Here is a 56759-nt window from a genome sequence, read left to right as displayed (position 1 = left end):
CAGAACCTTTCCCTTACGGCGCTGAACCTGCTCTCCAGCGGCATCCCGGAGGACTGCGACCTGCTCATCATCAACAACCCCGCGCAGGATCTTGCCTCGGCGGGCAGCCTTGTGGACGAGATGAGGCTGCTGCGCAGCTATCTGAGCAGCGGCGGCAAGGTGCTGCTGCTGACCGATTCCTATTATAATACCCCCAACCTCGACGCGCTGATGGCGGAGTTCGGTCTGACTCGCACCGAGGGTCTTGTGGTGGAGGGAGACGCCAACCATTCTATGAACGGCTACCCCTACTATCTGCTGCCAGACTACACCAGCCCCACCGAAACCACCGCGCTGGACGGTGTGGACACCAGCCGCCATGTGCTGCTGCAGATGGCGCAGGGCATCACCCTGACCGAGACGGACAACATCGTTTCGGAAGCGCTGCTTACCACCTCCAATTCCGCCTACAGCAAAACGGCGGGCTACGAGATGGTCACCGCCGATAAGGAAGACGGCGACCTCGACGGCCCCTTCGCGCTGGCAGCATATGCCCGGAATGAGACCACCGAGGCGGAAGTGATCTGGGTCAACTGCGGCAACATGGACAACGAAGCCGCCTATCAGGTCGTGCCCGGCAACTGCACCTTCCTGCAGGGCTGTGCCGCCTCGCTGGCGGGTCAGGTCAGCACGGTACTGATCGACTCCAAGGCGCTGGAAGCGGCTCCCATCTCGGTCTCCAGCAGCGTTTCGGCGGTGCTGGGGCTGACGTTCATCGTCATCCTGCCCGCCGCGCTGCTGGCGGTGGGCGCGGTGGTCGTGGTGCTGCGGCGCAGAAAGTGAGGCCTGCATGAAAACAAAACAGCGCACCCTGCTGGGGCTTCTGGTGCTGGTCCTGCTGCTGGGCGGGGCGCTGGCCCTGCTCACCCGGCAGAACCAGAAGGCGGAACAGGCCGCCAGCGAAGCCGCGCAGGGAACCATCCCGCTGTCCTCCTTTGCGGCGGACGATCTGACGGAGATCGTGGTCACCTACAACGGCGAGACCAACACCCTCCACTCTGCAGACGGCGGCTGGACACTGGCCGAAGATCCGGCCTACCACCTCGACGAAACGTCCTGCAATACGATGCGCACGGCGCTGGCCGCCCTGAATGCCAAGCGCCAGCTGACCGAAGAGCCGGGTGAAGACTACGGTTTCACCGCCGATTCGCTGATCGTGACGGTCACGGCAGCGGGGGAAACGAACACCTTCACCTTTGGGGCGGAGAATGCAGCCACCGGGGACATCTACCTGAAAAAAGCCGGGGATGATGCCCTTTATACGGTGGTCGGCACAAAGGCGTCCTGCTTCGAGGTGCGAAAAACGGACCTCTTCGGAGCATTCAATCCGGCGGGGCTGACGAGCTCGGCCATTGAAGCGGTGACGCTGACGAAAAACGGTGAGACCCTCACCCCGGAGCTGACCACCGAACTCCTTTCGGCCCTCAGCAGCTATGTGACCTCCCAGACGACGGACGGTGACCCCGCCGGAAGGAAGGAGCTTGCCGCCGCTGTGGTCCAGACAGCCGACAGCACCAAGACCCTGACCTACTATGAGGGCATGGACAACTACTACCTGACCGTGGCGGGGGACACCTCGCTCTACACGGTAGACGGTTCCACGGTCCAGACTATCCTTGCCGCGGACGCTGCGGCAGCGGATTCGTGAAACAAAAGTTCATCCAATGGTCGTTTTTGCGCCCGGAGGTTTCCTGTACAGGGGCCGCCGGGCTTTTCTATGCTCCGCGCCGGTTTTTTCCGATTTCGTAAAGTTTGGGCAAACTGTGTCAGAGTGATTGACATTTGCACACAAATTGTATAAGATAGACACGATAGGGGAGAGGACCCTGCGCAAAGCTTGCCGTTCTTTGGCGCGGCGTGGGGACGATCACCCCGGTACGAGGGATGGGGCAACGGCCCTGTCTTTTTTCGTATCTGAGTTTAAGGAGGATTTGGTATCATATGGACAACTCGGTGATCGTATCCCTGCGGGATATCGTTGTGGAGTTTGACGGCCAGCGGATTCTGGACGGACTGAACCTCGATATCCACGATAAGGAATTTGTCACGCTGCTGGGCTCTTCCGGCTGCGGTAAAACCACGACCCTTCGCCTGATCGCGGGCTTTCTGGAACCGAACTCCGGCAAAGTTCTGCTCAAAGGAGAGGACATCACGGGCGTGCCGCCTTATAAACGGCCGGTGAACACGGTGTTCCAGAAATACGCGCTGTTCCCGCACCTGAACGTCTTTGAAAACGTGGCATTCGGTCTGCGCCTGAAAAAGATGGACGAAGAGACCATCCGCCGCAAAGTGCGCGATATGCTGGAAGTCGTGGGCCTGAAAGGCTTTGAGCGCCGCAGCATCGGCCAGATGTCCGGCGGCCAGCAGCAGCGCGTGGCCATCGCCCGCAGCCTTGTCAATGAGCCGGAGATCCTGCTGCTGGACGAGCCTCTGGGTGCGCTGGACCTCAAGCTGCGCAAGGAGATGCAGTTGGAACTGAAGCGTTTGCAGCGCGAGATGAACATCACCTTTATCTATGTCACCCACGATCAGGAAGAGGCGCTGACCATGTCCGATACCGTCGTCGTCATGAACGGCGGCAAGGTGCAGCAGATCGGCACCCCGGAGGATATCTACAACGAGCCGAAGAACGCCTTCGTTGCGGACTTTATCGGCGACTCCAACATCGTGGACGGCGTGATGCACCGTGACTTTCTCGTTTCCTTCTCCGGCGTCGAGTTCCCCTGCGTGGATCGCGGCTTTGCGCGGGAACAGAGCGTGCAGGTCGTTGTCCGCCCGGAGGACATCGAAGTGGTCTCCCCCATGGAAGGCCAGCTGGTCGGCGTGGTCAACGACGTTATCTTCAAGGGCGTCCACTTTGAGATGCACGTGGAGTGCGAAGGCCGGGAGTGGCTCATCCATTCCACCCGCGCCTGTACGCCCGGCGAGACCATCGGCATGAAGATCGGCCCCAACGAGATTCACATCATGGCGCGTTCTTGAGGTGATGCCGAAATGAAGATCTACGATAAAAAGCTTGCGTATCCTTATTTCGTATGGATGACGCTGTTCACGGTGGTGCCGCTCATCATCGTGGTGTACTACGCCCTGACGGATGCGGACGGCAATTTCACGCTGGACAATCTGCTCTCCATCAGCGGCTACGGCTCGGTGTTCGCCCGCAGTCTGCTGCTGGCCCTGATCGCGACGGTCATCTGCCTCATCATCGCCTTTCCGGTGGGCTATTTCCTCTCCCGGCTGCGGGTGAACAAGCAGCACATCATGCTGATGCTGGTCATGCTGCCCATGTGGATGAACTTTCTGCTCCGCACCTATGCGTGGATGGGTCTGCTCAGCACGAACGGCCCGGTCAACGCGGTGCTTGGCTTCTTCGGCCTTGGACCGTTCAATATGCTGAACACTTCCGGCGCGGTGGTGCTGGGCATGGTGTACAACTACGTGCCCTATATGATCCTGCCGCTTTACACCAGCATGACCAAGATCGACCAGAGCATCGTGGAGGCGGCGCAGGACCTTGGTGCCTCCACCACCCAGACCCTGCTGCGGGTGCTCATCCCCATGAGCGTGCCCGGCATCAGCACCGGTATCACGATGGTCTTCGTCCCGGCGGTGTCTACCTTCGTCATTAGCCGGATGCTGGGCGGCGGTTCCAACCTGCTGATCGGCGATCTGATTGAGATGCAGTTCCTTGGCAACAGCTACAACCTGAACGTCGGCTCGGCCATGAGCCTTGTGCTGATGATCATCGTTCTGCTCTGCATGAGCTTTACCTCTAGCTTTGATGAGGATGAGATGGAGGGTGTGTCCTGATGAAAACAAAACATCTTCGCCTGATGCAGCGGGTCTATATCATCCTGTTTTTCTGCTTCATGTATCTGCCCATCGCGTATATGATCGTGTTCAGCTTCAACCAGAGCAAGGGCTACGCGCTGTTCACCGGCTTTACGCTCAAGTGGTACACCAGCCTGTTCCATAACGCTTCCATCCTGCGGGCGCTGGCCGTCTCGCTGGAAGTGGCGCTGGCTTCGGCGGTCATCGCCACCATCCTCGGCACAGCGGCTTCGCTGGGAATTGCGTCCATGGGCCGCAAGAGCCGCCTTGTGGTCACCAACATCACCTATATCCCGGTGGTCAACCCGGAGATCATTACCGGTATCTCGCTGATGCTGCTCTTCGTGGCATACCAGCGCTTCGCAGCCCACACCGAGCTTTTGCCCGACAGCATCATGGGTCTGCCCACGCTGCTCATCGCGCATATCGCGTTCAATGTGCCCTATGTCATCTTCAACGTGTCCCCGAAGCTCAAGCAGCTGGACATCAAGCTGTATGAGGCCGCCCTCGATCTTGGCTGCGACCCGAAACAGGCCTTTTTCAAGGTCATCCTGCCGGAGATCAGCCCCGCCATCCTGTCGGCCTTCCTCATCTGCCTGACGTATTCCATCGACGACTTCATGATCTCCTACTTCAACTGCGGCACAGTCGAGACCCTGCCCATCGCTATCTACTCCATGACCCGTAAGAAGGTCAGCCCGGAGATCTACGCCCTGTCTACCATCATGTTCGTGGTCATCCTGTCCATCATCCTGATCTCTAACGCGATGGAAAGCCGCGGGTACCGCCGCGACCAGAGGGCACTGAGAGGGGAGGACGTGGCATGAAACAGATGAAACGCTTTGCGGCGCTGCTGCTGACGGCGGTCCTTGCCCTGAGTCTGCCGCTTTCGACGCTGGCCGCCGGGACCATCGAGGTCACCGAGGACGTCTCCGTGACTGACACCTACGACTGGACCCGCTTCAAGGGAAAGAACATTACCCTGAACGTCTACAACTGGGGCGAGTACATCTCCAACGGTTCGGACGACAGCGTGGACGTGGTGTCAGCGTTCCAGAAGCTGACCGGCATCCATGTCAACTACACCACCTTCGACTCCAACGAGTCCCTTTACGCCAAGCTCAGATCCGGCGCGGCAGATTACGATGTGATCATCCCGTCGGATTATATGGTGGCGAAGATGATCTCGGAAGGGATGCTGGCAAAGCTCGATTATGGCAACATCCCCAACTTCCAGAACATCGACGAGGAGTACCGCAACGCCGATTATGACCCCACCAACGAGTATTCGGTGCCCTATATGCTCTGCACCACCGGCATCATCTACAATACCACCATGGTGGACAAGGCTCCGACCAGCTGGGCTGACCTGTGGGATGAACGGTATTCCGGCAATATGCTGATGTTCAATAACAGCCGCGATGCCTATGCCATCGCCGCTTTTGCTACCGGGAACAGCATCAATCCCCAGTCTACCGAGGAAGTGGACGAGGTGGTCGAGAAGCTCAAGAGCCAGAAGCCCCTTGTTCAGGCCTACGTCATGGACGAGATCTTCGATAAGATGATCGGCGGCGAGGCAGCCATCGGCGTCTATTACTCCGGCGACGCCATCACCATGATCGACGACAACCCCGATCTGGCATGGGTCTTCCCGGAAGAGGGCAGTGTCCTCTCGGTGGACAGCATGTGCATCCCCGCCACCAGCGAAAACCAAGAGGCCGCCGAAATGTTCATCAACTTCATGTGCGAAGTGGACATCGGCAAGGCGAACGCCGAGTATATCGGCTACACCACCCCCATGCAGGCCGTGTGGGACGTGCTGGACGAGGATCTGAAGTACAGCGAGATCGCTTTCCCCTCGGAGGAGATCGCCGAAAAGGAGAAGGTCTTCACCGACCTGAGCGACGAGGTGAACAGCGAACTCGACGTCAAGTGGAGCGAGATGAAGAGCTACGATGAGGGCGGCAGCGGCGTTATTTTCCTGCTGCTCCTCCTTGCCATGATCGCGTTGGCGTGCTTCAACATCTGGCGGAAGCTGCGCAAAAAATCGCGCAATATGTATTGACCCCATACAGGCTGCGCCTCCCTTGGTGCGGCCTGTTTTTGATTGAAAAGGAATGTTTGACAATGGAACTGAATCACTTCACCGAGACCTTCACCGTTCTGAATGCGGACGGCGACTTCCGCCGGATGCTCAAGCCCAGCGCCCTGTTCCGCTACGTGGAACAGGCGGCAGCGGATCACGCCCGCGCCTATGGCATGGACGACGCTTTTTTTGCCGCCCGCCACACAGCCTTTCTGGTGGGCAAACAGGCGGTGGAGATCTACCGGATGCCCACCCGTGGCGAAAAGGTCACGCTGGATACGGCCTGTGAACCCTGCAAAAAAGGCTCCATGAAGCGGATCACCCATCTGCGGGACGAGGCGGGCCGTGAGCTTGCCATGGTGGACTGCCGCTGGATCGTGGTGGATACCGAGACGGAGCGCATCCTGCGCCAGCCCAGTTGGTGCACCCCCAACTACGAGAATGATACGTTGGAAGGGGAGCTGCCTCAGCTCGTGCACAAAACGAGGGACTTGACCTTTGCGGGCAATTGGACGGCCCACTATTCTCTGTGCGACCTGAACGGCCATGTAAACAACTCCTGCTATCTGGACATCGCGTGCGACGCGCTGCCGCTGGAAGTGCTCCGCAAAGGCCCTCTGCGCTTCGCCTCCATCAAATACCACCGCGAGATCCCCATGGGGGCCGAGGTGGTGGTGTCCTATGCCCCGTCGGCGGATGGCTGGTATGTGGTGGGCCGCCGCGAGGAGCACATGGCATTTGAATGCTATCTGGAGTTTGCCGACGAAGGGGCACAAAAGGTCTGAAAAAAGAATTACAAAAGATTTACAATTTTCTTTGCAAAAACTCTTGCAAAATGGTTTCAAAAGAGTTACAATATGGTTACAGAAAGCGGTAAGACGCTTCTGAGTGAAATCTTTTTCTTCTTGTTATCCGTGGATATCGGGTGCGCCGCCCATCCTCCTCCGGCTGTACTCCTTCGCAGCTGCTGGCCGCGCACCGCACAGGCGGTATCCTCGCTTCGTGTGCAGAAAAGCTCGCCCTTCGGGGCGGGCTTTTTTGCACCTCCGGGGCTGCGGTGAGAGCAAAAAAAGCAGATTTCGGGAATAAAGTGTTACTTTCCGTCATTTTCTTAGACAAAGTGTCTGGTTTTCGCGAGGAGTCATTTGGAAAGTTTGTTTTGCAAAATGCTTGCGTTTGTGCCGGTTTGTGTTACAATAAGTGCAAGCAATTTTAAGCATGTTCCAAGCACATTAGGTGAAATGAATTTGCCGCCGTTTTGACGGGCTGCACGAGAGAAAAGGAGTTTGAGTATGGCTTATTTCTATGAAGAACCTTCCCGCACCTTTGGCGAATATCTGCTGGTTCCGGGGTATTCCTCCGCAGAGAATATTCCTACGGCCGTCAGTCTGAAGACCCCGTTGGTCAAGTACCGCAAGGGTGAGGAAGAGTGCCCGCTGGAAATGAACATCCCCATGATCAGCGCCATCATGCAGTCGGTCTCCGGCGATAAGCTGGCCATCGCACTGGCTCGTGAGGGCGGCGTTTCCTTTATTTACGGTTCTCAGAGCATCGAGAACGAGGCCGCCATGGTCCGCCGCGTGAAGAGCTACAAGGCCGGTTATGTCGTTTCCGACTCCAATCTGGCCCCCACTGCCACCCTGCACGACGTGCTGGAGCTGAAGGCCCGCACCGGCCACTCCACCATCGCTGTTACCGCCGACGGCACCCCGGGCGGCAAGCTGCTGGGTATCGTGGCCTCCCGCGATTACCGCGTCAACCACACCCCGGATGATGCTCCTGTCACCACCTTCATGACCCCCATCGAGAAGCTGGTCACCGCACCGGAAAACACCTCCCTGCATGACTGCAACAACATCATCTGGGACAACAAGATCAACACCCTGCCGCTGGTGGACGCCGAGGGCAACCTGAAGTACTTCGTTTTCCGCAAGGACTACGATTCCCACAAGAAGAACATCAACGAGCTGCTGGACAAGAATAAGAGCTACGTCGTCGGCGCGGGCATCAACACCCGTGACTATGCCCAGCGTGTGCCCGCACTGGTGGATGCCGGTGTGGACGTCCTCTGCATCGACTCTTCCGAGGGCTATTCCGAGTGGCAGAGCCGCACGATCGGCTGGATCCGCGAGAACTACGGCGACACCGTGAAGGTCGGCGCGGGCAATGTCGTGGATGCTGAGGGCTTCCGCTTCCTTGCCAAGGCTGGCGCAGACTTCGTGAAGATCGGCATCGGCGGCGGTTCCATCTGCATCACCCGCGAGACCAAGGGCATCGGCCGTGGTCAGGCCACCGCTGTCATCGAGGTCGCCAAGGCTCGTGACGAGTACTTCAAGGAGACCGGCATCTATGTGCCCATCTGCTCCGACGGCGGCATCGTCCACGATTATCACATCACCCTCGCGCTGGCCATGGGCGCGGATTTCGTTATGCTGGGCCGCTACTTTGCCCGCTTCGACGAGAGCCCCACGAACAAGGTCCGCATCAACGGCCAGTATATGAAGGAGTATTGGGGCGAGGGCTCCAACCGCGCCCGCAACTGGCAGCGGTATGACCTCGGCGGCTCCACCAAGCTGAGCTTCGAGGAAGGCGTGGACAGCTATGTTCCTTACGCCGGCCCCCTGTCCGACGGTGTCCAGACCACCCTGTACAAGGTCAAGAGCACCATGTGCAACTGCGGCGCACTGTCCATCCCCGAACTGCAGCAGAAGGCAAAGCTCACCGTCGTTTCCTCCACCTCCATTGTCGAGGGCGGCAGCCACGACGTTGTGCTGAAGAACGCCACCCCGAATATCATCAACGGTTGATCTGAACCGACTGCAAAAAGCCGCTTCCGGACGCTCCGGAGGCGGCTTTTTGCTGCTTTCGGAAAAAAGATTTGACCCACTTGTGCCGGAATTTTACAAAACCACTTGCACCCGCACGGGAAAGATGCTATCATGATACAAACACCCTGTCATGACAGGGCAGAAGAGAGGAAAACCGTCATGGACGAGATCAAAGTTATTCCGTATATTCCGGATGAAGATTATGATAACCCCGCAATGGTCGTGGATTTTTACGAGTTCACGATGGCCAACTGCCTGTTCCTGCATGGCTTCAAGAATACGACGCTGGTGTTCGATATGTTCTTCCGCAAGAACCCGGACAATCAGGGCTATTCCATCAGCGCCGGCCAGCGCAAGCTGACCCGCTTTTTGCTGAACTATCACTTCAACGAGCAGGACATCCGCTGGCTGCGCACCAAGGGCATGAGCGAGGAATTCTGCGAGTATCTGCGCACCTACAAGTGGAAGGGCGACATGTATGCTCTGCCGGAGGGCACCGTCTGTTACCCCCATGTGCAGATGGTTCGCATCGAATGTGATCTGGTCGGTGCGATCCTGATCGAGACCTACCTGCTCCAGACCATGAACTTCCACAGCCTCATCGCCACGAAGGCTACCCGCGTCACCGGCCTGAACACCCATACGCCCCGCAGCGTCATGGAGTTCGGCACCCGCCGCGCACAGGGCGAGAGCGCGGGCAACGACGGCGCTTATGCGGCGGTTCTGGGCGGCTGTATCGGCACCGCCAACTGCTTGGCTGAGATGAAGTACGGTTCGGACGTCAAGGCCGTCGGCACCGTGGCCCACAGCTTTATCGAGTTCTTCCCGACCGAGTTCGACGCCTTCAAGGCTTTTGCGGATACTTACCCGGATTCCGTCAGTCTGCTGCTGGATACCTACAACATCATGGAGAGCGGTCTGCCCAACCTCATCAAACTGGACGACTACCTCATCGAAAAATACCCCAACGACCCCAACCGCCGCGTGAAGAGCGCCCGCATCGATTCCGGCGACTTGGCCCGCGGTTCCAAGCGTCTGCGCAAGGCGCTGGATGCAGCCGGGAAGCCCTATATCAAACTGGTGGCCTCCAACGGTCTGGACGAAAAGAAGATCGCCAACATGGAGCTGTATGAGCACGCCCACTTCGACTCTTACGGCGTCGGCGAGAACCTCATCACCTCCGCGTCCGACCCCGTCTTCGGCGGCGTGTACAAGCTGGTGGCGGTCAAGCGCCCGGATGGCAGCTATCAGCCCAAGATGAAGTGCTCCGATTCCGCCAGCAAGGCCATCATCCCCGGCAAGAAGATGCCGTGGCGTCTCTACGACGAAAACGGTCAGGCCCAGTGTGACCTGATCGCGATGGACGGCGAGGAGATCGAAGCCGGGAAGCCCGTCACGATGGTCAACCTCGACTCCGACGCCATTGAGCGCACCGTGACCATCACCCCCACCAAGGTCAAAAAGCTGTTGGTGCCCCACATCCTGAACGGTGAATTGGCCATCGAGCTGCCTTCCATCGCAGAGAAAAAGGCCTACATCGCAAAGCAGCTCACCGACGAAACGTGGGAGAGCGAGCTGCGCTTGGAGTGCCCCCACAAGCACTATGTCAACATGACCCCCGCCGTCGCCGAGTGCCGCTCCCGTATGTATGCCGAGCTGCATGGCGGCAAAGTGTAAGCTTGACAAAACCGCGTTTCTATTGTATGATATGAACTGCCGCTTGCAGCTGCTGTGGGCGGCAGTTCTTTAGGTGCCACTGTGGTGAAATTGGCAGACACGAGGGACTTAAAATCCCTTTCTGGAGACAGAGTGCGGGTTCAAGCCCCGCCGGTGGCATGAAAAGCTCCACAATCGTGCGCGAAAAGCGTGCTGTTGTGGGGCTTTTTGGATGTTTACATCGACTGGATTTTGCATTATAATTTATTTGGGTAACAAATAAAACCGGCAAAGCAGAACAAACTGCCTTGCCGGTTTTGGCATAAAGAGGACTTATTGTCGCTCTTCCATCTCATGAAACCGCTCTAGGAAGCTATGCTCGACACCCTCGGACTTATAGCCCGGCATGGTGTCCAGTGCAACGGCGTGGATGCTGCGGAAGATGCTGTTTTCGATGTTGGGGTTGTCGCGCTTGAGGCGGCGGAGCAGAATTTTGGTCTCCTGCCGCTTGGAACCGCCGCCGCCGTTGTCGCACATGGTGCAGTTTTCGGTAAAGCGGCAGGCGCACTGAATGAACTCAAGGTCGTTGTAGCGCTTCCACGCCAGAATATCCTCCTCGCGGATGCAGTACATCGGGCGGATGAGGGTCATGCCGGGGAAGCTGGTGCTGTGGAGCTTGGGGGGCATGGCTTGGAGCTGGGAACCGTAGAACATGCTCATCACGGTCGTCTCGATGACATCGTTGAAGTGGTGGCCCAGCGCGATCTTATTGCAGCCCAGCTCCTTGGCTTTGCTGTACAGGTGGCCGCGGCGCATCCGGGCGCAGAGGTAGCAGGGGTTCTTCTCGGTGTTGTTGGCCACCGAGAAGATGTTGCTCTCGAAAATGGTCACGGGGATGTGGAGCAGTTCGGCGTTGGATTCGATCTTCTGGCGGTTGATCTCGTTGTAGCCGGGGTCCATCACGAGGAAGACCAGCTCAAAGGGCACATCGCTGTGCTTTTGCAGCTCCTGCATGAGTTTGGCCATCAGCATGGAGTCCTTGCCGCCGGAGATGCAGACGGCGATCTTGTCGCCCGCTTGGATCAGCTCGTACCGCTTGACGGCCACGATGAAAGGCGTCCAGAGTTCCTTGCGGTATTTTTTGATGATGCTGCGTTCGATCAGTTGATAAGGTTCGAGTTCGCGTTTCATGATTTCTCCTTGTATCGTTCAGTGTGCGGCGGTCAGCTGCTGGCAGCAGACGTCGAACATCTGTAAAAATTCCTGAATCTCGGCTTCCGTGGTCAGGTGGCTTAGGCTGATGCGCCACGACGAAAGGGCGTTGCGGCGATCCCGGCTGACGGCGAAGACGGCGCGGGAAGGCAGACCATCCGACGAACAGGCCGATTTGACCGAAACGCAGACCCCGTGGGCGTCCAGTTCCCGCTGGAAAACGGTGCCCTTCACATTCTGGACGCTGAGATTCAGGATGTGAGGGATGGCGTGTTCCGGGCTGTTGATCCGGACGTCCGGGCGTTGGCTCAGCGCGGCGCGGAGTTCGGCATTCAGCTTCTGCACATGAGCGGCGCGCTCCGGCAGCTCGTTCACGGCCAGCTCCAGCGCCGAGGCAAGGGAAGAGGCCAGCGCGACGGTGGGGGTGCCGCTGCGGTAGATGGTGGTGCTCTCGCCGCCGTGGATGAGAGGTTCCAGCGCCAGATTCCGCCGTTTGAGCAGCAAGCCGATGCCGTTCAGGCCGTAGAATTTGTGGGCCGTCAGGCTCATGGTGTCCACCCCTTCGAAAGAGACGGGGATCTTGCCCACGGCCTGTGTGGCGTCCACATGCAGGTGGCAGTTGGGGTGATCCTTCAGGATCTCGGCGATTTTGTCCACCGGCTGCACGACGCCGAGTTCACTGTCCACAAGGGTGACGGCCACGGCGATGGTGTCCGGGCGGAGCAGATCTTTCAAATGCTCCAGATCAATGGTGCCGTCCCGCTGGATGTCTACAAGGTCGATCTCGCAGCCCTGCTCCTGCAAAGCGGTCAGCGTGCCGCTGACGGAGGAGTGCTCCAGCGGAGTGGAGATGATGTGCTTGCCCACATGGCGGGAGAGCCGCACCAGCCCTTTGAGCGCAAAGTTGTTGGACTCGCTGGCGCCGGAAGTATAGATGACCTCGGCGGGCTGAACGCCCAGCAGCGAGGCGATTTTCATCGTGGCGGCGTCGATCTCTGCCTTGGCGGCTGCCCCCGCCTGATGGTGGGAGTTCACGTTGCCGATGCAGCTGCGCTCCACCGTACAAAACCGGTCGAGCACGCGGGGGTCGGCCGGGGTATTGGCTGAATAATCCAGATAGATCATAATGCTCCTTCAAATCTCAATCCATTTAATAGGTATTATTATAGTGCTCCGCTGGCCGGATTTCAAGATGCCGGGCAAAAATGCCGCCGGGCGCCGGGAAACCCCGAAAAAAGAAGGCGAATTTAGGGATATTGCCAAAAAGTTGGAAACCGGTTGCGCGGCGGAGCGGTTTCTGCTATACTCTATAAAGTCAAAACGGGAAGGGGAGAGAGCGATGCGTGGTTCAACTTTGCGGAGCACACGGTCGTCTTTTCTGTTCCCGTTGATGTTCATTTCCCAAAAATCTGAGGCACTGACGCTTTCGGGCGGCAATGCCTCTTTTTTTGGGCAGAAACGAAGGGAGGACTCATTTTCATGAGTGAAAAAATCGACTACTCCAAGGGCATTTACGACGCGCGCCAGCTGGGCACGGGCCGGATGCTGATCCTCGGCGTGCAGCACATGTTCGCCATGTTCGGTGCCACCGTTCTGGTGCCGCTGCTCACCGGCTTAAGCGTTTCCACCACGCTGCTGTGCGCCGGTCTGGGCACGCTGCTGTTCCACCTGATCACCAAGGGCAAGGTCCCGGCCTTCCTTGGCTCGTCCTTCGCCTATCTGGGCGGCTTCTCCATCGTGGCCCCCATGCTGGCCGATGCCAACGGCAACCTGACCGTGGTCAACACCAAGATGCTGCCTTACGCCTGTGCGGGCGTGGCTTTCTCCGGCGTGCTGTATCTGGTGGTCAGTCTGCTGATCTCCACCTTCGGCATCCGCCGCATCATGAAGTTCTTCCCGCCGGTGGTCACGGGCCCCATCATCATCTCCATCGGCCTGATCCTTGCCCCCTCCGCCATCACCAACTGCCAGTCCAACTGGCTGCTGGCCTTTGTGGCGCTGGGCACGGTCATCGTCTGCAATATCTGGGGCAAGGGTATGGTCAAGATCCTGCCCATCCTGATTGGCGTTCTGGTGTCCTATGCGGTGGCCCTCGTGACCGGTGCAGTGGACTTCCAAGCCATTGCCGCCGCCGATTGGCTCGGCATCCCGCTGCATAAGAGCGCCATGGGCCTGTTCGCCATCGACGGCAGCCCGGAGTTCATCAGCGCCCTCTTCACCATCCTGCCCATCGCGTTGGCGACCATGATGGAGCATGTCGGTGACATCGCTGCCATCAGTGCCACCGTTGGCCACAACTATATCAACGACCCCGGCCTGAACCGCACCCTGATGGGTGACGGCCTTGCCACCACCATGGCCGGTCTGCTGGGCGGCCCGGCCAACACCACCTACGGCGAGAACACCGGTGTTCTGGCCCTGAGCCGCATCTACGACCCGCTGGTCATCCGCATCGCCGCAGTGCTGGCCATCATCCTGAGCTTCAGCCCCAAGTTTGAGGCCGTCATCAACACCATCCCCACCGGCATCATTGGCGGTATCAGCTTCGTGCTTTACGGCATGATCTCCGCCATCGGTGTCCGCAATGTGGTCGAGAACCGGGTGGACTTCACCAACAGCCGCAACCTGATCGTGGCAGCCGTCATTCTGGTGTCCGCGCTGGGATTCAACTCGGTGGGCGGCTTGACCTTCATGGTCGGCAGTGTGTCCATCAACCTGTCCGGTCTGGCCATCTCCGCCATCGTCGGCATCCTGCTGAATGCCATCCTGCCCGGCAACGATTATGAGTTCGATGCAGCCGACGGCACCGACGCTGCAACCAGCGGCAACCTGCAGGTGTAAACAAAGTGTTAAATAGGAATAATTCTCAAAATTATACTTGACTAACCTAGGAATGATTGCTATAATTAGCTCAGAAACCAAGGCCGCCGGTACCAGAGGCGAGCCAAAAGAATTACTGAGAAATTATGGAGGTCTATCTTATGAAAAAGTATGTCTGCACCGTTTGTGGTTATATCGCTGAAGGCACCATCCCTGAGCAGTGCCCCGTTTGCAAGGCTCCGGCTTCCGCATTTGTTGAGAAGACCGGCAACACTTATGTGACCGAGCATGTCGTCGGCATCGGCAAGGCCGAGGGCGTCCCGCAGGAGATCGTCGATGGTCTGCGCGCAAACTTCGAGGGTGAGTGCAGCGAGGTCGGCATGTATCTGGCCATGGCCCGTGTCGCAGAGCGCGAGGGCTACCCGGAGATCGCTGAGGCTTACAAGCGCTATGCTTACGAGGAGGCTGACCACGCTTCCCGTTTTGCTGAGCTGCTGGGCGAGGTCGTCACCGACAGCACCAAGAAGAACCTGATGATGCGTGCTGAGGCTGAGTGCGGTGCATGTGCCGGCAAGATGGATCTGGCCAAGAAGGCAAAGGCTCTGAACCTCGATGCCATCCACGATACCGTTCACGAGATGGCGAAGGACGAGGCTCGTCATGGCCGCGGCTTCGAGGGTCTGCTGAAGCGCTATTTCAACGTCGAGCTCTAAAACGATCATTCCAAAAGCTGCTGTGTGGCATTTGCTGCACAGCAGCTTTTTTGCTTGACGCCTTTCCTTACATGGCGTACAATGGACAAAAAACGCAAAGGATGAATTCATTTTATGAACCAGACTTCCACCCGTTACGCACTGCTGGACGAGCTGCGCGGGCTCGACCTCATCAGCATGATGCTCTACCATGGCACATGGGATGCCGTTTATCTGTTCGGCGTCGCAGTGCCGTGGTATGCGGGCACGCCGGGGCGTCTGTGGCAGCAGAGCATCTGCTGGGGATTCATTCTGCTGTCCGGTTTCTGTCTGCCGATGGGGCATCACCCCGTCAAGCGCGGCGCAGTGGTCTTCGGGGCCGGGGCGCTGGTCACAGCCGTGACGCTGCTGTTCATGCCGGAGAATGTCGTCTTATTCGGCGTGCTGACCCTGCTGGGTTCGGCGATGATCCTGACCGGGCTGCTGGAAAAGGCCCTGCAAAAGGTTCCGCCGGTAGCGGGCTTTCTTGTCAGCTTTGCGCTGTTTGCGCTGACCTATCACACGATGAACGGCTACTGGGGCCTTGGGGCACTGCGCTGGCTGCTGCCGCGGAGCCTGTACGCAAACTGCTTTACAGCCTATCTGGGCTTTTACCCCCTCGGCTTTTTCTCCACCGATTACTTCCCGCTTCTGCCGTGGCTGTTTTTATTCTGGGCGGGATTCTACCTTTATCATCTCATCGGGCGGGAGCGGATGAAACCGCTGCGCCGATTGGTCTGCCCGCCGCTGGGGTGGCTGGGGCGGCACTCGCTGGTGCTGTACCTGCTCCATCAGCCGGTCATTTTCGGAGTGATGACGGTGGTGTTTTCCCTCCCGCAGCTGCTTTGAGCAGGGAAGTGGAAAAATCTGCAAAAGAGCCTTGACAAGACGGGTAAGATGTGATATCTTATCGTTGGTTAGAAAAGCCTAACCGTGAAGATGCGCGTTCTGTGGTTGTCAAACAGGACTGCGCAATTTCTTGGGACAAAAAGTTAGAATATACTAACCAATATGGAAAGAGAGGTTCATCCTTATGAGCAAAGTAGCAATCGTATTCTGGAGCGCAACCGGCAACACCGAGACCATGGCAAACTGCATCGCTGAGGGTGCTGGCGCTGCCGCAGCCATCGTTCCCTGCGGCGAAATGGACGCAGCAAAGCTGGGCGAGTATGACGTGGTGGCATTCGGCTGCCCCGCAATGGGCGCTGAGCAGCTGGAGGAGAGCGAGTTCGAGCCGATGTTCGCTTCTCTGGAAGGCTCTCTGAACGGCAAGAAGGTGGCCCTGTTCGGTTCTTACGGATGGGGCGACGGCCAGTGGATGCGCGATTGGTGCGAGCGTGCCAAGGAGGACGGCGCGGTTCTGTTCAGCGAGGAAGGCCTGATCTGCAACGAGACCCCGGACGACGACGCACAGGCTGCTTGCCGCAAGCTGGGTGCTGATCTGGCCGCATGGTAAGCGTTTGCTCTTGAAAGCAAAACGGGAAGCCAAGGCAGAAAAATAAAGCTGCATAATCTCTTTGAAATGGGGCATCCTAGAAACATCCCAAACAAAGAGGTGAGATGAAAATGGAAAATACCGGTGTGATTTGTGATGTCTGCGAGTGCCGTCACAACGTGGAAAGCTGCAAGTGCAGTCTGCCGCAGATCAAGGTGACGGAGCACTGCTCCTGCACGACCCAACAGGTCGAAACGCCGCACTTCTGCCAGAGCTACGAGGAAAAGTAACCCCTAAAGCGCATTTCTCCGCGGCAAAAACGCCCTGCTCCGTGTCAAAAGCGACATGGAACAGGGCGTTTTGCGTGCGGGAGATCAGCGGACGACCACGTTGCAGGTGGCAAGGCTGCGCACCAAGGTGCCGACGCTGTCCTTCATCTGGATGCCGGTAAAGCCGAGCTGGAATGCGGCCTGAATGTTGTCCAGCCGGTCGTCGATGAAGACACTTTCCTTCGCCTTGAGGCCGTATTTGTCCAGCAGAGCCTGATAGATGCGGGGGTCGGGTTTGTTGATGTGGACCTCGCAGGAGGCCACACCGCCGTCAAAAAGGCCCTTCATGTCCCGCTCCATCAGCAGATCGAGCACATCTTCCGGGATATTGCTCAGGTAATAAACGCAGTAGCCGTGGCTCTTGAGCTTCTGCACCAATTCCTGCATCCGGCGGCGGGGGCGCAGGATGTGCATCCAGTCATCCAGCACACCCTGAACCTCAAAGGCGCGGCCCTGCTCCTTGGCGCGGGCCAGCATCCGCTGGTTGGCCTCAAAGCGGGTGATAAGCCCGGCGTCCAGCAGTTTCCACTCCTCGCTGCCAAAGGTCAGTTGGTACACCTGCTCCTCTACGTCGGCATTGCAGAAGCGGTCCACCAGATACTCCTTGGGATCAAAATCGACCATAACGCCGCCAAAATCAAATACGATGTTTTTGTACATTGCTCGTACCTCTATCTTTATGGTTTGCATTTCCAATGGTTTCCAACTCCCAGTATAACACAACAGCCCGGTCTGCATCAAGCGCCGCCGCCCCGCATACCATAAAACAGAACAGAAACGGGGAGGGGAGACGGATGACGTTCCGGGAGCTTTGTGCCAAAGAGGTCGTGCAGCTTTCCAACGGGGCTTGTCTGGGCAAGGCAGACGATTTGGAGCTGGACCCCCAGACGGCCCAGATTCAAAGTTTGCAGCTGCTGGGGCGGCCCCGGTTTTTCGGGCTGCTGGGGCGGGACGCGACGCTGACGATCCCGTGGGAGGAGATCGATAAGATCGGCGTGGATGCCGTTTTGGTCCGCACCGAACTGCCGCCGCCCGAACCGAAACCCGCCTCCTTCTGGCAGACGCTGCGGCATTGGCTGGATGGATGAAAGTTTTTCATCTGCTTTTCTTGGATTGGGGTTTGATTTTGCGGAAAACAGGATTATAATAAGGGACTGTGGGCACTTTTTGCCCCGGCAAACCAAACTCTCTCAGGAAGTGAAAGGAACTTTCTTATATGAAACATCGCGCATCCGACACTCCGGTACCGCTTCATGCGCTGCGGCTGGTGTTCCCGCCTGTCGTCACGCTCCTGATCTTGGTGCTCACGGAGTGGATCGCCCGCGGCAGCCTGACCGCGGACACCTTTACCCAGTACATTTTTCCCCATGGGGAAGCCTACCTGCTGGCATGGGGGCTGTTGTTCCTCGTCTGGCTGACCGTGGATTGGCTGACCCGCTTCGCCCCGCTGGCAACGCTGATTGCGGCCATTCTCGGCTGCGTCCCGGCGGCGGTCAACTTCTACACCCTGCAATTGCGGGGCGAGCCCTTCCTGCCGTGGGACCTGACGCAGGTATCGGAGGCGGCGGGCGTGGCCTCCGCAGCCGGTATCCACATCCAGACCAGCATGGTCGTTTCCATCGTTCTGGTCCTGCTGCTGCTCGCAGCCTCCTTCTTTTTATACCGTGGCCGAAAGAAGGCGGGCTGGAAGTTCCGCATCCTCGGCTTTGCAGCCAGTGCGGCGGCGACCTGTGCGCTGATCTTTGGCGTCTTTTTGCAGCCGACCGTGACCCAAACCATCGGGATCATGCCCGACGCATGGATGCAGGACCGCTATTACCGCTATTACGGCGTCATCACCAGCTTCCTGACCAACCTCACCAATTTGGAGATCAGCAAGCCCGAAGGCTACTCGGAAGAAGCCGTTGACCAGATCCTCGATGACACCGCTGCGGCAGAGAAATACACCACGTCGCCCCTCTACCCGGACTCCTACGGAGCCACGACGCCCGCCGACGAGACGGAGCAGCAGCCGACCATTATCTATGTGATGGACGAGTCCTATTGGGACGTCTCGGAACTGGAGCAGTACGGCTTTGCCTTCGACACCGACGTTTCCGCCAACCTCCATGCCTTGCAGCAGACCAGCGCCTATGGCCGGGCCTACAGCCCCAGCTTCGGCGGCGGCACCTGTGATGTGGAGTTCGAGGCACTGACCGGCTACTCGGTCTCCTATCTGCCCAACGGCAGCAAGCCCTACCAGCAGCACGTAACGAAGCCTATATTCTCTCTGCCGAACTACCTCAAGACGCAGGGCTACCAGACCGCTGCGGTCCACTGCTTCTGGGCAAAATACTGGAGCCGCGACACGGCCTACCCGAACCTCGGCCTTGACACCTTTGTCAGCTTGGAAAAGATGACCCACGTCAACAAGGTGCGCAGGCACTACTGGACCACCGGCCTTGTCACCGACGATTCCATGGCCGACCAGATCATCCAGCAGTACGAGAAGATGAAGTCCTCGTCCGACGCGCCGGTCTTCCTCCACGCGGTCACGATGCAGAACCACACCAATTATAATAAGGACAACTACCCGGACGACCAGCGGGTGAAGGTGCTGAATGCCCCATCCGGCATCAGCCGCAGTACGCTGGGTGCCTTGGAGGACTTCGCCACCGGCATCCGGGACGCCGACGCGATGCTCGGCAAGCTGACCGAATACTTCTCGCAGGTGGACGAGCCGGTGATCCTCGTGTTCTGGGGCGACCACTACAACCCCATCGATTCCAACTACGATGTCTTCACCAAGAGCGGCTACGCCAGCGATTCCAGTGCGGACCCGAAGCTTCACCAGACCACGCTGCTCATGTGGTCGAATTACACCGACAAGCCAGTGGATCTCGGCACCATTGCGGCTTACGATATCTCGCCGGTGATGATGAACATTTACGGCCTGAAGTCCCCGCTCTACTTCCAGTACCTGACCCGCCAGCTTCAGGCGGCCTACCGTTCCAACACACGCGGCACCATCCTGAACCGGGACGGCACCACCACCCAGACGCCCAGCGCATTGCAGCAGACGTGGAGCACGAACCACTGGCTGCTCCAATACGATCTCATGTTCGGCAAGGGCTACGCCCTCAGCCGGATGGGAATGGAGGACCTTGGCAGCAGCCAGAACAGCAAATAAGAGAAAAGTGCAGAATCTTTTTGTAAAAAACAGAGAAAACCTCTTGCAACGGTCTCTTTTTTGTGCTATTATTATTCAGCATTACACACGTATCACTATGCCCTTTTGTGCCCATCCGGGTGGAGGGCAGTCGGCCCCGTCCGATACGGTGCGCCGATCACGGTGTACGGAGGCAAAACAATATTTGGAGGTATTTTTACTATGGCAGTCGTTTCTATGAAGCAGCTTCTCGAAGCAGGTGTGCACTTCGGTCACCAGACCCGCCGCTGGAACCCCAAGATGGCGAAGTATATCTTCACCGAGCGCAACGGCATCTATATCATCGATCTGCAGAAGACCGTTAAGAAGCTGGATGAGGCTTACAACTACGTGAAGGAAGTTGCAGCTGAGGGCGGCGATATCCTGTTCGTCGGCACCAAGAAGCAGGCTCAGGAGTCCATCCGTGACGAGGCTCTGCGCTGCGGTATGCACTATGTCAACGCTCGCTGGCTGGGCGGTATGCTGACCAACTTCCGCACCATCCGTAAGCGCATCGACCGCATGGATCAGCTGGCTAAGATGAAGGAGAACGGCACCTTCGAGCTGCTGCCCAAGAAGGAAGTGGCTAAGCTGGAGCTGGAGATGGAGAAGCTGGACAAGTATCTGGGCGGCGTCAAGAACATGAAGACCCTGCCGAAGGCTATGTTCATCGTCGATCCTCACAAGGAGCGCATCGCTGTTGCTGAGGCCCGCAAGCTGAACATCCCCATCGTTGCTATCGTCGATACCAACTGCAACCCCGATGAGATCGATTACGTGATCCCCGGCAACGATGACGCAATCCGCGCTGTCAAGCTGATCGCCGGCGCTATGGCTGACGCTGTTCTGGAAGGCAAGCAGGGCAATCAGGAAGCTCCCGCTGAGGAAGCAAACGCCTGATTATTCCGTATTCCGAACAAACCCGTTTAATAACGTGTAAGGGAGAATAAAAATGGCTATTACTGCAAAGGACGTTATGGAGCTGCGCAAGCAGACCGACTGCGGCATGATGGAGTGCAAGAAGGCACTGACCGAGGCCGACGGCAACTTCGAGAAGGCAGTTGAGATCCTGCGTGAGCGTGGTCTGGCTACCGCTGCAAAGAAGGCAAGCCGTACTGCTGCTGAGGGCATGGTCTACGCGGAGTACTGCCCGCAGTGCAAGGTCGGCGTCGTCATCGAAGTCAACGCTGAGACCGACTTCGTCGCAAAGAACGACAAGTTCGTTGCTTTCGTCAAGGAGGCAACTCAGGTCATCATGAAGCAGAACCCTGCTGACGTTGAGGCTCTGATGGCTTGCAAGACCGAGTCCGGCGAGACCGTGGATGAGGCCCTGAAGAACCTGATCCTCGTCATTAAGGAGAACATCAAGGTTCGCCGTTTCGTCCGTTACGAGGGCGTCTGCTCTGCTTACGTCCACGGCGGCGGCACCCACGGCATTCTGGTCAACTTTGAGACCACCAACGACATCGACGCAAAGGACGAGTTCGTTGCTTACGGCAAGGACATCGCTATGCAGGTCGCAGCTGCTAACCCCAGCTACGTCGATGAGGCTTCCGTCCCCGCCGAGGTCGTGGCCAAGGAGAAGGAGATCATGCTCGCTCAGATGGCTGGCGATCCGAAGAACGCTAACAAGCCGGAAGCAGTCAAGCAGAAGATGATCGAGGGCAAGATCAAGAAGTTCTTCAAGGAGAACTGCTTGGTCGATCAGGAGTTCGTCAAGGACGGCGACCTGTCTGTTGCTCAGTACACCGCTAAGGTCGCAAAGGATCTGGGCGGCGACATCAAGATCGTCAAGTTCACTCGTTTCCAGAAGGGCGAGGGCCTTGAGAAGCGTGCTGACGACTTCGCTGCTGAAGTCGCAAGCATGGTGAAGTGATTTAAGCTTCCAAGCTGAAAATGGGAGCCGCAGTGCCTGTCACAGGGTGTTGCGGCTCTTTTTGTTTGTGTTTGAACGAGAAGTGTGTTATCATAGGAACAATTACAATGAAGAGAAAGCTGGAAGTGAAGAATCTCGACCAGCCGCTGTACCGAAAAAAGGAAGGCGGCATCTGACAGGAGATGTTACGATGAAAACACAGAAACTTGAGATCGGCGGTATTCCTGCTTTGCTGTACGGGGAAGAAAGCCGAAAAGTATATCTCTATGTCCATGGCAAAATGGGATGCAAAGAAGAAGCCCTGCCGTTTGCAGAGCTTGCCTGCCCGGCAGGTTATCAGGTGCTGGCCATCGACCTGCCCGAACATGGCGAGCGGAAGAACGGCCCGGAACGGCTCCTGCCATGGGTAGTCGTTCCGGAGCTGCAATTTATAGATCAGTATGCAAGAGTGCACTGGCGGCAGGTCTCGCTGCGGGCCACGAGCATCGGTGTGTGGTTTTCCATGCTGGCGTTACAGGAGAAGGCACTGCGCCGTGCGCTCTTCGTTTCGCCCATCGTGGATATGGAAGACCTCATCGGCAGGATGATGCAGCAGGCCAACGTGACCGAAGAACAGCTGAAGGCGGCAGGGGAGATCCCCACAACTTTCGGGGAGACGCTTTCGTGGCCGTATCTCTGCTGGGTGCGGGAGCATCCGCTCCGCTGGCGCACCCCCACGCAGGTGCTCTATGGTGAAGCTGACGAGCTGACTTCCTATGCCGTGCTTGACCGCTTCAAGCGCGCGACCGGGGCTCAGCTGACCCTTCTGGCCGACGGGGAACACTGGTTCCACACCGAGACGCAGCTGGCCGTGCTGCAGGTCTGGGAAGGAGCGCATCTCTGAAGCGCAGAAAAACAGAGATCCCCGCTGACGGGTTCGATGACGTCAGCGGGGATCTCTTTCTGTTTTTACGAACGAATCGTGAAAACCGCAGTTGTTTTTAGACCTTTGCTTCGCTGTTGTGCTCAGCCTTTTTGTAAGCAGAGAAGGAGTGGAAGACGATGTTCAGGCCCAGAACGATCAGCAGGACTGCGAGGATCAGCTGCAGACCATTGGCGATGAACACAGCGCCCCAAGTGGTCTCACCAGCAGGGATGCCCACCGAAGCGGCTGCGCTGATGGCCTTGACCATGGCGATCAGACGCTGCACCAGAGCGGTGAAGGTGACGCACAGCATGATGACCAGCGGGGGAAAGAGCATCTTGTTGTTGCGGCCGGTGACCTTCAGGAAGACGCACAGGGTAGCCAGAACCAGAGCGCTCAGCAGCTGGTTGGCGGAACCGAACAGCGGCCAGATGTTGGCGTAGCCGATCTTGGTCAGGATGAAGCCGAACACCAGCGTGATGAAGGTGGAGAAATAGACGTTGCAGAACAGCTTGCGCCAACCCTCCGCATGCTCCATGTCATCGACGCTGAACAGTTCCTGAAAGCTCATGCGGCCGATACGGGCCACGGCATCCAGACTGGTCAGAGCCAGAGCAGAAACGCACATGGTCATGAAAACGGTAGCAGCGTAGGCGGGAATGCCGAACATCTCAAAGAAACCGGCAACGCCGCGGCTGAAGATCTGGAACGGGGTGCCTGCAGCAGGGGTGCCGTCCGCAGCGGCAGCAGCACCTGCAACGCACAGGGCCAGAACAGCCAGCAGACTTTCGAGGATCATGGCACCGTAGCCGACCTTCAGCATATCCTTTTCGTTCTCAACGGTCTTGGAAGAAGTACCGGAAGAAACAAGGCTATGGAAACCGGAAACCGCACCACAGGCAACGGTGACGAACAGGATGGGGAACATGGTGCCCAGTTTCTCATTGGTGAAACCAGTGAAGACGGGCAGATTCATGGTGGGATGTGCGACCAGCAGACCGACCACGGCACCTGCGATCATGGCCACGAACATGAAGGTGGTCATGTGGTCACGGGGCTGCTTCAGCAGCCACATGGGCAGGACAGCTGCAAAGAAGATGTAGACGAAGGTGATGTAGCTCCATGCAGCCTTGCCCAAGATGATGGGGAAGTTTGCACCGATCACGAAGGACAGAACGATGAAGACGATGCTGATGACGCTCTCCTTCCAGCCGGAGAAGCTGAACTTCTTCTGGATCAGGCCGAAGACGACAGCGAACACCATGAACATGATGGAGACCATGCCGGCAGCGCCGTTAGTCTGTGCGGCCTCCACCAGAGCACCATCGGTGCCAAAGGCATTGAAGGTGCCAGCGACCATGTCAGCAAATGCTGCGATGACGATGCCGCAGAACAGCCAGCAGAACAGCAGGAACAGCTTGCGGCCAGTCTTGCCGATGTACTTCTCAATCAGCATACCCATGGACTTGCCGTCGTTCTTGACAGAAGCATACAGAGCGCCGAAGTCGGTCACAGCACCAAAGAAGATGCCGCCGATCAGGACCCACAGCAGAACGGGCAGCCAGCCGAAGGCGGCAGCCTGAATGGCACCGGTGACAGGGCCGGCACCTGCGATGGAGCTGAACTGATGGGCGAAAACGGTCCAGCCGTTCGTCGGGACATAATCGCGGCCATCCTCGTGGACGACGGCGGGGGTCTTAGCCTTGGGGTCGATGCCCCACTTGTTTGCCAGCCAGCGTCCGTAGAGGGTGTAAGCTCCCAACAGACACACAGCTGCGATCAAAACGATGACCAGCGTGTTCATTGTTTTTTACCTCTTTCCTTTCTTTTCGCAAGGCAAAGAGGTCACGCCGTGGCATCTTTGCCCGAAAATTGTGTATACTTTATCGCCGATTTCATAATTTGTCAATATATTTGGAACAAGTTCAGTGGATGTGCCAATTCAATAAAAAAATCCGCAACAACTTTTAGGTGATTTTTGTTCACGTGTGAAACGAAGAAACTTTCACACGATGTCAAATGAAAAAGGCTCACTTTATAAAAATACTTGACTTTCACACTTTCAAGTGCTAAAGTAATAATACAAAATCATTGATCACCTTTATGACCCGGTACTTGCCGCAAAGGAGGCCGCTATGGCTGAGAGAAACCCCAGAAAGAACCCGATGACGGACGCATTGTTCGATGCGTTCCTGAGCCTTGAAACGCGGGAGGAGTGTTACAACTTTTTCGAGGATCTGTGCACCGTGAAAGAGATCTCCGACATGGCGCAGCGGCTGGAAGCAGCGAAGCTTCTGCTGGTCGGCAGCACCTACGATCAGATCGTGAAGAAGGTGGAGATCAGCACAGCCACCATCAGCCGCATCAACCGCTGCATCCAGTACGGTGCCGGCGGTTACCGCGATGTCATCGAGAAGCTTTCGGCCCAGAAGGACACCGAGCCGGAGAAGTGACAACGGCGGGGAAACGGGCATACAATGGGCTACACCTTATATAGAAAGGATGATCCCATTTATGGCTGATACCAACTGCACCCCTCTGGAATGCCCCGCACTGCCCCGCGTCACCCTCGATCAGGCGGTCATTGATCTGCTGGAGAGCATCGCGCTGCAGGAATCTGCCCTGAGCCACATCCTCTGCGCCGAGAGCCAGAAGATGAAAACGGCCATGGCGATGGAGGAAGTGGATCTGTGCAAGCTGCTGGAGATCAACGACTCCGCCACCAACATGGTCCATGCCGTCGCCAATCTGGAGCTTGTGCTCAAGGAGAAGCTGGAGTTTATCTCCAACAACCTCTATTACCCCTCTGCCGAGAACTGCTCCGGCACCTCCACCGCGCAATAACGGCGGTTGCCCCTACCTGTCCGCATCGTTTGCCGGGCAGGCTTTTTTATTTGTGGCGATTTCATGAACAATCTCGACAAAAGAGGGAAAAATGATTTGTCGGAATTGATGAAAACGGAAAACTGTGCTATACTATCCCATGTATATGTGTGAAAGAGAGGGAAAAGCCTTGCAGCACTATGACGTGATCTTATTCGACGTGGACGGGACCCTGATCGATTCCGCCCCCGGCATCCTGAATACATTGGAAGAGGTCTTTCATAAAATGAATGTGGACATCACCGGCGTTGATCTTCGCCGCTACCTCGGCCCGCCGCTCCGCAAAAGCTTCGGCGAACACTTTTCTGACCCGGAGAAGATCGAGAAGGCCACCGAGCTTTACCGTGCGAGCTACGCGGCCAAGGGCAGCCATGAAGGCAATGCCTACCCCGGAGCTGCTGAAATGCTCCGCCGCCTGAAGGAAGCGGGCTATGTGCTCTGTACCGCCACCTCCAAGCCCACCAAGGTCGTGACCCCCATCCTCGAAGAGCAGGGGCTGGCTCCCTATTTTGATTTCATCGGCGGCGCGTCCATGGACGAGAGCCGCGATACCAAGACGGAGGTCGTCCGCTATGTGCTGGAGCAGCCCTGTGCCAAGGGCAAGCGGGTGCTGATGGTCGGTGACCGCAATGACGATATGCGCGGCGCGGCGGACTGCCATCTGGTTGCGGCCGCAGCGCTGTACGGCTACGGCAGCCGGGAAGAGCTGGAACCCTTCCACCCGGTCTTCTACGCCGAAAGCTGCGCCGCCCTTGCGGACGCGCTTCTGAACGTCTGACCTGACAACGAATCAACGATAAGGTGAATCATATGAATCCTAGGACACAATCGGACAAGCAATCCATGACTCCTTTGCAGCGGCAGGCGGTTCTGGTCTGCGTCGTATGCGCGCTGGCGGCTCTGCTGACCATCGGCATCACCCTGACCCTGCTCAAGCGGGGCAAAGGGGAGACCCCGGCTGTCCCCGATGCGGACTCCGTGACGACAGACACTCCGGCGGGGAGCAATGATCTGGCCGGCCATTACCAGATCGACAACACCTCCTCCGCCCTGCTGACCGAGACGGCCGACGCGGGCCAGTCCTATCAGGACGAAACTCTTTTTCTCGGCGATTCCAACACCGTCCGCCTCTACAACAACGGCTTGATCTCCCTGCAGCAGTTTTGCGCCAAGGAGGGCATCGGCACACAGGTGGCGCTGCACGAAGGGATCGTCACCTTTAAGAAGGACAGCAATTCCTACACCATCGCACAGGCTGTCGCCATGATGAAGCCCCGCCGCGTGGTCATCACCCTCGGCACCAACGATACCGGCATGGAAGTGGCTGACTTCATCAGCAACTACACCGCGTTGGTACAGGCTATCCGGGAAAGCTACCCGTACACCGACATCATCGTCAACACCATCCCGCCCATCCCGGCGGACCACTCGACCTATCCCCACATGGATCAGGCCAAGATCGACGATATGAACATGGCTCTGCTCAGCATGTGTGAGCAGCTGGGCCTCAAGTTCCTGAACACCGCCGAGACCCTCAAGGGGGACGACGGCTATGGAAAAGCAGATTATTACACCAGTGGTGACATCCATCTGAAGAGCGCCGGGCTCAAGGCTGCGCTGAACTATCTGCGCACCCACGCCTGCGAGACCACCGACAACCGCCCGGATACCAACAACATTCCGATCCGCACGCTGGAATATGTCTCGAACCCAAGCTCTGCGGTTCAGGCCCCCAGCTCGGAAGCCGCCAGCGAGAGCACCAGCAGCTCGGTCGAGGCGGTCCACTATGAAGCTCGCTATCAGGTCGATAAGAACGGCGGCGGCACGCTGGCTTCCGGGAACGAATCCGGCAAGACTTCGTTGAGCTATAGCATCACCGATGCAAGCCAGACCGTCAGTGTGACGGCTGTGCCCGCCGAAGGGCATGTCTTCGTCAAGTGGAGCGACGGCGTGACCAGCAAGACCCGCACGGACACGAAGTTCAAGCAGAACCTCGATGTGACCGCCGTCTTCGCCGCCGTGTCGGTGGAGGTCAGCAGCGAGGGCAAGGGCCTGTTCAGCGGCTCCTATATCTTCCACGCAAAAATCAGCGGCAAGTACGCCAGCAGCGATACGATCCGCTGGTACGCCAACGGCGAGGAAGTTAAGGCCGCTGCCGGCCAGACGACCGTCTCCGTCCCGGCATCCTCTGTTGCAAACGGCAGTTATAAGATCTACGCTGTGGTCACTTACAACGACTGCAAGGTGAGTAGCAACACCCTGACGCTGACCGTCAGCGGCGAGGCCGCCTCCAGCAGTTCGTCCCATTCGAGCGCGTCGAGCAGCTCTTCTTCCGGCTCCTCCAGCTCGTCTTCTTCCGGAGCAAGCTCCGGCAGTACATCCAGCAGCTCCGGCAATTCGGAGGAAAAGCCCGCGTCCTCGTCCAGCTCTTCCCACAGCACCGCCGAAAGCACTTCCAGCAGCTCGGAGCATTCTTCCAGCTCGGCGTCCAGCGCATCGGAGTCCAAGAGCGAATCCAAGGCCGAGTCGGCCAGTGAATCCAAGAGCGAGGAAACCGCTTCTTCCCACAGCGAGTCCAAGGCGGAAAGCGAGAGCAAGGCCGAGAACGACCTGCCCGCTTCGAGCACTGCCGAAAACACGGAAACCGAAGGATCTGCCAGCCGCTGACCTTTTTGCGCTCCGCTGCATAAGCTGGGCAGAAGGGAGCGTGAGCGGATGTTTTGTGAAGAGATCCGTGTTCCGGGCCTTCCCGGAGAAGAGAATGTGACCGACGGCAGCGTGGACTGGTACGAGATGGACTGGGAAAATGTGGACAACGGCGTTTTGGAATCCGAAATGTCGAAGTGCCCGGAAAATCCCTGCTCCGATTCCGATACTTCCCGCTGTGAGGACAACCGTCCGGAACAAACCGACGATGAAACGTATGAAGTAGTCGAGGAATAAGGCGAAGCCAGCTCTGCCGGGGCGGGGCTGGCTTCTCGCTGTTCCTGAAGCTTTGAAAAAATGGCTCCGGTGAGGGGACAAGGTCCCCTGAAAAACAATCGATAAGAGGGGAAACCGATCTATGGCAAAATACTATTGCATCCTGTTCGATGCAGACAATACCCTGCTTGATTTCGACGCCGCGGAGAGCAAGGCGCTGGCGGACACGCTCCGCAATTACGGCATTGAGCCGGACGCCGAAACGGTCCAGACCTACCGCACCATCAACGAAGAACTGTGGCGTCAGTTGGAAAAAGGCCAGCTCCGCCGCGACAAACTGATGGCCGAGCGCTTCACCCGCTTTTTGAAAGCGGTCGATGCTGCGGGCAATGGGGCGGAGATGAATAAGTTCTATCTCGACCAGCTCTCCACCCACCCCGACCTCGCCGCCCCCAATGTGCTGGACGTGCTGAAGGAACTCTCCGAGGTGGCGACGCTGGCCGTCGTGACCAATGGCTTTGACCGGGTGCAGTCCCGCCGGGTGGCGGAATCCGGCATGAAGGACTTCATCGAGGAGGTCTTTGTCTCCGAAAAGCTGGACAGTGAAAAGCCGAACCGCAAGATCTTCGATGCGGCCCTCCGCTCGCTGGGCGTGGAGAACCGGGAGCATGTGCTGATGGTGGGCGACAGCCTGACCAGCGACATTCAGGGCGGCATCAACGCTGGGTTGGACACCTGCTGGTATAACCCGAACCACGCCGAAAATCCGGGTAAGGTCTGCCCGACGTATGAGATCTCGAACCTTGAAGAGCTGTACCCTCTGGTCATGGAGCCGGAGGAACTGGCCAACGTCGGGGTGAAGAACCGCCGCCATCAGCTGTAAGTTCCGGCGCTGTGCGGCAAGGGCAACAAAAGATTGGATGAACAACAATGCTGATACATTTGGAAAAACTGGGCAAGAGCTTCGGTGAAAAGATCGTCCTGCACGACGTCACCGCCAGTGTCGAGCGGGAAGACCGCATCGGCATCGTCGGCCAGAACGGCGCGGGCAAAACGACCCTGCTGAAGATCCTGACCGGTGAATATACAGATTACGAGGGCGAGTTCAGCGTGACCCACGGCGTTACCCTCGGTTATCTGGAACAGAACGCAAAACTCGACCCTACGCTGGATATCTACGGCGAGATGCGCTCCTGCTTTGCGCATGTACTGGACGCCATGGCGCAGATGCAGATTCTGGAACGCCGGATGGCGGCCTCTCCGGAGGATGCTTCGCTGCTGGAACAGCACGATGCGCTCCAGAACATCATCGACGCAGCCGATGGGTACAATATGGACGTCAACATCAAAAAGGTGCTGTCCGGCATGGGCTTCGGGCAGGACACATGGACCAAGAACATCGCGGTCCTCTCCGGCGGCGAGCTGACCCGGCTGCGGCTGGCAAAGCTGCTGCTCCAGAAGCCGGACGTCCTGATTCTGGACGAGCCCACCAACCACCTCGACTTTGCAACAATGGAGTGGCTGGAAAATTACCTTAAGGGGTATTCCGGCGCGGTTCTCGTCGTCAGCCATGACCGGTACTTCCTCGATAACGTCTGTACGAAGATCTGGGAAGTCTCGTTCCAGACCATGACGACTTACAAGGGCAACTTTTCGGCCTATCTGCCCCAGAAGGAAGCGGCCGATGCGCTGCGCCAGAAGCAGCACGACGCCGATGTGGCGCTGGCGGAGAAATTGCAGGATTACGTGGACCGCAACCTTGTGCGCGCTTCCACCACCAAAATGGCCCAGAGCCGCCGCAGACAGTTGGAAAAGCTGGAGATCACCGAAGCGCCCAAAGATGAGACGAATCAGCTCAAGTTCCGCTTCGAATACGACGTGGAGCCGTGGAACGAGCTGGTGCTGATGAAGAATCTGACCATCCGCATCGGGGAGCGCACCCTGCTGGAACCCTTCACCTATACAGTCTGCCGCGGGCAGCGGCTGGTCATTGCGGGCCCCAACGGCGCGGGCAAATCCACCCTGATGCAGGTGCTGGACGGCAAGCGCCGCCCCTCCGGCGGTATGGTGCGGCTTGGCACCGGCGCCCGCCCCAGCATCTTTGCCCAGCAGCAGAACCGTTTGGGTCAAGGCCGGGTCATTGACGTCATCTGGAACAAATACCCCCGGATGACCGAGCTGGAAGTCCGCAGCCATCTGGCGAAGCTTGGTTTCCGGGGCGAAACGGTCTTCAAGCCCTGCGAAGCCCTGTCCGGCGGCGAGCTGGCCCGGCTGCGCTTTGCTGAGATCGTGTTGGAGCGGCCGAACCTGCTCTTCCTCGACGAGCCCACCAACCACTTGGATATCTATACCCGCGAGAACCTGACCGAGGCGCTGATGGCCTACACCGGCACCCTGCTGATGGTCACCCATGACCGCCACCTGATGAACAGCCTCGGCTGCCCGATCCTCTATTTGGAGAACGGCAAGGCGACGCTCTACCCCAGCTACGACGCTCTGATGGGACGCAGTGCTCCTGCCGCCGCCCAGCCCGAAAAATCATCCGAGCCTGCCAAGGCCGGTTACGGCAAGGAGCAGCGCCGCCGCCGCGCCGAGCTGCGTGCCAAGATCAAAGCCTGTGAGGACGAGATGGAGGCGTGCGGTGCCCGCGAGGTGGAACTGGACAACGAGATCAACTCGCCGGAAGTGTACAACGACCCGCAGCTTCTGCGGGAAAAGAGCGATGAACTTGCCGACCTGCGCTTCCATCAGGAAGAACTGTTCGCCGCATGGGAAAAGGCCATGGAGGAACAGGAGCAGTACGAGCAGGGAGCCGCAGAAGAATAACGACCAAAGGAGCAGCCAACATGCCAAAGAACCGCCGCAATGACTCCAAGACCCACAGCATCGCCCTTTCCGGGCTGCTGTTCGCGCTGGCGATGGCGCTCTCGTTCATCGAGGGCACCCTCGTCATCCCCGGCCTTTTGCCGGGCATGAAGCTGGGGCTGGCGAATATTGTGGTGATGTACGCCCTGTTTTTTATGGGGCCGAAACAGGCGCTGGTGCTGGATATCCTCAAGGCGCTCTTCGTTTTTTTGGTGTCCGGCTGGACGGCGGGGTTCCTCTCGCTGTGCGGCGGTCTGCTCTCGCTTTTGGTGATGTGGCTGCTGTATTATCATTTCCCGGTGCGGCCGACATGGTATATCCTGTCGGTCTGCGGTGCACTGGCCCACAACATCGGTCAGCTTCTGGGAGCCAGCGTGATCCTTTCCACCGCCGTCTCCCTTTACTACGCGCCGGTCATGCTGGTGCTGGGGCTTGTGATGGGCGCACTGACGTCCGTTACCCTCCGCGCCATCCTGCCCGCACTGGGTCGTCTCGGTTACAACACCCACGAACATCGTGGAGAATAAGAGGTTTTGCATATGTCTGAAAAAGTTACGGTCCGGGTGGAGCGGAACATTCTCCATCTGCCCGCCATTGCCCTGCGGGGGCTTGTGGTTTTCCCCAACAACCTGCTTCACTTTGAAGTGGGCCGCGAAAAGAGCATTGCCGCGGTGGAGTGGGCGGTCAGCAATCATTCCAACGTCTTCCTCATTGCCCAGAAGGACATGAAGGCCGACGACCCCGCCGCCGACGGCCTGTATCATTACGGTGTCGTAGCCGAGATCAAGCAGGTCATGCGGGTGTCGGATGACCTCGTCCGCATCCTTGTGGAGGGCAAATACCGCGCCAAGCTCACCCAGATCGACACCGACGGCAGCTTCCTGCTGGCCTCGGTGCGCCCCACGCCGGTGCGCCCCGTGAAGCCCGAAGAAGAGGCCGAGGCGGATGCGCTGCTCCGCAACGTGAAAAAGAGCTTCGACGAGCTGCTCAACCTGAACCCCCGCATCGGCAAGGATGTGGTGTTCGCGGTCAATTCCAACAACGACCCCGCCTTCCTCTGCGAGTACATCCCGGCAAACCTTCTGTTCCGCTTTGAGGACAAACAAGCCGTGCTGGAAGAGGGGACTCTGATCGGCCGTCTGCGCCTTCTGGTGGAGCGGATGCACCGGGAGCGCCGGATGCTGGAGATCGACAAGGAGATCGCCCAGAAGGTCGATGAAGCCATGGACAAAAACCAGCGCGACTACTACCTGCACGAGCAGATGCACATGATCAGCGAGGAGCTGGGCGAGGACGACGACACCACCGCCGAAGCCGAGGAGTACCGCCGCAGGATCACCGAGCTGCATCTGGATGCCGACCGTGAGAAGAAGCTGCTCAAGGAAGCGGACCGCCTTTCCAAGATGCAGAGCAGCAATCAGGAGGGTACGGTCATCCGCACCTATCTGGATACCTGTCTGGAGCTGCCGTGGAACACCTTCACCGAGGATGACCTCGACATCGCCAAGGCCCAGCGCATCCTTGACCGCGACCACTACGGCCTGAAAAAGGTCAAAGACCGCATCCTTGAGGTGCTGGCCGTCCGGAAACTTGCCCCGGACGTCAAGGGCCAGATCATCTGCCTCGTCGGCCCTCCGGGCGTCGGCAAGACCAGCATTGCACGCTCCATCGCCGAAAGTTTGGGCCGCAAGTATGTCCGCCTGAGCCTTGGCGGCGTGCGGGATGAAGCCGAGATCCGCGGCCACCGCCGCACCTATATCGGCGCCATGCCGGGCAAGATCATCAGCGCGATGATCACGGCCAAGAGCTCGAACCCGCTGATGCTGCTGGACGAGATCGATAAGCTGGCGGGCGATTTCCGGGGCGACCCGGCTGCCGCTCTGCTGGAAGCGCTGGACCCGGAGCAGAACGCTGCCTTCAACGACCACTTCATTGATATGCCGTTTGACCTGAGCCATGTGCTCTTCATCACCACGGCCAACGACCTCGGCGCCATCCCCGGCCCGCTGCGGGACCGTATGGATGTCATCGAGCTGCCCAGCTACACCCGCGTGGAAAAATACAACATCGCCCGCAAGCATCTGGTGCCCAAGCAGCTCAAGGCATGCGGCCTGAGCGGCAAGGTCACCTTTTCCCAGAGTGCGCTGTACGGCATCATCGACGGCTATGTGCGCGAAGCCGGCGTCCGCAACTTGGAGCGTACCATCACCAGCGTGCTGCGCAAGTGTGCCCGCAAGATTGCTTCCGGCGAGGTGGAAAGCTTCGCCGTCACCGGTTCCAATCTGGAAGAGCTGCTGGGCCCCAAGATGATCAAGCCCGACTTCCTCAACCGCACCAATGCCATCGGCATCGCCAACGGTCTGGCATGGACCAGCGTGGGCGGCGAGACCCTGCCCATCGAGGTGCAGGTCATGGACAACGGCAGCGGCAAGATCACGGTCACCGGTTCGCTGGGCGACGTGATGAAGGAAAGCGCCCAGCTTGCCGTCACCTATGTCCGCGTCCATGCGGATGAGTACGGCATCGACCCGGAGCGCCTGAAAAAGTGCGACCTGCACATCCACGCCCCCGAAGGCGCCGTGCCGAAGGACGGCCCCTCCGCCGGTGTCACCCTGACCACGGCGCTGGTATCCTGCCTGTCCGGCATCCCGGTGCGCGGCGATGTCGCCATGACCGGCGAGATCACCCTGCACGGCAACGTGCTGCCCATCGGCGGTCTGCGCGAAAAGAGCATGGCTGCTTACCGTGAGGGGATGAAGACCGTCCTCATCCCGAAGGACAACGTCTCCGACCTGTATGAGGTGGATGACGAGGTGAAGAAGAACCTCCAGTTCCTGCCCATGTCCAATCTGGCGCAGGTGCTGAACGCCGCGCTGCTCAAACCCAAAACCGTTTCCGCCCGCCATTCGCACCCCAGCAAAAAGGCAAAAAAGCCTGTGGACGCGGCTTCCCAGCCGAAGCCCGCAGAGCAGCCCAAGCCCGGTGCGGTCTGCTGACAAAGGAGCAACACGATGAACTATAACAAAGCGGACTTTATCGCCAGTTACGGCATTTCCAGCCAGCTGCCCGAAAGTGACCGCCCGGAACTGAGCTTTTCGGGTCGGTCCAACGTGGGCAAGTCCAGCCTGATCAACAAGCTGTGCAGCCGCAAGAATCTGGCCCGCGTCTCCAGCACGCCGGGCAAAACGGCCACCATCAACTTTTATTCGGTGGATGACTGCTATTTTGTGGACCTGCCCGGCTACGGCTACGCCAAGGTCAGCAACGCCGACCGTGAGCGTTGGGATGACTTGATCAACAGCTACTTCGAAGCGCCCCGCCACCACACCCTGCTGGTCCAGCTCATCGACTGCCGCCACGCCCCCAGCGCGGATGATCTTCAGATGCTCAAATATCTGCATTACCACGACATCCCGTTTGTTGTGGCGCTGACCAAGGCGGACAAGCTCAAGAAGAGCCAACTGGCCAAGACGCAGGAAGACTTCGAAACGATCTGTCTGCCCTACGGCTGCCGGAAGGTCGTGCTGACCAGCGGCGAAAACGGCTACGGCATTCCGGAGCTGCAGGCTGTGTTGAACGAAGCGGTGGCCGAAGAGGATGCGGAGTAACAGCGATGGCTTACAACGAATTTGCCTATTTTTACGATGAGTTCAATGGGGAAGCCGATTACGACGCCCTGTACAAACACATCCAGAAGGAACTGGCCGCCCACGGCATCGCGGACGGCATCGTGGCCGACCTTGGCTGCGGCACAGGGGAACTGACCCTGATGCTGACCCAAGCGGGCTACGATATGATCGGCATCGACCAATCCGAGGAGATGCTCTGCGTCGTTCGGGACAAGGCCGAACAACTGGGCCTTTCGGGCAAGCTCCTGCTCTTGCAGCAGGACCTGCTCAAGCTCGACCTCTACGGCACCATCCGGGGTGCGGTGTCCACTTTTGACACGTTCAACCACATCCCGGACCTCGATACCGCCGTTGCGAATGCGGGCTTTTTCATGGAAGCGGGCGGCGTCTTCCTCTTTGATATGAACACCCCCTACAAGCACCAGAATGTGCTGGGAGAGAACGAGTTCACTTTTGAGGAAGAGGATGCTTCCTGCGTCTGGCGCAACCACTACGATGCGGAAAACCGCCGGGTGGAGATCACCGTGGACATCGACTACCGGGAGACCGGCGAGCATTTCCACGAACAGTTCTACGAGTACACCTACGACCTTGAGACCATCCGCGCGGCGCTGGAACAGCACGGCTTTGTGCTGGAAAGCGTCTGCGACGGCGAGACGTTCGGCCCTCTGACCGACGAGAGCGAGCGTTATTTCTTCTGTGCGGTCAAGCAGTATACCCAATTGGAGGAACAATAATATGTCGAATCTGATCCGCGGCCTGTCGGAGAACGGCGGCGTCGTGTTCTGCGGCGTGAACTCCACCGAGATCGTCCGCAAAGCCGAACAGCTCCATAAGACCAGCGCCACTTGCAGCGCGGCCCTTGGCCGTCTGCTGACGGGTGCCGCCATGATGGGCTCTATGCTCAAGGATGACCGCGATACCGTCACCCTGCGCGTCTCCGGCAACGGCCCGGCGGGTGTGCTGATCGCGTGCACCGACGGCACCGGCAACGTGAAGGGCTGCATCGACAACCCGCTGGTGGAGCTTCCGCTCAAGGAAAACGGCCACTTGGACGTCGGTGGGGCTGTCGGCAGGGACGGTGTTATGACCGTCATCCGCGATAACCGGCTGCAGAAGGAGCCCACCGTCGGGCAGGTGCCGCTGGTCTCCGGCGAGATCGCGGAGGATCTGACCAGCTACTACGCCTACAGCGAGCAGATCCCCACGGTCTGCGCTCTGGGCGTGCTGGTGGATACCGATCTGACCATTGCCTGTGCGGGCGGCTACCTCATCCAGCTCCTGCCCGGTGCGACCGATGCTGAGATCACGCAGCTGGAACAGAACATTGCCGCCATGCCCTCCGTCACCGAGCTGCTCCGCGCGGGCAAGACGCCGGAGGATATGATGGAACTGGCGCTCAAGGGCTTCAACCCCAATGTCCTCGACGAGCGGGAGGTGGCCTACCGATGCGATTGCAGCCACGAGCGCACCGAAGAGATGCTGCTCAGCCTCGGCAAAAAGGAGCTGGAAAAACTCCGTGACGAGGACCCCAACTGCGAGGTCGTCTGCCACTTCTGCCACACCAAGTATCAGTTCGACCTGAACGAGCTGGTCCAAAAGGCTGTAGATAAGCACAAAACGCCCGTGCCGACTGAGGAAAATGAAAGTGTCTGATTACTATGCTCCTTGTAAAGAACTTGACGAATGTAATGCGTTGATTGAACAGTATTGGAACACAAAGCGATATGAATTGTGTTTTGCAGGACATTTGAAACTTGCAGAAAAGGGATATCCTCTGGCGGAATGTCAAGTGGGATATTTCTATCTGGAAGGTTATGGGGTTCAAAAAAATCTCACACAGGCATTTTATTGGACGGAACGTGCCGCGCAGCATGGTGACCGCGATGCACAATTCAATCTGGGGTGGTTCTATGAAAATGGAATCATTGTTCCAAAAGATTTGGAAATTGCAAATGTGTGGTATCATAAAGCGGCAGCGCAGCAACAGACGGATGCGTTGGAAAAATTAAAATAGTATGAAAAGGCGGCAGAGAGTTTCTCGCTCTCTGCCGCCTTTTAGTCTGCGCAGATATCGGCAATAATCGTATAAACGACCCGGTAACGCAGGGTATCGTTTTCGGTGGAGACATCTTCTTTCTGGGCCACAAATTCCGCATCCGGGGCAGCGGCGAAAAGCGCTTGCAGGCTGTGGAGTTTTGCCAAGGCCAGCGCCTGTTCTTCGGTGTAGGAAATTTCCTGCTCTGTCTGCTCGTAATAAGTGGTTTCTGCGATGGAAAAGGGAAGGCACAGCCCCAGCCACTCCGGCTGTACGGTGCGGGAAATGGCAAGCGCCGTTTCTTCTGAAAATTGCTTCCAAACCGGCAGGGGAAGATTCCATCCATTAAACGAAACGACACGGCGGCTGAATTGCCGCCCGGTCAGGCGTTTTGCGGAAACGATCAGCGGCTCTGTCTGCACGTGCTCCCAATCGAATCGGGCGAAGACGGCCCCGGCGGCGGGTTCGAAGATGGGGGTGCCGTCCCGCTCTGTGCGGGCTGTGCCGATGAGGGGCTGCCCGGCCTCCACGGCCTGTCCGGGGGTGACCAGCATCGTGCCGCTGGTGAGATTGGTGCGGACCACGGTTCCGGCGGTTTTGGCCAATACGCCGTCCAGCTTTCCGGCGGCGATGTCCGGCACCGGCTTTGCGGCGGCCGCTTCCACCACGAGCCGCCCATCCTGAAAATTCAGGCTCGCCCACGAAAACTCTCCGCTCTGCAAAAGGGCGTATTCCCCGGCGGTCAGCTTTTCCTGCGTGATGAAGCTGCCGGGGGCAATCGAGCACGTTTCCCGCAGGATCTGCTTGGCCCGTGCTTGCTGCCCGGCGGAAAGGCTGCTGGGATCCACGGCCCAGACAAAATTCTGCGACCACAGCAGCAGGGGAACGAAGAGCAGCAGTCCCGCCCAGAGCCCCCGCCGCCGGAGAAAGGGCCGGAGGAAAAAGTAAAGGCCGGTGCGCTGAGCGATGTGCAGCCGCACCCGCCGCTTCCGGGCCAGCGCTGCGAGCTTTCGGTAGCGCCACGCCGCACACCGGGCCGCAAAGCCGCCGGGCTGCGGCGTGACCTCGGAGAGGTGAAGGCCCGTCCGTGCCGCTTCGGAGAGGAGCCCCTCCCCATTCCCGTTTCGCGCGGAAAACCTTACCCCAGCCCAGAGCAACTGCAATTCCATCCGTTCCGCCTCCTAGCTGCTGGAAAATTCGGTGCGCAGAAAGATGCCCCGCAGGGTGATGCGGTGGGCGGCCAGCGTTTCAATCCGCATCCCGTCGCCGTAAACGGTGAACCGCCCGCGCCGGAATTCGAGGCAGAGCTTTTCTTCATCGTAGAGGAGGATGCGCTGAAACTGTTCGATCTCCATCCGGTCGCCGCTGCGGTAGACGGAGGGCTGGCCGTAAAAGCCTCGCACAGGCTGGCGGAACATCCGCTGGAACCACTCCCGCAGGGAAAGACGTCCGGTCCGCTGTTGTTTCACGCCCGCTCCCTCCCCATACTTGCTGTGCAAAGCTCCGCCCATTGTTCCATATATATGGAAGCGGAGGGGTTTTGTATGTATCAAATCGGATTCTTTCTTCTGGCGGTGCTGGCCGGAGTGCTGCCGTTTGCGGCTCCGGGACCCTGCACACAGGCCCTGCGGGAGGGGTTGGTGCTCTGCGGCGGGCCGCTGCTGCTGTCCCTGTTTCCGTTCTTGGTGGTGTCGTCGCTGCTGGTGCAGTGCCCGGCCAGCGACCTGCTGGCTGTCCCATTCCGTCCGCTGGCACGGGGAATCGGGGTGCACAGCCCCTGCGCCGCGCGGGTGCTGATGATCGGCTTCTTCGGGGGCTTTGCTCCGGCAGCCAATGCGGCGGCTCAGGCCGTGCGGACCGGGCAGCTCACCGGGCGGGAAGCGGACGCCCTGCTGCCCGCGTGTGTCTGCTCCGGGCCGTCCTTTGTGGTGCTGACGGTGGGGGAGAGTATGCTGGGCAGCGCTGAACTCGGTGTGCTGCTGTTTGGCGCGCAGCTGGCGGCCGGCTATCTGACGGCGGCGCTGCTGTGCCGGATGGCACCGGCCGGGGAAGGGATGCGGACCATTTCTGTGCAGCCCTCGCCGGAGCCGCCCCGCCTGACGGATGTTCTCACCGACGCAGCGATCGGCTACGTAAAGCTCTGCGGCTTCGTGCTCTTTTTCCGGATGCTGGCAGCCGGGGCCGGGGCGCTCCTCCCGCCCATGGCAGGGACGCTCTGCGCCATGCTGCTGGAAGTCTGTTCCGGGTGTGATCTGGCGGCCCGCACCGGGCGGTGGGCCAGCCTCCTTTGCTGCACGGCTCTCAGTGTGCAGGGGCTTTCGGTCCTGCTCCAAGTCCGGGCCCTCTGCCCGCCGGAAATGACGCTCCGGCCCCTATACACAGCACGTCTTTTGCACCTGCCGCTTTCACTGGGGCTGTTTTATCTGCTGTTGCCGAGCGGGGAGCAGAGCGTATTCAGCACCCTGCCGCCGCAGGTGGTGCCGATGCGCCGTCTGCCGCCGGACTGTCTGCTGCTGGTGTTCTTCGTCTGCTGCCTGTGCGTGTGCGAGCTGAGCCGCCTTTTGCAAAAGCCGACCCCGGAACCAAAAGAAACGGTTGTGAATCGGCGAGAAAGATGGTATAATAGACATAAGCATTGAACGGCAGGGAGGTCTCCCTGCAAAGATGGAAATAAAATGAATGAGCATACGCTTATTTTAGATGGAGGACCTAGAATGGATTTACAGAATATGGATCTGAACGGCGGGACCCTGCAGATTTCCACCGAAGTCATCGGCAAGATCGCACGCTGCGCTGCACTGGAAGTGGACGGTGTGTCCGAGGTTTCCTGCGGCAAGCAGAACAAAAAGGTGAAGGATTTTCTGGAAGCTGCCAGCATCCAGCCGCCCGTGATCGTGGAAATGCGGGACGGCACCGCGGAACTGACCCTGAATCTGGTGGTCGCCTTTGGCGCGCGCATCCCCGCTGTGGCTGAAAAGGTGCAGGAAAATGTGAAGACTGCTGTTCAGAGCATGACCAACGTGACCGTGAGCCGCGTCAATCTGGTCATCGCCGGTGTTGCTGCCGCAGAACAGGAATAAGTGAGAGGAATAGAAAACTACTATGGAAAATGTTTTGCCCCGTCGTGAAGCCCGCGAAAATGCGTTTTTGTTGGCTTTTTCGCAGACCTTTGGTGATATCCCCCTGCAGGAGGCTCTGCTCAACAACACGGAAGACGAAGAGCACCCGGTGGATGTGTTCGGCAAGCGGCTTTTGAACGCTTACTACGACCACTCCGCGGAGGTGGATGACCTTATCAGCAGCCATCTGCGCAACTGGACCATGGCCCGTCTGCCCCGCGTGAGCCTGACGGTGCTGCGTCTGGCACTGGCCGAGATGCTGTACGGCGACGAGAAGAAGGTCGCCGTCGTCATCAACGAGGCCGTGGAGCTGACCAAGAAATACGGAGCAGATGAGGATCACCAGTTCGTCAACGGTCTGCTGGGCACGGTCGCCCGCGAGCAGGGGCTGGACACTGCCGAGGATGCAGCGTCCGAAACACTGTGAGCCGCTATACACTGGGCATCGACACAAGCAACTATGCAACCTCTCTGGCGGTTTTTGATACAGCCGGAGAGGTTGTTTGTGCAAAGAAGCGGTTTCTCCCGGTCAAGGAGGGGCAGCTCGGCTTGCGTCAGAGCGATGCGCTGTTCCACCACACCACCGCCTTGCCCGAAATGCTGGAGGAATTGAGCGGGGAGTTCGACCTGACGCAGATCTCTGCTGTGGGCGTCTCCCAGAAGCCGCGCCCGGTGGAGGGCAGCTATATGCCTTGCTTTCTTGCGGGCGTCAGCGCGGCCACGGCCTTTTCCAAGGCCCGCGGCATCCCGCTGATCCGCACGACCCACCAGCAGGGCCACGCCGCAGCAGCGCTGTTTGCCGCAAAAGGGGAGGAGCTGTTCCGCCAGAAGGTACTGCTCTTCCACATTTCCGGCGGCACCACCGACCTGCTGCTCTGCGATCAGGTGGAACAGATCGAGACGCTGGGCACCAGCACCGACCTTTACGCCGGGCAGGCGGTGGACCGCGTAGGCGTCAAGCTGGGCTTTGGTTTTCCGGCCGGTGTCGAAGTCTCCCGCCTTGCGGCGTTGTGTGAGGAACCCATCAAGCCGAAATCGAGCGTCAAGGGGATGCAGTGCAGCCTTTCCGGGCTGGAAAACCAGTGCAATGCCCTGCTTGCCGCCGGGAAAAGCCCGGACTATGTCTGCAAATACTGCTTGCTCTGCGTGGCGGATACCGTTGTGAAGATGACCAAGGCTGCGCAGAAAGAATATCCGGAGCTTCCGGTGGTCTGCGCGGGCGGCGTCATGAGCAGCGATATCATCCGCCAATGGGTGCAGCAGCGTCTGCCGCAGGTGTATTTTGTGCCGGGCCAGTATTCCAGCGACAACGCCATCGGGGTGTCGATCCTTGCCGCACGGGAGGTCGGATCATGGCTGAAGTGATCTCTGTCTCGGCTTTGAACCGCTACGTCAAGACCCTGCTCGATGCGAACGACCTGCTGTTTGACCTTGCGCTCCGGGGCGAGATCGCAAACTTTGTCCAGAACGCCCGGAGCGGCCACTGCTATTTTTCCCTGCGGGATGAGACCGCCAGCGTGAAAGCCGTCATGTTCCGCTCCGACGCGCGGCGGCTGGGGTTCCGCCCTGAAGAGGGAATGAAGGTCGTCGTGCGCTGCCGGGTCACCCTCTACGAGCGGGACGGTGCGTTTCAAGTCTATGTCAACGACATGTTCCCGGATGGCATCGGTTCGGCGCAGCTTGCCTTTGAGCAGCTGAAAGCAAAGCTCGACCAAGAGGGTCTGTTCGCGCCGGAGCATAAGAAGCCGCTGCCGCAGTTTCCCCGGTGCATCGGCCTTGTCACCAGCAAGACCGGTGCCGCATTGCAGGATATCCGCAATGTCATCGGGCGGCGTTGGCCTGCTGTGAAGCTGCTGCTCTGCCCGGTCAACGTGCAGGGCTTTGAGGCGGCGGATGAGATCGCCGCGGCCATCGACCGGCTCGACAAGAGCGGCAGAGTCGATGAGATCATCGTGGCGCGGGGCGGCGGCAGCAGGGAAGATCTCTGGGTCTTCAATGCGGAGCGGATCGCGCGGGCAGCCTACCGCTGCAAAACGCCCCTCATCAGCGCCATCGGCCATGAGATCGACTTCACGATTCTGGACTTCGTAGCGGATCAGCGGGCCCCGACCCCCTCGGCGGCGGCAGAGCTTGCCGTGCCGGATCGGGCCGAGTATGCGCGAAAATTATTCATTTTGGAAGAAAATATTCACAATTCTATCCAAAACAAGCTAGAGTTATGTTATAATAGACTGGACGAAACGGCACAGGCGTTTTCCCGCCCGCAGATGCAGGGTCAGCTTGCCCAGCGCCAGCAGCAATTGCAGATGCTGACCGGGCAGCTCAGTGCAGCGGCGCGGGCAAAGCAGCAGAGCTGTGCGCTCCAAATGAACCATGCCGCGTCACTGGCGGCATCGCTGAACCCTTATGGCGTCCTTGCGCGGGGCTACGCGCTGGTGCAGGACGAAAAGGGCCGCATCTGCGCCCCGGATGCGCTCCGGGCGGGGCAGAGCATTACGCTCTGCGGCGCAAAGAACCGCATCCGCTGTACCGTGGATGCCGTGGAGGAACCCAATGAGAGCACCCAAAAGCTTTGAAGAAGGTATGAACCGGCTGGAAGCCATCCTCGACCAGATGCAGCAGCCGGAGACCACGCTGGCAGAATCGGTCAAGCTGTATGCCGAAGCGGCATCGCTGACCGAATATTGCCGCAATACACTGGAAAAGGCTTCCCTGCAGTTGGATGAGATCGACGCCAAGTGTGCCGAAGCTCAGACGCCGGAAGCGGATCACTAAGGAGGATTTTCGTATGGATTACGCGACGCAGTATCAGGAGTATTTGGCACGGGTCAACCGCGCACTGGAAACTGCCTGTGATGCCTTTCTGCCCGAAGAATCGGAGGTCTGCCGTGCAGCACGGTACAGCCTTCTCGGCGGCGGCAAGCGCATCCGTGCGGTGCTGGTGCTGGCCGTCTGCGATATGCTGAACGGCGATGCGGCCGCTGCCGAACAGTTTGCGGCGGCGGTGGAGATGCTGCACTGCTACTCGCTGATCCACGACGACCTGCCCTGCATGGACAACGACGACCTGCGCCGGGGCAAGCCCTCCTGCCACAAGGCCTTTGGCGAAGCCACGGCTATGCTGGCGGGTGATGTGTTGCTGACCGAGGCGTTCGAGGTCATCGCGAACGTGGAGGCTCCCGCCATCGTGAATGTCCGGGCGGCCAAGGCGCTGGGTGCCGGTGCGGGCAGCCGCGGCATGGTCTACGGGCAGGAGCTTGACCTGAAATATGAGGCGCTGGCCGCAACGGAAGAGCAGCTCCGCCTCATCCATCGCAATAAGACCGGTGCGCTCATCAACGCCGCCGTCCAGATGGGCGCTGCCGCCGCACAGGCCAACGAGACCCAGTGCAAAGAGCTGGAGGCGTACGCCTTCGGCATCGGGCTGGTGTTCCAGATCGTTGACGATGTGCTGGACGTGACCGGTTCGCAGGAGCAGCTGGGCAAGCCCATCGGCAGCGACAGCGAAAACGACAAGACCACCTTCGTTACCCTTTACGGTACCGACGGTGCCATGGAGCTGGCCCAGAAGCTGAACGACCGGACTTGCGCCTCCCTGCGCGCAGAATTTGGCGAAAAGAGCGCCTTTTTGGAGCAGCTTGCCAAGGAGCTGCTGGTGCGCCGCAGCTAAGAAAGAAGAAAGAGAGCAGAACATGCAATTCATTCGCGAGGTTTTGTCCCTAAATAAGATCCTGACGGTTTCGCTCCTGAGCTGGTTCGTGGCACAGGTGCTGAAGACCCTCATCAACTTTATCCTGCTGGGCAAATTCCAGTTGGAACGGATGTGGGGGGACGGCGGAATGCCCAGCGCCCACAGCGCGACCGTCTGCGCCATGGTCATTGCCACGGCCCGGAGCGAGGGCATCAACTCGGCTATTTTTGCCGTGGCTGCCGTCGTTGCCATCATCACGATGCACGATGCCATGGGTGTCCGCCGCGAGACCGGCGAACAGGCCAAGGTTCTGAATAAAATGATCGAGCAGTGGATCGAGGTGACCGAGAAAAACAACCCCTTCCTCCAGAACATGCACCTGAAGGAAATGGTCGGCCATACGCCGCTGCAGGTGCTGGCCGGCTTTGTGGTCGGCTGCATGGTCGGGCTTCTGTACCCGATGGTGTGATCAGCCCTTGGGCGGGCAGACCGCTCAAATCCATTATGTGAGAAGGACGTGAATCTATGAATTCGCCTTTGCTGGAGAAAATCTCGCAGCCCAGCGATCTGAAAAAGCTGTCCGGCCAGCAGGTCGTGCAGCTTTGTGCGGACATCCGCGAATTTTTATTGGAAAACGTATCTAAGACCGGCGGCCATCTGGCATCCAATCTGGGGGCCGTGGAACTGACGGTCGCGCTGCACCGCGTCTTTACGACGCCGCAGGATGAGATCGTGTTCGACGTGGGCCACCAGTGCTATACCCATAAGCTGCTGACCGGCCGCCGCGAAGGTTTTGCAAAACTGCGCCAGCTGGACGGTCTGTCCGGCTTCCCGAACCCGAACGAGAGCGAGCACGACGCCTTTATTTCCGGCCACGGCAACACGGCACTGTCCGTTGCCATCGGCATCGCGTGGGCCAAAAAGCTGCGCGGAGAGCCGGGGCAGGTCATCGCCGTCATCGGCGACGGTGCCTTTACCGGCGGCATGGTCTATGAGGGAATGAACAACATCGGCGGGCTGGACAACCTGCTGGTCGTCCTGAACGACAACAAGATGTCCATTTCCAAAAACGTCGGTGCACTGTCCCGTTATCTGAAGCGTCTGCGCACGACCAACCGCTACTTTGATGCCAAGGAAAATGTGCGCGGCTTCCTTGATCGGGTGCCTGTGATCGGCCCGCCGCTGAAAATGACGATCCATAGCGGAAAAACCTTGGTGCGCCGCGCTCTGTACCACTCCACCATGTTCGAGGATATGGGCTTCCACTATTACGGCCCCTTTGATGGGAATAACGAACAGGAAGTCGAGCAGATCCTGCGGAGCATCCACAAGCAGCCCGGCCCCCATTTCCTGCACATCGTTACGAAAAAGGGCAAGGGATATGGCCCCGCCGAGAGCAACCCCGGCAACTTCCACGGTGTTTCGAAGTTCGACCTTGTGGACAGCATTCCCGACCCGGAAGTAGCCCCGAAGGAATCCTTCTCGAATGTGTTCGGCAATGTCCTGAACAAAGAAGGAACCACCAACGAGAAGATCTGCGCCATTACTGCAGCCATGAAGTACGGCACCGGTCTGCAATTCTTTGCCCACACCCACCCGAAGCGCTTCTTTGATGTGGGCATGGCCGAGCAGCACGCTGTGACCTTTGCAGCCGGTCTGGCCAGTCAGGGAATTCTGCCGGTGGTCTGCATCTATTCCACCTTCCTGCAGCGCTCCTATGACCAGATCATCCACGACGTCAATCTGCTGAACGAAAATGTTGTGCTTGCCATTGACCGCGCCGGTTTTGTTCCGGCCGACGGCGAGACCCATCAGGGCATCTACGATCCGGCTTTCCTGAGCCAGATCGGCATCCCGACCTATTCGCCTTCGAACTACGCCGAGCTGCGCCATTGGCTGCCGGTGTTGCTCAGTGACGAGCAGAAGGGCCCGCGTGCCATCCGCTACCCGCGCGGCGGCGAGAGCGAGGTGCTGGCTGCTTACGGCTGCTCCGGCCGGGAGTACGATCGCCTCTATACCGCCCCCGATGCAAAGGCTGCTTTCATCAGTTATGCCGACGAAGTGGAGGATGTGCTCTGTGCGGCAAAGCTTCTGGGCGAGGAAAAGCTGCCCTGCGACGTTTACAAGCTTGTAAAGATATATCCCTTTACAGATGAATTCATCAAAGAAATTTCGCGCTATGATGTAATTCTGTTCGCCGAGGAGTGCGTCGCATGCGGCGGCATCGGCGAACATCTGGAAGCCGCCCTTTACCGCTCCGGCTGGAAGGGTACGTACATCCACCGGGCCGTCGAGAACCTTCGTCTGCCCCATGCAACAGTCCCGCAGATCAAAGAAGCAACGGGTCTGGACGCTGCCCATCTGGCGCAGACCATCCGTGAGACCGTGAAAGGAGAAACTGTATCTTGAAAATCCGATTGGATCAATATCTGGTTCAGCATGGCCTGATCCAGAGCCGTGAGCGCGCCAAGGCTATGATCATGTCCGGCGTCGTTTTCGTCAACGAGCAGAAGGTGGACAAGGCCGGCGAGATGATCAAGGAAGACGCCAAGGTCGAGGTGCGCGGCCACGACATCGGCTACGTCAGCCGTGGCGGACTGAAGCTGGAAAAGGCGATGCAGTGCTTCCCGCTGACGCCGAACGGCAAGGTCTGCATGGACATCGGCGCCTCCACCGGCGGCTTCACCGACTGTATGCTGCAGAACGGGGCCGTCAAGGTCTATGCCGTGGATGTCGGTTACGGCCAGCTCGCTTGGAAGCTGCGCACCGACGAGCGCGTCGTCAATATGGAGCGCACCAACATCCGCAGCGTCACACCCGACCAACTGGGCGAACCCATTGAGTTTTTCAGCGTGGATGTCTCCTTCATCTCGCTGCATCATATCTTCCCGGTGGCACAGGCCATCACCACGCCGGACGCTATGGGCGTCTGTCTGGTCAAGCCGCAGTTCGAGGCGGGCCGTGAAAAGGTCGGCAAGAACGGCGTCGTGCGTGACCCGGCCACCCACTGCGAAGTGCTCCACAATGCGATGGGCTATGCCGCCGCCAACGGCTTCGCGGTGCGCGGGCTGGACTTCAGCCCTGTCAAGGGCCCGGAAGGCAACATCGAATATCTAATGTTCGTTCAGAAGAGCGACGAGCCCGCCGTGCTGGACGACAGTGTGGCAAAGCAGGTCGTGGAGGCCAGCCATTCCACGCTGGATCGCTGAATCTGACGATTTAGAAGAGGTGAAGGACGTGACGGTCTATATTTCGCCCAACCCCGGCAAACCGATGGCCTACGGCATCTCCCAGCGGGCCGCGCAGATCCTGATGGCCCACGGTGCCAAGGTGCTGATGCAGATGAACCTCCGGGAAGAGTGCAACACCATGGGGGTGCAGTTCCTGCCCCAAAAGGAGTGCCTTGAAAAGACCGATGTCATCCTGACCATCGGCGGCGACGGAACCATCCTGCACGAAGCGAACCTCTCGCTGGAATACCATAAGCCCATCCTCGGCATCAATCTGGGCCGATGCGGCTTTCTGGCCACCTGCGAGGTCGATGAAATGGAGCAGAAGCTCTCTGCCGTCGCGCGCGGGGACTACATGCTGGACACCCGGATGCTGCTCTACGTCCGGGTGTTGGGCGACGACAGCTGGGAGGGCCACGCTCTGAACGATGTCGTTATGACCAAAGGCCGCTTGCAGCAAGCCATCGACTTCAGCATCTACTGCGACGACATCCTTGTGGAGCACTACCGTGGAGATGGTGTGATCGTTGCCACGCCCACCGGCTCCACCGCCTATTCGCTGGCGGCGGGCGGCCCGATTCTGGACTCGCAGACCAAGGGCGTGGTCGTCACCCCCATCTGCCCCCACAGCCTTGCCAGCCCGGCTATGGTCTTTGCGCAGGAGCGCAAGATCAACATCTGTGTCGGGCAGGTGGCGGACGAGGAAGTATTCATCAGCTGCGACGGTGCCGCCGGGTATTCGCTCTGCGCCGGTGCCACCGCCGAGGTGCGCCTGAGCGACCAGATCGTTCAGCTCATCACCTTCAGCAAAGCCGACCAGTTTCAGGCCATTGACCAGAAACTGCGCGGCAGACGGTAAGTTTTGATAGAAAGGGGAAACCGTATGGCCAGCAGCCGAGGCGATGCCAAAAGCAAACGGGAGCGTCAGCAGGCGATCCTGCGCTTGATCCAAGAATATCCGATCAGCCGTCAGGAGTCTCTGCTCGACTATCTGCGGAAGGAAGGGTTCGACGCCACACAGGCCACCATCTCCCGTGATATCCGGGAACTCAGCCTTGTAAAAGCCGCGACGAGCACCGGTTACCGGTATGTTTCCAGCCACAACGAAGCGCTGAACCCTAAAATTCAGGGCCGTTTTGAGACGATCTTTCACGAATCCGTCCTCGGCGTGGACTATGCCGGACATGTGGTTCTCGTCAAATGCTACTCCGGTATGGCGAACGCGGCCTGTGAGGTGTTCGACGCTTTGAAATGGAAAAATGTTGTCGGAACACTGTCCGGCGACGATACGTTCCTGATCGTGGCGCGCTCGGAACGGGATGCCAAGACCATCTGCACCGAGCTGACCCACCACATCGGACAAAAATAATGCGGGAGAAATTACCATGCTGAGTAGTCTGCAAATCGAAAATGTTGCAGTCATCCAGAAAGCCAATGTGCATTTTGAAAAGGGGCTGAACGTCCTCACCGGCGAAACAGGCGCGGGCAAATCGATCCTGATTGATTCCATCAACGCCATCCTCGGCAACCGGACGTCCAAGGATCTCGTGCGCACCGGAGCTGCCAAGGCGGTCATCCGCGCTGCCTTCGACGATGTGCCCCCTTCGGTTCTGGACAGTCTGGAGAAGGCGGGGTACGAGCGCTCGGAGGCGCTGACCCTGAGCCGGGAGATCACCGCCGAGGGCAAGAGCACCTGCCGCATCAACGGGATGCCCGCCACAGCGGCCATCCTGCGGGAGCTGTGCGGCGGACTGATTAACATCAACGGCCAGCACGACTCGGTGGGTCTGCTGAACCCGGCCCGCCACGAGGGCATTCTGGACGCCTATGCCCAGAACGGCGCAGAATTTCAGGAATATTATGCGGTCTACCGGGAACTCATCAAGGTCAAAAAGGAACTGGATGCCATCATCACCGATGAAGCGGAAAAACAGCGCCGCATCGACCTGTTGAGCTATCAGGTTCAGGAGATCGAGGATGCCGCGCTGACGGCAGGGGAAGAGGAAACGCTGGATGCCCGCCGCAGGGTGCTGGCGAACGCCTCCACCATCCGGGAGCGCATCTCCCAGAGCTACGCTCTGCTTTCGGGTGACGACGAGACGCCCGGTGCAGTCGATCTGCTGGGCGAAGCTTCCAATGCCATTGACGCCGCTTCACAGGTGGACGGGAGCCTTTCCGCTGCCGCTGGGCAGCTGCTGGACCTCTATTATTCCGCCAAGGATTTCTCCGCCGACCTCATCAACCGGCTCGATGGATATGATACAAATGATGCAGAACTGGACGAGATCGAACAGCGCATCGATCGGATCTACAAGCTCAAGCGCAAGTACGGCGATACGGTGGAAGATATCATCGCTTTTGGCCAGCGGGCGCGAGAAGAGCTGGAACGCATCCAGTTCTCGGAGGAGCGGGCCGAACAGCTGCAAGCGGAAAAGCACCGGCTTTATGTGCTGGCGCGGGATAAGGCCGAGGCGCTGACCCAGACCCGCCTGAAAGCTTTCGAAGAGCTGAACAAACGCATTTCCGGCACGCTGGATTTTCTGAACATGCCCGGCGTCCGAATGACGCTCCGCCACACAAGGGGGCCGCTGGCCAGCCATGGACAGGACAGCGTGGAATTTTATATCTCCACCAACCCCGGTGAGGCCCCGAAGCCGCTGGCAAAGATCGCGTCCGGCGGCGAGCTGAGCCGCATTACGCTGGCCATCAAGAACGCAATGGCGGACAAGGACGCCGTGCCCACCGTCATCTACGATGAGATCGACAGCGGCGTTTCGGGCAAGGCTGCCAGCCGCATCGGCGAGGTGCTCAAGCAGAGCGCAAAGGACCACCAGATCCTCTGCATCACCCACACCGCACAGATTGCTGCACTGGCTGACTGCCATCTGCTCATCCAGAAAAATGTTGCAAACGAGCGCACCTATACCGAGATCCATCCCCTTGATCAGGAGGGCCGGGTGGATGCGCTGGCGCATATCATTTCCGGCGACCATGTCACCGAGCTTTCCCGTGCCAACGCGCGGGAGATGCTGGGCATTGCCGAGCGGGAAACTCGTGATTGACAAGCTTCCGGAAATGTGTTAAACTGGCTTTCGTTGAAAGGCGAAGAAGGGAACAAGTACCCTGAAGCGCTCTGCCCAGAGAGGCCCCGGTTGGTGAAAGGGGCGTGCAGAGCAACGGGGGAAATACCTCCCGGAGCTGCAAGCTGAATGAGAAGTTTTCTCTAGTAGGCCGTGCCGCGTGCGAGCGTTACAAACGCAGGAGTGTCGTCCTACTCTGGGGCATGCACTCGTGAGGCCGTTTCCGTGAGGAGGCGGCAAACAGAGGTGGTACCGCGATTTTTTCTCGCCCTCTGCCAAATTTATTTTGGCAGGGGGCGTTTTCTTTTCCCTCTGCCCACAACAACAGGAGGAACTATCCATGACTCTCTACGAAGAACTCAAGGCTCGCGGTCTGGTTGCTCAGATCACCGATGAGGAGATCATCGACCTTATCAACAACGGCAAAGCCACCTTCTACATCGGCTTTGACTGCACGGCCGACAGCCTGACTGCCGGTCACTTCATGGCGCTGACCCTGATGAAGCGTCTGCAGATGGCGGGCAATAAGCCTATCGCTCTGATCGGCGGCGGCACCACCATGATCGGCGACCCCTCCGGCCGCACCGACATGCGCAAGATGCTGACCAAGGAAGACATTGCTCACAACGCGGCATGCTTCAAGAAGCAGATGGAAAAATTCATCGACTTCTCCGACGGTAAGGCTCTGATGCTGAACAACGCCGACTGGCTGCTGAATCTGAATTACGTGGAGCTGCTGCGCGATGTGGGCGCTTGCTTCTCCGTCAACAACATGCTGCGCGCCAAATGCTATGAACAGCGGATGGAGAAGGGCCTGTCCTTCCTCGAATTCAACTACATGATCATGCAGAGCTACGACTTCTACTACATGTTCCAGCACTACGGCTGCAACATGCAGTTCGGCGGCGATGACCAGTGGAGCAACATGCTGGGCGGCACCGAGCTGATCCGCCGCAAGCTGGGCAAGGATGCCTACGCTATGACCATCACCCTGCTGACCGATTCGCAGGGCAAGAAGATGGGTAAGACCGCGGGCAACGCCGTCTGGCTCGACCCCAACAAGACCAGCCCCTTCGAGTTCTATCAGTACTGGCGCAACGTTGGCGATGCGGATGTCATGAAGTGCATTCGGATGCTGACCTTCCTGCCGCTGGAGCAGATCGACGAGATGAGCACTTGGAAGGACGAGCGCCTGAACGAGGCAAAGGAGATCCTTGCCTACGAGCTGACCAGCATGGTCCACGGCAAGGAAGAGGCCGAAAAGGCACAGAAGGCCGCCCGCGCTCTGTTCAGCGGTGCCGCAGATACCGAGCATATGCCCGCCACCCAGTTGACCGAGGCGGATCTGACCGATGGCTCCATCGGCATCCTGACCCTGATGGTCAAGGCCGGTCTGGCCGCTTCCAACGGCGAAGCCCGCCGTCTGGTCGTGCAGGGCGGCGTCCTCGTCGATGGTGAGAAGGTCGCAGCTCCCACCGTCAGCTTCACCGCAGATCAACTGACCAAGGGCATCGTCATCAAGAAGGGCAAGAAGGTCTACCACAAGGTGACCCTGTAACCCCGGAAACACCAGAAAACCAAACTGCAAAACGCCCCGCTTCCTTCTCACAAATGAGAGGGGAGCGGGGCGTTTGTTGCTTGTATCGATGGATGGAAAAATGGTGCCGTTGCTTACAGCTCGAAGGCTTTCTTCAGCACATCGTAGGCGGCATCTTCATTCTCCGCGCGGACCAGCAGGGAAATATCCAAGTCGCTGGTGGTGATGAGCAGCACTTCGATGTCTGCCATGGCCAGCGCATTCAGGGCGCGGGCGGCCACGCCGCAGCTGGTGACCATTTCCTCGCCGAAGAGGTTCAGCTTGGAGTAGCCGACGCTGATCAGCGGGGAAGCTTTGGCGTCTTTATCGAGGTTGGCGGCAGAGATGGCCTTCATCACAAGCGGAAGGTCGCTGGAGGAGGCGGTAAAGCTGAAATCAATGGTGGTGCCGTGGGGGGCGCTCTGGCTGATCATATCCACCACAACGCCGGTATCGGCAAAGATCTGCAGATAACGTGCCAGACTGTTGCCCTTGAACTCGACATCCTGAACGCTGATCATCATGAGGCTGGGTTCGATGTTGATCTTCGATACACCGTACATAGTAAACACTCCATTCTGCCCGTAAGGGCTCCAAGTTCCGGCACTTTCACATTTCTGCGATCATGTTACCCATATTGTACAGCCCCGGCTCCTTTTTTGCAAGATAAACGGCGGCATTCACTGCGCCATTCGCAAAAATGCTGCGGGAATAAGCGGTATGCTTGAGGGTGATGACCTCATCCTGCCCGCAGAACAGCACTTCGTGGTCGCCCACGATGCTGCCGCCGCGCACCGAGCTGATGCCGATCTCCTTCGGGTCGCGCTTCTGGCGGACGGAGGAGCGGTCATAGACGTAATGATACTCGCCGTTGTTCTCCTCGTTGATGGCGTCGGCCAGCATCAGAGCCGTGCCGCTGGGTGCATCCAGCTTGTTGTGATGGTGCTGCTCCACGATCTCAACGTCATAATCCACGCCGAGGATGGCAGAAGCGCGCTTGCACAGCTCGGACAGCACATTGATGCCCATGGACATATTGGCACTCTTGAACACGGCCACGGTGCGGGAGAGCTGCACGACTTTCAACTGCAGCTCCTCGGACAGGCCGGTGGTGCAGACCACGATGGGCAGCTTGTGGGCTTCGCAATAAGGCAGAGCCTTTTCCACGGCGGCGGGGGAGCTGAAGTCGATGATGACATCGCCCTTGCCTTCCAGCTTCTCCAAGCTGTCGTACACGGGGATGCCGTTCTGCTCGCCGTCCTTCACGTCGATACCGGCCACCACGCGGCAATCCTCGCGCTTTGCGATCATCTCGCACAGCACATGGCCCATGCGGCCGCCGATGCCCTGAATGATGATATCCGTCATTTGATTTTACCTCGTTGTTTTGTTCCGCTCATTTTCCGAAAGAGGCCAAATGCCCGGAAGAGCATTCCACCGGGCATTGGACCTGCATTTTATTTAAATCAGACCTTCTGCGGCCAGCGCTTGTTCGATCTTCTCCTTGTGGGCGTCGCTGGGCTCCACCAGCGGCAGACGGCATGCGCCCGCGTTCCAGCCCAGCACGTTCATCGCGTACTTGACCGGGATGGGGTTGACCTCGCAGAAGAGGGCATCGGCCAGCGGCAGCATCTCCAACTGCAGCTGGCAAGCCTTCTTGGTATCGCCCTCGAACCATGCCTTGCAGCACGCGTGCACCAGTTCCGGCTTGACGTTGGAGACCACACTGATGACGCCCTTGCCGCCCAGAGACAGCAGGGGAACCACCTGATCGTCGTTGCCGGAATAGATGTTCAACTCGTCACCGCAAAGCTGTGCGATCTTCGCCACCTGCGAAATGTTGCCGGAAGCTTCCTTGATGCCGTTGATGAGGGGGTGCTTGCTCAGCTCCAGCGCCGTTTCCGGAGCGATGTTCAGGCCGGTGCGGGAAGGCACATTGTAGACGATGACCGGGATGCCGGCGGCGTCCGCCATGGCGGTGAAGTGTACCACCAGACCAGCCTGTGTGGTCTTGTTGTAGTACGGGGTGACCAGCAGCAGGGCGTCTGCGCCGCACTCGGCAGACTTTGCCGCCAGTGCACAGCCGTGGTCGGTGTCGTTGGAACCGGCACCGGCGATGACCGGAACGCGGTGGTTCACGGTATCGACGGTGAACTTGATGGCAGCCAGCTGCTCCTCATCGGTCATGGTGGAGCACTCGCCGGTGGTGCCGCAGATGACGATGGCATCGGTGCCGCGGGCGATCTGGTCCTCAATGATGCGTCCCAGTTCGTCGAAATTGACGCTGCCATCCTCGTACATCGGGGTGATGATCGCCACGCCCGCGCCGGTAAAGACAGGATTCTTCATAGTGTAAAATCTCCTTTTTGCTGCGTTTCCAAACGCAGATCAATCAAAATAGCCCTTGGCGGCCAGCAGCTCGGCCAGCAGGACAGCGCCGCCCGCCGCACCGCGCAGGGTGTTGTGGCTCATGCAGGCGAACTTGTAGTCAAACAGGGTGTCCTCCCGCAGACGGCCGAGGCAGACGGCCATGCCGTTCTCGGTGTTGCGGTCCAGCTTGGGCTGGGGACGATCGTTCTCGGTGAAGTAGTGCAGGAACTGCTTGGGTGCGCTGGGCAGCTCCAGCTCCTGTGCGGGGCCGCGGAAGTTGGCCCATGCTTCGAGGATCTGCTCCTTGGTGGGCTTCTTGTCAAAGCTCACGAAGACAGCAGCGGTGTGGCCGTCCGAAACGGGGACGCGGAAGCACTGCGCGGTGATGACGGGCTTCTCGGCGTTGACGATCTTGTCGCCCTCGATGTGGCCCCACAGCTTCAGCGGCTCCTGCTCGCTCTTTTCTTCCTCGCCGCCGATGTAGGGGATCACATTGTCGATGATCTCCGGCATCCGGTCGAAGGTCTTGCCCGCGCCGGAAATGGCCTGATAGGTGCAGACCAGCGCCTTGTTGACGCCGAACTCCTTCATCAGGGGGTGCAGGGCGGGAACGTAGCTCTGCAAGCTGCAGTTGGACTTGACTGCGATGAAGCCGCGCTTGGTGCCCAGACGCTTGCGCTGGGCCGGGATGATCTCGATGTGGTCGGCGTTGATCTCCGGCACCACCATCGGCACATCCGGGGTGCCGCGGTTTGCGCTGTTGTTGGAGACCACCGGGCACTCTGCCTTGGCGTAAGCCTCTTCCAGCGCCTTGATCTCGGCCTTGGGCATATTGACCGCGCAGAAGATGAAGTCCACCTGAGAGGCGACCTCTTCCACCTTGGAGGCGTCCAGCACGACCATCTTCTTGACGCTTTCGGGCATCGGAGTGGTCATAGCCCAGCGGGAGCCGACGGCTTCCTCATAGGTCTTTCCGGCGCTGCGGCCGGAAGCGGCCAGCGTGGTCAGCTTGAACCAAGGATGATTTTCCAGCAGCGTGACAAAGCGCTGACCGACCATGCCGGTCGCACCGACGATACCAACTTTATATTGTTTTTCCATTTCCAGCACCTTTCCTTTCAAAAAAACAAATTCACACAGAACATGGCTTGAAAACCGGACGCCTATGCAATATAATAGATACTGTTTACACAGATTTTATGATAACATTGATACGGCCTCCGTGTCAATCATCGGAAAGGCAAATGCGAAGCATGTTAAAAAAAGATTTTTGGTACGATTTACCCAAAGAGCTCATCGCGCAGGAACCGGCGAACCCTCGTGACTCGGCCCGGCTGATGGTCTTGAGCCAGAAAGACGACAGCATCCAGCACCGCATCTTCCACGACCTGCCGGAATATTTGGAGCCGGGCGACCTGCTGGTCGTCAACAACTCCAAGGTCCTGCCCGCCCGCATCGTGGGCGTCAAGCAGCCTACCGGCGCGGTCTGCGAGCTGCTGCTGCTGCGTCAGGTCAAGGGCGACCAGTGGGAGTGCCTTGCCAAGCCCGGCAAGCGGATGCAGGCCGGCACCAAGGTGAGCTTCGGCGACGGCACCCTGACGGCCGTGGTGGACGAGACGCTGGAAGACGGCAACAAGTTCGTTACATTTTATTATGACACCGAGACGCTTTATGAAAAGCTGGACGAATTTGGCAAAATGCCTCTGCCGCCCTATATCACCAAGCAGCTCGAAGACCAGAGCCAGTATCAGACCGTCTACGCCAAGGAGCTTGGCAGCGCCGCCGCCCCGACGGCCGGTCTGCACTTCACCCCGGAGCTGATGGATACCATCCGCGCCAAGGGCGTCGGCATCGCTGAAGTGACCCTGCACGTCGGCCTCGGCACCTTCCGCCCCGTGATGGAGGATGAGATCGCCGACCACAAGATGCACAGCGAGTGGTACTCTGTCAGCGAGGAGACCGCCCAGCGCATCCGGGAGACCAAGGCCGCCGGGCACCGGGTCATCGCAGTCGGCACCACGAGCTGCCGCACACTGGAAGCCGTCGCCGCCAAGTACGGCGAGATCAAGGCTTGCAGCGGAAACACCTCTATTTTCCTGTATCCGGGCGTCAAGTTCAACTGCATCGATGGCCTCATCACCAACTTCCACCTGCCCGAAAGCACCCTCATCATGCTCGTTTCCGCCCTCTACGGCTATGAGAAGACCATGGCCGCGTATAAGGTAGCTGTAGAAGAGAAATACCGCTTCTTCAGCTTTGGGGATGCGATGCTCATAGTTTGATACAAAATTCACGCTTTTTGCGATATTTGTATGTAGAAAAAAGTAAAGGCCCGATGGCGATTATGAAATGAACCCCAAAAGTTAGACAAAAATCAAATTAAGCGGCCCCAACGGTCTGAATCCTGTACTGCACAGGGCTC

General features: G+C 58.7%; 57 protein-coding genes, 1 tRNA gene and 1 other annotated feature (1 of these 59 running past the window's edge). Of the genes, 48 read left to right on the top strand and 10 right to left on the bottom strand.

The window, feature by feature from the left end; genetic code table 11:
* From C4N23_RS01690 to C4N23_RS01645, 10 genes are all read left to right on the top strand, one after another.
* Nucleotides 1-822, top strand: the 3' portion of a protein-coding gene (locus C4N23_RS01690) for a DUF7088 domain-containing protein (protein ID WP_112143613.1). 621 nt of this gene lie to the left of the window's left edge; only the last 822 of its 1443 coding nucleotides appear in the window; the start codon falls outside the window, past its left edge; it ends in the stop codon at nt 820-822.
* Between the two features lie 7 nt (nt 823-829).
* Entirely contained in the window at nt 830-1687 is an 858-nt protein-coding gene (locus C4N23_RS01685) for a DUF4340 domain-containing protein (protein ID WP_112143611.1), read from the top strand.
* Between the two features lie 293 nt (nt 1688-1980).
* Nucleotides 1981-3021: a spermidine/putrescine ABC transporter ATP-binding protein gene (gene potA, locus C4N23_RS01680; protein WP_055187955.1), complete on the top strand. Its 1041-nt coding sequence runs from the start codon at nt 1981-1983 to the stop codon at nt 3019-3021.
* Nucleotides 3022-3033: 12 nt separating this feature from the next.
* Nucleotides 3034-3849: an ABC transporter permease gene (locus C4N23_RS01675; protein WP_097838732.1), complete on the top strand. Its 816-nt coding sequence runs from the start codon at nt 3034-3036 to the stop codon at nt 3847-3849.
* Nucleotides 3849-4697 (top strand): ABC transporter permease, encoded by an 849-nt coding sequence (locus tag C4N23_RS01670; protein WP_112143609.1) that lies wholly within the window; start codon nt 3849-3851, stop codon nt 4695-4697. Before C4N23_RS01675 ends, C4N23_RS01670 begins: the two co-directional genes overlap by 1 nt.
* Nucleotides 4698-4702: 5 nt before the next feature.
* Nucleotides 4703-5935 carry an ABC transporter substrate-binding protein gene (locus C4N23_RS01665; RefSeq protein ID WP_112143816.1) on the top strand — a complete coding sequence of 411 codons (1233 nt, stop codon included), beginning with the start codon at nt 4703-4705 and terminating at the stop codon, nt 5933-5935.
* A 62-nt stretch (nt 5936-5997) separates the two neighbouring features.
* A complete protein-coding gene (locus C4N23_RS01660; protein WP_112143607.1) occupies nt 5998-6741 on the top strand; it encodes an acyl-[acyl-carrier-protein] thioesterase in 744 nt (247 codons plus the stop codon).
* A gap of 507 nt (nt 6742-7248) precedes the next feature.
* On the top strand, nt 7249-8763 hold the full coding sequence (locus tag C4N23_RS01655; protein ID WP_055187963.1) for an IMP dehydrogenase: 1515 nt from the start codon (nt 7249-7251) through the stop codon (nt 8761-8763).
* A gap of 180 nt (nt 8764-8943) precedes the next feature.
* Entirely contained in the window at nt 8944-10461 is a 1518-nt protein-coding gene (locus C4N23_RS01650; protein ID WP_055187965.1) for a nicotinate phosphoribosyltransferase, read from the top strand.
* A gap of 75 nt (nt 10462-10536) precedes the next feature.
* Nucleotides 10537-10620, top strand: a tRNA-Leu gene (locus tag C4N23_RS01645).
* 153 nt (nt 10621-10773) lie between these two features.
* Here C4N23_RS01645 and C4N23_RS01640 read toward each other — a convergent pair.
* Both C4N23_RS01640 and C4N23_RS01635 read right to left on the bottom strand, forming a co-directional pair.
* The gene (locus C4N23_RS01640; protein ID WP_112143605.1) at nt 10774-11631 is read right to left on the bottom strand and encodes a tRNA 2-thiocytidine biosynthesis TtcA family protein; all 858 of its coding nucleotides are present in this window, start codon (nt 11629-11631) and stop codon (nt 10774-10776) included.
* 18 nt (nt 11632-11649) lie between these two features.
* Nucleotides 11650-12777: a cysteine desulfurase family protein gene (locus C4N23_RS01635; protein ID WP_112143603.1), complete on the bottom strand. Its 1128-nt coding sequence runs from the start codon at nt 12775-12777 to the stop codon at nt 11650-11652.
* A gap of 354 nt (nt 12778-13131) precedes the next feature.
* Between C4N23_RS01635 and C4N23_RS01625 the strand changes: the two genes are divergently transcribed.
* From C4N23_RS01625 to C4N23_RS01605, 5 genes are all read left to right on the top strand, one after another.
* A complete protein-coding gene (locus C4N23_RS01625; protein WP_112143599.1) occupies nt 13132-14493 on the top strand; it encodes a uracil-xanthine permease family protein in 1362 nt (453 codons plus the stop codon).
* 140 nt (nt 14494-14633) lie between these two features.
* Nucleotides 14634-15185 carry an NADH peroxidase gene (locus C4N23_RS01620; RefSeq protein WP_055187975.1) on the top strand — a complete coding sequence of 184 codons (552 nt, stop codon included), beginning with the start codon at nt 14634-14636 and terminating at the stop codon, nt 15183-15185.
* A gap of 114 nt (nt 15186-15299) precedes the next feature.
* A complete protein-coding gene (locus tag C4N23_RS01615; RefSeq protein WP_242983693.1) occupies nt 15300-16052 on the top strand; it encodes a heparan-alpha-glucosaminide N-acetyltransferase in 753 nt (250 codons plus the stop codon).
* Between the two features lie 184 nt (nt 16053-16236).
* The gene (locus tag C4N23_RS01610) at nt 16237-16659 is read left to right on the top strand and encodes a flavodoxin (RefSeq protein ID WP_055187979.1); all 423 of its coding nucleotides are present in this window, start codon (nt 16237-16239) and stop codon (nt 16657-16659) included.
* Nucleotides 16660-16763: 104 nt separating this feature from the next.
* A complete protein-coding gene (locus tag C4N23_RS01605; protein WP_242852766.1) occupies nt 16764-16928 on the top strand; it encodes a DUF1540 domain-containing protein in 165 nt (54 codons plus the stop codon).
* An 84-nt stretch (nt 16929-17012) separates the two neighbouring features.
* Here the strand turns inward: C4N23_RS01605 and C4N23_RS01600 are convergent, their stop codons facing one another.
* Complete coding sequence (locus C4N23_RS01600) at nt 17013-17627, bottom strand: HAD family hydrolase (RefSeq protein ID WP_055187983.1); 615 nt, start codon at nt 17625-17627, stop codon at nt 17013-17015.
* Between the two features lie 134 nt (nt 17628-17761).
* On the opposite strand from C4N23_RS01600, the gene C4N23_RS01595 reads away from it, so the two are divergent.
* From C4N23_RS01595 to C4N23_RS01575, 5 genes are all read left to right on the top strand, one after another.
* Nucleotides 17762-18055, top strand: coding sequence for a PRC-barrel domain-containing protein (locus C4N23_RS01595; RefSeq protein WP_055187985.1), 294 nt, complete (start codon nt 17762-17764; stop codon nt 18053-18055).
* 128 nt (nt 18056-18183) lie between these two features.
* A complete protein-coding gene (locus C4N23_RS01590) occupies nt 18184-20136 on the top strand; it encodes an LTA synthase family protein (protein ID WP_112143597.1) in 1953 nt (650 codons plus the stop codon).
* 201 nt (nt 20137-20337) lie between these two features.
* Complete coding sequence (rpsB, locus tag C4N23_RS01585; protein WP_097838720.1) at nt 20338-21054, top strand: 30S ribosomal protein S2; 717 nt, start codon at nt 20338-20340, stop codon at nt 21052-21054.
* 52 nt (nt 21055-21106) lie between these two features.
* Nucleotides 21107-22030: a translation elongation factor Ts gene (tsf, locus tag C4N23_RS01580; RefSeq protein WP_112143595.1), complete on the top strand. Its 924-nt coding sequence runs from the start codon at nt 21107-21109 to the stop codon at nt 22028-22030.
* 190 nt (nt 22031-22220) lie between these two features.
* Nucleotides 22221-22913: an alpha/beta hydrolase gene (locus C4N23_RS01575; RefSeq protein ID WP_112143593.1), complete on the top strand. Its 693-nt coding sequence runs from the start codon at nt 22221-22223 to the stop codon at nt 22911-22913.
* 97 nt (nt 22914-23010) lie between these two features.
* On the opposite strand, the gene C4N23_RS01570 is transcribed toward C4N23_RS01575, so the two are convergent.
* Complete coding sequence (locus C4N23_RS01570; protein ID WP_112143591.1) at nt 23011-24738, bottom strand: carbon starvation CstA family protein; 1728 nt, start codon at nt 24736-24738, stop codon at nt 23011-23013.
* Between the two features lie 331 nt (nt 24739-25069).
* Between C4N23_RS01570 and C4N23_RS01565 the strand changes: the two genes are divergently transcribed.
* The 13 genes from C4N23_RS01565 to C4N23_RS01505 all read left to right on the top strand — a co-directional run bounded on the left by C4N23_RS01565 (nt 25070) and on the right by C4N23_RS01505 (nt 37250).
* Nucleotides 25070-25387, top strand: coding sequence for a YerC/YecD family TrpR-related protein (locus tag C4N23_RS01565; protein WP_112143589.1), 318 nt, complete (start codon nt 25070-25072; stop codon nt 25385-25387).
* 61 nt (nt 25388-25448) lie between these two features.
* Nucleotides 25449-25778 (top strand): alpha-helical endospore appendage domain-containing protein, encoded by a 330-nt coding sequence (locus C4N23_RS01560; RefSeq protein WP_055187998.1) that lies wholly within the window; start codon nt 25449-25451, stop codon nt 25776-25778.
* 145 nt (nt 25779-25923) lie between these two features.
* Nucleotides 25924-26595 (top strand): HAD hydrolase-like protein, encoded by a 672-nt coding sequence (locus tag C4N23_RS01555; protein ID WP_112143814.1) that lies wholly within the window; start codon nt 25924-25926, stop codon nt 26593-26595.
* A 65-nt stretch (nt 26596-26660) separates the two neighbouring features.
* Nucleotides 26661-28484, top strand: coding sequence for an SGNH/GDSL hydrolase family protein (locus C4N23_RS01550; protein WP_112143587.1), 1824 nt, complete (start codon nt 26661-26663; stop codon nt 28482-28484).
* Nucleotides 28485-28532: 48 nt separating this feature from the next.
* Nucleotides 28533-28760, top strand: a complete 228-nt coding sequence (locus C4N23_RS01545; protein ID WP_055188002.1) for a hypothetical protein — start codon at nt 28533-28535, stop codon at nt 28758-28760.
* A 121-nt stretch (nt 28761-28881) separates the two neighbouring features.
* Complete coding sequence (locus C4N23_RS01540) at nt 28882-29622, top strand: YjjG family noncanonical pyrimidine nucleotidase (protein ID WP_055188004.1); 741 nt, start codon at nt 28882-28884, stop codon at nt 29620-29622.
* Between the two features lie 47 nt (nt 29623-29669).
* A complete protein-coding gene (locus C4N23_RS01535) occupies nt 29670-31565 on the top strand; it encodes an ABC-F family ATP-binding cassette domain-containing protein (RefSeq protein WP_112143585.1) in 1896 nt (631 codons plus the stop codon).
* A gap of 20 nt (nt 31566-31585) precedes the next feature.
* A complete protein-coding gene (locus C4N23_RS01530) occupies nt 31586-32131 on the top strand; it encodes a Gx transporter family protein (protein WP_055188009.1) in 546 nt (181 codons plus the stop codon).
* A 12-nt stretch (nt 32132-32143) separates the two neighbouring features.
* Nucleotides 32144-34600, top strand: a complete 2457-nt coding sequence (lon, locus tag C4N23_RS01525; protein WP_112143583.1) for an endopeptidase La — start codon at nt 32144-32146, stop codon at nt 34598-34600.
* 15 nt (nt 34601-34615) lie between these two features.
* Nucleotides 34616-35212, top strand: coding sequence for a ribosome biogenesis GTP-binding protein YihA/YsxC (gene yihA / locus C4N23_RS01520; protein ID WP_097838712.1), 597 nt, complete (start codon nt 34616-34618; stop codon nt 35210-35212).
* A 5-nt stretch (nt 35213-35217) separates the two neighbouring features.
* Nucleotides 35218-35970 (top strand): class I SAM-dependent DNA methyltransferase, encoded by a 753-nt coding sequence (locus C4N23_RS01515; protein ID WP_112143581.1) that lies wholly within the window; start codon nt 35218-35220, stop codon nt 35968-35970.
* Between the two features lies 1 nt (nt 35971).
* Nucleotides 35972-36889 carry an Hsp33 family molecular chaperone HslO gene (gene hslO / locus C4N23_RS01510; protein ID WP_112143579.1) on the top strand — a complete coding sequence of 306 codons (918 nt, stop codon included), beginning with the start codon at nt 35972-35974 and terminating at the stop codon, nt 36887-36889.
* Entirely contained in the window at nt 36876-37250 is a 375-nt protein-coding gene (locus C4N23_RS01505) for a tetratricopeptide repeat protein (RefSeq protein ID WP_112143577.1), read from the top strand. Before hslO ends, C4N23_RS01505 begins: the two co-directional genes overlap by 14 nt.
* Nucleotides 37251-37291: 41 nt before the next feature.
* Here the strand turns inward: C4N23_RS01505 and C4N23_RS01500 are convergent, their stop codons facing one another.
* Nucleotides 37292-38440 carry a sporulation protein YqfD gene (locus C4N23_RS01500; protein WP_112143575.1) on the bottom strand — a complete coding sequence of 383 codons (1149 nt, stop codon included), beginning with the start codon at nt 38438-38440 and terminating at the stop codon, nt 37292-37294.
* Between the two features lie 12 nt (nt 38441-38452).
* Nucleotides 38453-38740: a YabP/YqfC family sporulation protein gene (locus C4N23_RS01495; protein ID WP_242967985.1), complete on the bottom strand. Its 288-nt coding sequence runs from the start codon at nt 38738-38740 to the stop codon at nt 38453-38455.
* Between the two features lie 75 nt (nt 38741-38815).
* On the opposite strand from C4N23_RS01495, the gene C4N23_RS01490 reads away from it, so the two are divergent.
* The 14 genes from C4N23_RS01490 (at nt 38816) to tyrS (ending at nt 51949) form a co-directional block, all read left to right on the top strand.
* Complete coding sequence (locus tag C4N23_RS01490; RefSeq protein WP_181567056.1) at nt 38816-39910, top strand: hypothetical protein; 1095 nt, start codon at nt 38816-38818, stop codon at nt 39908-39910.
* Between the two features lie 75 nt (nt 39911-39985).
* Nucleotides 39986-40351: an Asp23/Gls24 family envelope stress response protein gene (locus C4N23_RS01485; protein WP_112143573.1), complete on the top strand. Its 366-nt coding sequence runs from the start codon at nt 39986-39988 to the stop codon at nt 40349-40351.
* A 22-nt stretch (nt 40352-40373) separates the two neighbouring features.
* Nucleotides 40374-40817: a transcription antitermination factor NusB gene (gene nusB / locus C4N23_RS01480; protein WP_055188027.1), complete on the top strand. Its 444-nt coding sequence runs from the start codon at nt 40374-40376 to the stop codon at nt 40815-40817.
* Complete coding sequence (locus tag C4N23_RS01475; protein WP_112143571.1) at nt 40814-41755, top strand: tRNA (adenosine(37)-N6)-threonylcarbamoyltransferase complex transferase subunit TsaD; 942 nt, start codon at nt 40814-40816, stop codon at nt 41753-41755. Before nusB ends, C4N23_RS01475 begins: the two co-directional genes overlap by 4 nt.
* A complete protein-coding gene (gene xseA, locus C4N23_RS01470) occupies nt 41743-42966 on the top strand; it encodes an exodeoxyribonuclease VII large subunit (protein ID WP_112143569.1) in 1224 nt (407 codons plus the stop codon). The genes C4N23_RS01475 and xseA overlap by 13 nt, the downstream gene beginning before the upstream one ends.
* The gene (gene xseB / locus C4N23_RS01465) at nt 42944-43165 is read left to right on the top strand and encodes an exodeoxyribonuclease VII small subunit (protein ID WP_242852769.1); all 222 of its coding nucleotides are present in this window, start codon (nt 42944-42946) and stop codon (nt 43163-43165) included. The genes xseA and xseB overlap by 23 nt, the downstream gene beginning before the upstream one ends.
* A gap of 13 nt (nt 43166-43178) precedes the next feature.
* Entirely contained in the window at nt 43179-44060 is an 882-nt protein-coding gene (locus C4N23_RS01460; RefSeq protein WP_112143567.1) for a polyprenyl synthetase family protein, read from the top strand.
* A 22-nt stretch (nt 44061-44082) separates the two neighbouring features.
* A complete protein-coding gene (locus C4N23_RS01455; RefSeq protein WP_112143565.1) occupies nt 44083-44550 on the top strand; it encodes a divergent PAP2 family protein in 468 nt (155 codons plus the stop codon).
* A 56-nt stretch (nt 44551-44606) separates the two neighbouring features.
* Nucleotides 44607-46490: a 1-deoxy-D-xylulose-5-phosphate synthase gene (gene dxs, locus C4N23_RS01450; RefSeq protein WP_112143563.1), complete on the top strand. Its 1884-nt coding sequence runs from the start codon at nt 44607-44609 to the stop codon at nt 46488-46490.
* Nucleotides 46487-47290, top strand: a complete 804-nt coding sequence (locus tag C4N23_RS01445) for a TlyA family RNA methyltransferase (RefSeq protein ID WP_055188039.1) — start codon at nt 46487-46489, stop codon at nt 47288-47290. The genes dxs and C4N23_RS01445 overlap by 4 nt, the downstream gene beginning before the upstream one ends.
* Before the next feature lie 28 nt (nt 47291-47318).
* On the top strand, nt 47319-48170 hold the full coding sequence (locus C4N23_RS01440) for an NAD(+)/NADH kinase (protein ID WP_112143561.1): 852 nt from the start codon (nt 47319-47321) through the stop codon (nt 48168-48170).
* Between the two features lie 24 nt (nt 48171-48194).
* A complete protein-coding gene (locus tag C4N23_RS01435) occupies nt 48195-48680 on the top strand; it encodes an arginine repressor (protein ID WP_055188042.1) in 486 nt (161 codons plus the stop codon).
* A 16-nt stretch (nt 48681-48696) separates the two neighbouring features.
* Nucleotides 48697-50373 carry a DNA repair protein RecN gene (gene recN, locus C4N23_RS01430; protein WP_112143559.1) on the top strand — a complete coding sequence of 559 codons (1677 nt, stop codon included), beginning with the start codon at nt 48697-48699 and terminating at the stop codon, nt 50371-50373.
* Between the two features lie 34 nt (nt 50374-50407).
* Nucleotides 50408-50667, top strand: a binding site (T-box leader).
* Between the two features lie 64 nt (nt 50668-50731).
* The gene (tyrS, locus tag C4N23_RS01425) at nt 50732-51949 is read left to right on the top strand and encodes a tyrosine--tRNA ligase (RefSeq protein ID WP_055188046.1); all 1218 of its coding nucleotides are present in this window, start codon (nt 50732-50734) and stop codon (nt 51947-51949) included.
* Nucleotides 51950-52062: 113 nt separating this feature from the next.
* Here tyrS and C4N23_RS01420 read toward each other — a convergent pair whose 3' ends face one another.
* From C4N23_RS01420 to asd, 4 genes are all read right to left on the bottom strand, one after another.
* Nucleotides 52063-52530 carry an ACT domain-containing protein gene (locus C4N23_RS01420; RefSeq protein ID WP_055188048.1) on the bottom strand — a complete coding sequence of 156 codons (468 nt, stop codon included), beginning with the start codon at nt 52528-52530 and terminating at the stop codon, nt 52063-52065.
* A gap of 46 nt (nt 52531-52576) precedes the next feature.
* Nucleotides 52577-53335 carry a 4-hydroxy-tetrahydrodipicolinate reductase gene (gene dapB, locus C4N23_RS01415; RefSeq protein ID WP_112143557.1) on the bottom strand — a complete coding sequence of 253 codons (759 nt, stop codon included), beginning with the start codon at nt 53333-53335 and terminating at the stop codon, nt 52577-52579.
* A gap of 93 nt (nt 53336-53428) precedes the next feature.
* Nucleotides 53429-54316 carry a 4-hydroxy-tetrahydrodipicolinate synthase gene (gene dapA / locus C4N23_RS01410; protein WP_055188052.1) on the bottom strand — a complete coding sequence of 296 codons (888 nt, stop codon included), beginning with the start codon at nt 54314-54316 and terminating at the stop codon, nt 53429-53431.
* 39 nt (nt 54317-54355) lie between these two features.
* Entirely contained in the window at nt 54356-55438 is a 1083-nt protein-coding gene (gene asd / locus C4N23_RS01405) for an aspartate-semialdehyde dehydrogenase (protein WP_112143555.1), read from the bottom strand.
* Between the two features lie 152 nt (nt 55439-55590).
* On the opposite strand from asd, the gene queA reads away from it, so the two are divergent.
* Nucleotides 55591-56619, top strand: coding sequence for a tRNA preQ1(34) S-adenosylmethionine ribosyltransferase-isomerase QueA (gene queA, locus C4N23_RS01400; protein ID WP_112143553.1), 1029 nt, complete (start codon nt 55591-55593; stop codon nt 56617-56619).
* Nucleotides 56620-56759: the final 140 nt, after the last annotated feature.

It is taken from the genome of Faecalibacterium hattorii (assembly GCF_003287455.1).
Taxonomy (GTDB): domain Bacteria; phylum Bacillota; class Clostridia; order Oscillospirales; family Ruminococcaceae; genus Faecalibacterium; species Faecalibacterium hattorii.
This window is presented reverse-complemented; position numbering and strand designations above follow the sequence as displayed.

Bases quoted from the DNA above. Each gene is read 5' to 3' on its own strand.
- C4N23_RS01685 (WP_112143611.1), top strand. From the start codon at position 830: ATGAAAACAAAACAGCGCACCCTGCTGGGGCTTCTGGTGCTGGTCCTG.
- potA (WP_055187955.1), top strand. From the start codon at position 1,981: ATGGACAACTCGGTGATCGTATCCCTGCGGGATATCGTTGTGGAGTTT.
- C4N23_RS01675 (WP_097838732.1), top strand. From the start codon at position 3,034: ATGAAGATCTACGATAAAAAGCTTGCGTATCCTTATTTCGTATGGATG.
- C4N23_RS01670 (WP_112143609.1), top strand. From the start codon at position 3,849: ATGAAAACAAAACATCTTCGCCTGATGCAGCGGGTCTATATCATCCTG.
- C4N23_RS01665 (WP_112143816.1), top strand. From the start codon at position 4,703: ATGAAACGCTTTGCGGCGCTGCTGCTGACGGCGGTCCTTGCCCTGAGT.
- C4N23_RS01660 (WP_112143607.1), top strand. From the start codon at position 5,998: ATGGAACTGAATCACTTCACCGAGACCTTCACCGTTCTGAATGCGGAC.
- C4N23_RS01655 (WP_055187963.1), top strand. From the start codon at position 7,249: ATGGCTTATTTCTATGAAGAACCTTCCCGCACCTTTGGCGAATATCTG.
- C4N23_RS01650 (WP_055187965.1), top strand. From the start codon at position 8,944: ATGGACGAGATCAAAGTTATTCCGTATATTCCGGATGAAGATTATGAT.
- C4N23_RS01640 (WP_112143605.1), bottom strand. From the start codon at position 11,631: ATGAAACGCGAACTCGAACCTTATCAACTGATCGAACGCAGCATCATC.
- C4N23_RS01635 (WP_112143603.1), bottom strand. From the start codon at position 12,777: ATGATCTATCTGGATTATTCAGCCAATACCCCGGCCGACCCCCGCGTG.
- C4N23_RS01625 (WP_112143599.1), top strand. From the start codon at position 13,132: ATGAGTGAAAAAATCGACTACTCCAAGGGCATTTACGACGCGCGCCAG.
- C4N23_RS01620 (WP_055187975.1), top strand. From the start codon at position 14,634: ATGAAAAAGTATGTCTGCACCGTTTGTGGTTATATCGCTGAAGGCACC.
- C4N23_RS01615 (WP_242983693.1), top strand. From the start codon at position 15,300: ATGAACCAGACTTCCACCCGTTACGCACTGCTGGACGAGCTGCGCGGG.
- C4N23_RS01610 (WP_055187979.1), top strand. From the start codon at position 16,237: ATGAGCAAAGTAGCAATCGTATTCTGGAGCGCAACCGGCAACACCGAG.
- C4N23_RS01605 (WP_242852766.1), top strand. From the start codon at position 16,764: ATGAAAATGGAAAATACCGGTGTGATTTGTGATGTCTGCGAGTGCCGT.
- C4N23_RS01600 (WP_055187983.1), bottom strand. From the start codon at position 17,627: ATGTACAAAAACATCGTATTTGATTTTGGCGGCGTTATGGTCGATTTT.
- C4N23_RS01595 (WP_055187985.1), top strand. From the start codon at position 17,762: ATGACGTTCCGGGAGCTTTGTGCCAAAGAGGTCGTGCAGCTTTCCAAC.
- C4N23_RS01590 (WP_112143597.1), top strand. From the start codon at position 18,184: ATGAAACATCGCGCATCCGACACTCCGGTACCGCTTCATGCGCTGCGG.
- rpsB (WP_097838720.1), top strand. From the start codon at position 20,338: ATGGCAGTCGTTTCTATGAAGCAGCTTCTCGAAGCAGGTGTGCACTTC.
- tsf (WP_112143595.1), top strand. From the start codon at position 21,107: ATGGCTATTACTGCAAAGGACGTTATGGAGCTGCGCAAGCAGACCGAC.
- C4N23_RS01575 (WP_112143593.1), top strand. From the start codon at position 22,221: ATGAAAACACAGAAACTTGAGATCGGCGGTATTCCTGCTTTGCTGTAC.
- C4N23_RS01570 (WP_112143591.1), bottom strand. From the start codon at position 24,738: ATGAACACGCTGGTCATCGTTTTGATCGCAGCTGTGTGTCTGTTGGGA.
- C4N23_RS01565 (WP_112143589.1), top strand. From the start codon at position 25,070: ATGGCTGAGAGAAACCCCAGAAAGAACCCGATGACGGACGCATTGTTC.
- C4N23_RS01560 (WP_055187998.1), top strand. From the start codon at position 25,449: ATGGCTGATACCAACTGCACCCCTCTGGAATGCCCCGCACTGCCCCGC.
- C4N23_RS01555 (WP_112143814.1), top strand. From the start codon at position 25,924: ATGTGTGAAAGAGAGGGAAAAGCCTTGCAGCACTATGACGTGATCTTA.
- C4N23_RS01550 (WP_112143587.1), top strand. From the start codon at position 26,661: ATGACTCCTTTGCAGCGGCAGGCGGTTCTGGTCTGCGTCGTATGCGCG.
- C4N23_RS01545 (WP_055188002.1), top strand. From the start codon at position 28,533: ATGTTTTGTGAAGAGATCCGTGTTCCGGGCCTTCCCGGAGAAGAGAAT.
- C4N23_RS01540 (WP_055188004.1), top strand. From the start codon at position 28,882: ATGGCAAAATACTATTGCATCCTGTTCGATGCAGACAATACCCTGCTT.
- C4N23_RS01535 (WP_112143585.1), top strand. From the start codon at position 29,670: ATGCTGATACATTTGGAAAAACTGGGCAAGAGCTTCGGTGAAAAGATC.
- C4N23_RS01530 (WP_055188009.1), top strand. From the start codon at position 31,586: ATGCCAAAGAACCGCCGCAATGACTCCAAGACCCACAGCATCGCCCTT.
- lon (WP_112143583.1), top strand. From the start codon at position 32,144: ATGTCTGAAAAAGTTACGGTCCGGGTGGAGCGGAACATTCTCCATCTG.
- yihA (WP_097838712.1), top strand. From the start codon at position 34,616: ATGAACTATAACAAAGCGGACTTTATCGCCAGTTACGGCATTTCCAGC.
- C4N23_RS01515 (WP_112143581.1), top strand. From the start codon at position 35,218: ATGGCTTACAACGAATTTGCCTATTTTTACGATGAGTTCAATGGGGAA.
- hslO (WP_112143579.1), top strand. From the start codon at position 35,972: ATGTCGAATCTGATCCGCGGCCTGTCGGAGAACGGCGGCGTCGTGTTC.
- C4N23_RS01505 (WP_112143577.1), top strand. From the start codon at position 36,876: ATGAAAGTGTCTGATTACTATGCTCCTTGTAAAGAACTTGACGAATGT.
- C4N23_RS01500 (WP_112143575.1), bottom strand. From the start codon at position 38,440: ATGGAATTGCAGTTGCTCTGGGCTGGGGTAAGGTTTTCCGCGCGAAAC.
- C4N23_RS01490 (WP_181567056.1), top strand. From the start codon at position 38,816: ATGTATCAAATCGGATTCTTTCTTCTGGCGGTGCTGGCCGGAGTGCTG.
- C4N23_RS01485 (WP_112143573.1), top strand. From the start codon at position 39,986: ATGGATTTACAGAATATGGATCTGAACGGCGGGACCCTGCAGATTTCC.
- nusB (WP_055188027.1), top strand. From the start codon at position 40,374: ATGGAAAATGTTTTGCCCCGTCGTGAAGCCCGCGAAAATGCGTTTTTG.
- xseA (WP_112143569.1), top strand. From the start codon at position 41,743: ATGGCTGAAGTGATCTCTGTCTCGGCTTTGAACCGCTACGTCAAGACC.
- xseB (WP_242852769.1), top strand. From the start codon at position 42,944: ATGAGAGCACCCAAAAGCTTTGAAGAAGGTATGAACCGGCTGGAAGCC.
- C4N23_RS01460 (WP_112143567.1), top strand. From the start codon at position 43,179: ATGGATTACGCGACGCAGTATCAGGAGTATTTGGCACGGGTCAACCGC.
- C4N23_RS01455 (WP_112143565.1), top strand. From the start codon at position 44,083: ATGCAATTCATTCGCGAGGTTTTGTCCCTAAATAAGATCCTGACGGTT.
- dxs (WP_112143563.1), top strand. From the start codon at position 44,607: ATGAATTCGCCTTTGCTGGAGAAAATCTCGCAGCCCAGCGATCTGAAA.
- C4N23_RS01435 (WP_055188042.1), top strand. From the start codon at position 48,195: ATGGCCAGCAGCCGAGGCGATGCCAAAAGCAAACGGGAGCGTCAGCAG.
- recN (WP_112143559.1), top strand. From the start codon at position 48,697: ATGCTGAGTAGTCTGCAAATCGAAAATGTTGCAGTCATCCAGAAAGCC.
- tyrS (WP_055188046.1), top strand. From the start codon at position 50,732: ATGACTCTCTACGAAGAACTCAAGGCTCGCGGTCTGGTTGCTCAGATC.
- C4N23_RS01420 (WP_055188048.1), bottom strand. From the start codon at position 52,530: ATGTACGGTGTATCGAAGATCAACATCGAACCCAGCCTCATGATGATC.
- dapB (WP_112143557.1), bottom strand. From the start codon at position 53,335: ATGACGGATATCATCATTCAGGGCATCGGCGGCCGCATGGGCCATGTG.
- dapA (WP_055188052.1), bottom strand. From the start codon at position 54,316: ATGAAGAATCCTGTCTTTACCGGCGCGGGCGTGGCGATCATCACCCCG.
- asd (WP_112143555.1), bottom strand. From the start codon at position 55,438: ATGGAAAAACAATATAAAGTTGGTATCGTCGGTGCGACCGGCATGGTC.
- queA (WP_112143553.1), top strand. From the start codon at position 55,591: ATGTTAAAAAAAGATTTTTGGTACGATTTACCCAAAGAGCTCATCGCG.